The organism is Streptomyces sp. NPDC044719 (genome assembly GCF_056433405.1).
Genome location: NZ_JBWKHE010000001.1, coordinates 226,279 through 280,995, shown reverse-complemented (window position 1 = coordinate 280,995; position 54,717 = coordinate 226,279). Strand labels below are relative to the sequence as shown.

Annotated in this window: 54 protein-coding genes, 4 tRNA genes and 1 pseudogene (2 of these 59 cut by a window edge); 20 read left to right on the top strand and 39 right to left on the bottom strand. The window is 71.0% G+C overall.

Features of this window, described 5'->3' with window-relative positions; genetic code table 11:
• Positions 1-181: 181 nt before the first annotated feature.
• The 9 genes from rplL to AC07DF_RS01305 form a co-directional block, all read right to left on the bottom strand.
• Entirely contained in the window at positions 182-571 is a 390-nt protein-coding gene (rplL, locus tag AC07DF_RS01345; protein ID WP_391103515.1) for a 50S ribosomal protein L7/L12, read from the bottom strand.
• 114 nt (positions 572-685) lie between these two features.
• Positions 686-1,216 carry a 50S ribosomal protein L10 gene (rplJ, locus tag AC07DF_RS01340; protein WP_454358869.1) on the bottom strand — a complete coding sequence of 177 codons (531 nt, stop codon included), beginning with the start codon at positions 1,214-1,216 and terminating at the stop codon, positions 686-688.
• Between the two features lie 320 nt (positions 1,217-1,536).
• On the bottom strand, positions 1,537-2,367 hold the full coding sequence (locus AC07DF_RS01335) for an SCO4651 family lipoprotein (RefSeq protein WP_478965848.1): 831 nt from the start codon (positions 2,365-2,367) through the stop codon (positions 1,537-1,539).
• 93 nt (positions 2,368-2,460) lie between these two features.
• Complete coding sequence (locus AC07DF_RS01330) at positions 2,461-3,327, bottom strand: SCO4651 family lipoprotein (RefSeq protein ID WP_478965846.1); 867 nt, start codon at positions 3,325-3,327, stop codon at positions 2,461-2,463.
• 128 nt (positions 3,328-3,455) lie between these two features.
• Positions 3,456-4,181, bottom strand: a complete 726-nt coding sequence (gene rplA, locus AC07DF_RS01325) for a 50S ribosomal protein L1 (RefSeq protein WP_215119478.1) — start codon at positions 4,179-4,181, stop codon at positions 3,456-3,458.
• A 76-nt stretch (positions 4,182-4,257) separates the two neighbouring features.
• A complete protein-coding gene (rplK, locus tag AC07DF_RS01320) occupies positions 4,258-4,692 on the bottom strand; it encodes a 50S ribosomal protein L11 (protein WP_031141270.1) in 435 nt (144 codons plus the stop codon).
• Between the two features lie 161 nt (positions 4,693-4,853).
• Complete coding sequence (gene nusG / locus AC07DF_RS01315) at positions 4,854-5,678, bottom strand: transcription termination/antitermination protein NusG (RefSeq protein ID WP_478965843.1); 825 nt, start codon at positions 5,676-5,678, stop codon at positions 4,854-4,856.
• An 80-nt stretch (positions 5,679-5,758) separates the two neighbouring features.
• Positions 5,759-6,043, bottom strand: coding sequence for a preprotein translocase subunit SecE (gene secE, locus AC07DF_RS01310; RefSeq protein ID WP_104785540.1), 285 nt, complete (start codon positions 6,041-6,043; stop codon positions 5,759-5,761).
• Positions 6,044-6,151: 108 nt separating this feature from the next.
• A tRNA-Trp gene (locus tag AC07DF_RS01305) sits at positions 6,152-6,224 on the bottom strand.
• Between the two features lie 307 nt (positions 6,225-6,531).
• On the opposite strand from AC07DF_RS01305, the gene AC07DF_RS01300 reads away from it, so the two are divergent.
• The gene (locus AC07DF_RS01300) at positions 6,532-7,758 is read left to right on the top strand and encodes a pyridoxal phosphate-dependent aminotransferase (RefSeq protein ID WP_478965840.1); all 1,227 of its coding nucleotides are present in this window, start codon (positions 6,532-6,534) and stop codon (positions 7,756-7,758) included.
• 142 nt (positions 7,759-7,900) lie between these two features.
• Entirely contained in the window at positions 7,901-8,932 is a 1,032-nt protein-coding gene (locus AC07DF_RS01295) for an adenosine deaminase (protein ID WP_478965835.1), read from the top strand.
• A gap of 31 nt (positions 8,933-8,963) precedes the next feature.
• Here the strand turns inward: AC07DF_RS01295 and AC07DF_RS01290 are convergent, their stop codons facing one another.
• The 9 genes from AC07DF_RS01290 to AC07DF_RS01250 all read right to left on the bottom strand — a co-directional run bounded on the left by AC07DF_RS01290 (position 8,964) and on the right by AC07DF_RS01250 (position 14,181).
• Positions 8,964-10,022 (bottom strand): UDP-N-acetylmuramate dehydrogenase, encoded by a 1,059-nt coding sequence (locus AC07DF_RS01290; RefSeq protein WP_478965833.1) that lies wholly within the window; start codon positions 10,020-10,022, stop codon positions 8,964-8,966.
• 90 nt (positions 10,023-10,112) lie between these two features.
• Positions 10,113-10,493 carry a DUF3291 domain-containing protein gene (locus tag AC07DF_RS01285; protein WP_478965831.1) on the bottom strand — a complete coding sequence of 127 codons (381 nt, stop codon included), beginning with the start codon at positions 10,491-10,493 and terminating at the stop codon, positions 10,113-10,115.
• A 51-nt stretch (positions 10,494-10,544) separates the two neighbouring features.
• A complete protein-coding gene (locus AC07DF_RS01280) occupies positions 10,545-11,981 on the bottom strand; it encodes an MFS transporter (protein ID WP_478965829.1) in 1,437 nt (478 codons plus the stop codon).
• Between the two features lie 92 nt (positions 11,982-12,073).
• Positions 12,074-12,628: a TetR/AcrR family transcriptional regulator gene (locus AC07DF_RS01275; RefSeq protein ID WP_478965827.1), complete on the bottom strand. Its 555-nt coding sequence runs from the start codon at positions 12,626-12,628 to the stop codon at positions 12,074-12,076.
• Between the two features lie 117 nt (positions 12,629-12,745).
• Positions 12,746-13,174: a MaoC family dehydratase gene (locus AC07DF_RS01270; protein WP_478967541.1), complete on the bottom strand. Its 429-nt coding sequence runs from the start codon at positions 13,172-13,174 to the stop codon at positions 12,746-12,748.
• Between the two features lie 8 nt (positions 13,175-13,182).
• Complete coding sequence (locus AC07DF_RS01265) at positions 13,183-13,635, bottom strand: MaoC family dehydratase N-terminal domain-containing protein (RefSeq protein WP_215119497.1); 453 nt, start codon at positions 13,633-13,635, stop codon at positions 13,183-13,185.
• Positions 13,636-13,735: 100 nt separating this feature from the next.
• Positions 13,736-13,900 (bottom strand): 50S ribosomal protein L33, encoded by a 165-nt coding sequence (rpmG, locus tag AC07DF_RS01260; protein ID WP_003948671.1) that lies wholly within the window; start codon positions 13,898-13,900, stop codon positions 13,736-13,738.
• Positions 13,901-13,989: 89 nt separating this feature from the next.
• A tRNA-Met gene (locus AC07DF_RS01255) sits at positions 13,990-14,062 on the bottom strand.
• A gap of 46 nt (positions 14,063-14,108) precedes the next feature.
• Positions 14,109-14,181, bottom strand: a tRNA-Thr gene (locus AC07DF_RS01250).
• Positions 14,182-14,431: 250 nt separating this feature from the next.
• Between AC07DF_RS01250 and AC07DF_RS01245 the strand changes: the two genes are divergently transcribed.
• Both AC07DF_RS01245 and AC07DF_RS01240 read left to right on the top strand, forming a co-directional pair.
• On the top strand, positions 14,432-15,691 hold the full coding sequence (locus tag AC07DF_RS01245; RefSeq protein WP_478965825.1) for an amidohydrolase family protein: 1,260 nt from the start codon (positions 14,432-14,434) through the stop codon (positions 15,689-15,691).
• 216 nt (positions 15,692-15,907) lie between these two features.
• The gene (locus AC07DF_RS01240; protein WP_478965823.1) at positions 15,908-16,564 is read left to right on the top strand and encodes an NAD(P)H-binding protein; all 657 of its coding nucleotides are present in this window, start codon (positions 15,908-15,910) and stop codon (positions 16,562-16,564) included.
• A 21-nt stretch (positions 16,565-16,585) separates the two neighbouring features.
• Here AC07DF_RS01240 and AC07DF_RS01235 read toward each other — a convergent pair whose 3' ends face one another.
• Positions 16,586-16,798: a hypothetical protein gene (locus AC07DF_RS01235; protein WP_478965821.1), complete on the bottom strand. Its 213-nt coding sequence runs from the start codon at positions 16,796-16,798 to the stop codon at positions 16,586-16,588.
• Positions 16,799-17,019: 221 nt separating this feature from the next.
• Here AC07DF_RS01235 and AC07DF_RS01230 point away from each other — a divergent pair, with 221 nt between their 5' ends.
• Positions 17,020-19,401 carry an MFS transporter gene (locus tag AC07DF_RS01230; protein ID WP_478965819.1) on the top strand — a complete coding sequence of 794 codons (2,382 nt, stop codon included), beginning with the start codon at positions 17,020-17,022 and terminating at the stop codon, positions 19,399-19,401.
• Positions 19,402-19,612: 211 nt separating this feature from the next.
• On the opposite strand, the gene rox is transcribed toward AC07DF_RS01230, so the two are convergent.
• Together rox and AC07DF_RS01220 are read right to left on the bottom strand one after the other, a co-directional pair.
• Positions 19,613-21,040: a rifampin monooxygenase gene (rox, locus tag AC07DF_RS01225; protein WP_478965817.1), complete on the bottom strand. Its 1,428-nt coding sequence runs from the start codon at positions 21,038-21,040 to the stop codon at positions 19,613-19,615.
• A gap of 327 nt (positions 21,041-21,367) precedes the next feature.
• Positions 21,368-21,449, bottom strand: a tRNA-Tyr gene (locus AC07DF_RS01220).
• 222 nt (positions 21,450-21,671) lie between these two features.
• Between AC07DF_RS01220 and AC07DF_RS01215 the strand changes: the two genes are divergently transcribed.
• Positions 21,672-22,160 (top strand): YajQ family cyclic di-GMP-binding protein, encoded by a 489-nt coding sequence (locus tag AC07DF_RS01215; RefSeq protein WP_478965815.1) that lies wholly within the window; start codon positions 21,672-21,674, stop codon positions 22,158-22,160.
• 105 nt (positions 22,161-22,265) lie between these two features.
• Here the strand turns inward: AC07DF_RS01215 and AC07DF_RS01210 are convergent, their stop codons facing one another.
• Entirely contained in the window at positions 22,266-22,532 is a 267-nt protein-coding gene (locus tag AC07DF_RS01210; RefSeq protein ID WP_454358854.1) for a GlsB/YeaQ/YmgE family stress response membrane protein, read from the bottom strand.
• Between the two features lie 193 nt (positions 22,533-22,725).
• On the opposite strand from AC07DF_RS01210, the gene AC07DF_RS01205 reads away from it, so the two are divergent.
• Positions 22,726-24,003 (top strand): APC family permease, encoded by a 1,278-nt coding sequence (locus AC07DF_RS01205; RefSeq protein WP_478965813.1) that lies wholly within the window; start codon positions 22,726-22,728, stop codon positions 24,001-24,003.
• Positions 24,004-24,175: 172 nt separating this feature from the next.
• Here the strand turns inward: AC07DF_RS01205 and AC07DF_RS01200 are convergent, their stop codons facing one another.
• From AC07DF_RS01200 to AC07DF_RS01145, 12 genes are all read right to left on the bottom strand, one after another.
• Entirely contained in the window at positions 24,176-24,568 is a 393-nt protein-coding gene (locus tag AC07DF_RS01200; RefSeq protein WP_189728669.1) for a YccF domain-containing protein, read from the bottom strand.
• Positions 24,565-25,428 (bottom strand): zinc metalloprotease HtpX, encoded by an 864-nt coding sequence (gene htpX, locus AC07DF_RS01195; protein ID WP_382489286.1) that lies wholly within the window; start codon positions 25,426-25,428, stop codon positions 24,565-24,567. The genes AC07DF_RS01200 and htpX overlap by 4 nt, the downstream gene beginning before the upstream one ends.
• 239 nt (positions 25,429-25,667) lie before the next feature.
• Positions 25,668-27,191, bottom strand: a complete 1,524-nt coding sequence (locus AC07DF_RS01190) for an NADH-quinone oxidoreductase subunit N (protein WP_478965810.1) — start codon at positions 27,189-27,191, stop codon at positions 25,668-25,670.
• Positions 27,188-28,762, bottom strand: coding sequence for a complex I subunit 4 family protein (locus AC07DF_RS01185; protein ID WP_478965808.1), 1,575 nt, complete (start codon positions 28,760-28,762; stop codon positions 27,188-27,190). The genes AC07DF_RS01190 and AC07DF_RS01185 overlap by 4 nt, the downstream gene beginning before the upstream one ends.
• Positions 28,763-28,768: 6 nt before the next feature.
• On the bottom strand, positions 28,769-30,763 hold the full coding sequence (locus AC07DF_RS01180) for an NADH-quinone oxidoreductase subunit 5 family protein (protein ID WP_478965806.1): 1,995 nt from the start codon (positions 30,761-30,763) through the stop codon (positions 28,769-28,771).
• Positions 30,760-31,167 (bottom strand): NADH-quinone oxidoreductase subunit NuoK, encoded by a 408-nt coding sequence (nuoK, locus tag AC07DF_RS01175; RefSeq protein ID WP_478965804.1) that lies wholly within the window; start codon positions 31,165-31,167, stop codon positions 30,760-30,762. The genes AC07DF_RS01180 and nuoK overlap by 4 nt, the downstream gene beginning before the upstream one ends.
• Entirely contained in the window at positions 31,167-31,838 is a 672-nt protein-coding gene (locus tag AC07DF_RS01170; RefSeq protein ID WP_478965803.1) for an NADH-quinone oxidoreductase subunit J family protein, read from the bottom strand. The genes nuoK and AC07DF_RS01170 overlap by 1 nt, the downstream gene beginning before the upstream one ends.
• Entirely contained in the window at positions 31,835-32,497 is a 663-nt protein-coding gene (locus AC07DF_RS01165; protein ID WP_478965802.1) for a NuoI/complex I 23 kDa subunit family protein, read from the bottom strand. Before AC07DF_RS01165 ends, AC07DF_RS01170 begins: the two co-directional genes overlap by 4 nt.
• Before the next feature lie 2 nt (positions 32,498-32,499).
• Positions 32,500-33,468: a complex I subunit 1/NuoH family protein gene (locus AC07DF_RS01160; protein ID WP_478965801.1), complete on the bottom strand. Its 969-nt coding sequence runs from the start codon at positions 33,466-33,468 to the stop codon at positions 32,500-32,502.
• Positions 33,465-35,210, bottom strand: coding sequence for an NADH-quinone oxidoreductase subunit C (locus AC07DF_RS01155; RefSeq protein ID WP_478965800.1), 1,746 nt, complete (start codon positions 35,208-35,210; stop codon positions 33,465-33,467). Before AC07DF_RS01155 ends, AC07DF_RS01160 begins: the two co-directional genes overlap by 4 nt.
• Positions 35,207-35,830 carry an NADH-quinone oxidoreductase subunit B gene (locus AC07DF_RS01150; protein ID WP_478965798.1) on the bottom strand — a complete coding sequence of 208 codons (624 nt, stop codon included), beginning with the start codon at positions 35,828-35,830 and terminating at the stop codon, positions 35,207-35,209. Before AC07DF_RS01150 ends, AC07DF_RS01155 begins: the two co-directional genes overlap by 4 nt.
• Positions 35,821-36,228, bottom strand: coding sequence for an NADH-quinone oxidoreductase subunit A (locus tag AC07DF_RS01145; protein WP_382489269.1), 408 nt, complete (start codon positions 36,226-36,228; stop codon positions 35,821-35,823). The genes AC07DF_RS01150 and AC07DF_RS01145 overlap by 10 nt, the downstream gene beginning before the upstream one ends.
• Positions 36,229-36,451: 223 nt before the next feature.
• Between AC07DF_RS01145 and AC07DF_RS01140 the strand changes: the two genes are divergently transcribed.
• The 5 genes from AC07DF_RS01140 (at position 36,452) to AC07DF_RS01120 (ending at position 43,282) form a co-directional block, all read left to right on the top strand.
• Positions 36,452-37,678 (top strand): sensor histidine kinase, encoded by a 1,227-nt coding sequence (locus AC07DF_RS01140; protein WP_478965796.1) that lies wholly within the window; start codon positions 36,452-36,454, stop codon positions 37,676-37,678.
• Positions 37,679-37,821: 143 nt separating this feature from the next.
• Complete coding sequence (locus AC07DF_RS01135; protein WP_478965794.1) at positions 37,822-39,186, top strand: sensor histidine kinase; 1,365 nt, start codon at positions 37,822-37,824, stop codon at positions 39,184-39,186.
• A gap of 275 nt (positions 39,187-39,461) precedes the next feature.
• Positions 39,462-40,121 (top strand): LuxR C-terminal-related transcriptional regulator, encoded by a 660-nt coding sequence (locus AC07DF_RS01130; protein WP_382580102.1) that lies wholly within the window; start codon positions 39,462-39,464, stop codon positions 40,119-40,121.
• Positions 40,122-40,281: 160 nt separating this feature from the next.
• A complete protein-coding gene (locus tag AC07DF_RS01125) occupies positions 40,282-42,210 on the top strand; it encodes a 2-oxoacid:acceptor oxidoreductase subunit alpha (protein WP_478965793.1) in 1,929 nt (642 codons plus the stop codon).
• The gene (locus tag AC07DF_RS01120) at positions 42,203-43,282 is read left to right on the top strand and encodes a 2-oxoacid:ferredoxin oxidoreductase subunit beta (RefSeq protein WP_478965791.1); all 1,080 of its coding nucleotides are present in this window, start codon (positions 42,203-42,205) and stop codon (positions 43,280-43,282) included. Before AC07DF_RS01125 ends, AC07DF_RS01120 begins: the two co-directional genes overlap by 8 nt.
• A gap of 37 nt (positions 43,283-43,319) precedes the next feature.
• Here the strand turns inward: AC07DF_RS01120 and AC07DF_RS01115 are convergent, their stop codons facing one another.
• Positions 43,320-43,700 carry a winged helix-turn-helix transcriptional regulator gene (locus AC07DF_RS01115; protein ID WP_478965789.1) on the bottom strand — a complete coding sequence of 127 codons (381 nt, stop codon included), beginning with the start codon at positions 43,698-43,700 and terminating at the stop codon, positions 43,320-43,322.
• A gap of 91 nt (positions 43,701-43,791) precedes the next feature.
• Here AC07DF_RS01115 and AC07DF_RS01110 point away from each other — a divergent pair, with 91 nt between their 5' ends.
• Positions 43,792-44,646 (top strand): SDR family oxidoreductase, encoded by an 855-nt coding sequence (locus AC07DF_RS01110; protein ID WP_478965787.1) that lies wholly within the window; start codon positions 43,792-43,794, stop codon positions 44,644-44,646.
• Positions 44,647-44,841: 195 nt separating this feature from the next.
• Positions 44,842-45,504: pseudogene (gene rarD, locus AC07DF_RS01105) on the top strand (EamA family transporter RarD); the annotation flags it as partial.
• Between the two features lie 59 nt (positions 45,505-45,563).
• On the opposite strand, the gene AC07DF_RS01100 reads toward rarD, so the two are convergent.
• A complete protein-coding gene (locus AC07DF_RS01100; RefSeq protein WP_478965785.1) occupies positions 45,564-47,027 on the bottom strand; it encodes an MFS transporter in 1,464 nt (487 codons plus the stop codon).
• Positions 47,028-47,118: 91 nt separating this feature from the next.
• Here AC07DF_RS01100 and AC07DF_RS01095 point away from each other — a divergent pair, with 91 nt between their 5' ends.
• From AC07DF_RS01095 to AC07DF_RS01085, 3 genes are all read left to right on the top strand, one after another.
• Complete coding sequence (locus AC07DF_RS01095; RefSeq protein WP_193482398.1) at positions 47,119-47,544, top strand: winged helix-turn-helix transcriptional regulator; 426 nt, start codon at positions 47,119-47,121, stop codon at positions 47,542-47,544.
• 7 nt (positions 47,545-47,551) lie between these two features.
• Positions 47,552-48,025: a VOC family protein gene (locus AC07DF_RS01090; protein ID WP_478965783.1), complete on the top strand. Its 474-nt coding sequence runs from the start codon at positions 47,552-47,554 to the stop codon at positions 48,023-48,025.
• A 143-nt stretch (positions 48,026-48,168) separates the two neighbouring features.
• On the top strand, positions 48,169-49,116 hold the full coding sequence (locus AC07DF_RS01085; protein ID WP_478965781.1) for a M28 family metallopeptidase: 948 nt from the start codon (positions 48,169-48,171) through the stop codon (positions 49,114-49,116).
• Positions 49,117-49,142: 26 nt separating this feature from the next.
• On the opposite strand, the gene AC07DF_RS01080 is transcribed toward AC07DF_RS01085, so the two are convergent.
• Positions 49,143-50,981 carry a tetratricopeptide repeat protein gene (locus AC07DF_RS01080; protein WP_478965779.1) on the bottom strand — a complete coding sequence of 613 codons (1,839 nt, stop codon included), beginning with the start codon at positions 50,979-50,981 and terminating at the stop codon, positions 49,143-49,145.
• Positions 50,982-51,141: 160 nt separating this feature from the next.
• On the opposite strand from AC07DF_RS01080, the gene AC07DF_RS01075 reads away from it, so the two are divergent.
• The 3 genes from AC07DF_RS01075 (at position 51,142) to AC07DF_RS01065 (ending at position 53,826) form a co-directional block, all read left to right on the top strand.
• Entirely contained in the window at positions 51,142-51,645 is a 504-nt protein-coding gene (locus AC07DF_RS01075; protein ID WP_478965777.1) for a DUF6668 family protein, read from the top strand.
• A 305-nt stretch (positions 51,646-51,950) separates the two neighbouring features.
• Positions 51,951-53,129, top strand: a complete 1,179-nt coding sequence (locus tag AC07DF_RS01070) for an amidase family protein (protein ID WP_478967539.1) — start codon at positions 51,951-51,953, stop codon at positions 53,127-53,129.
• A gap of 115 nt (positions 53,130-53,244) precedes the next feature.
• Positions 53,245-53,826 (top strand): flavodoxin family protein, encoded by a 582-nt coding sequence (locus tag AC07DF_RS01065; protein WP_478965775.1) that lies wholly within the window; start codon positions 53,245-53,247, stop codon positions 53,824-53,826.
• Between the two features lie 20 nt (positions 53,827-53,846).
• Here the strand turns inward: AC07DF_RS01065 and AC07DF_RS01060 are convergent, their stop codons facing one another.
• A protein-coding gene (locus AC07DF_RS01060; RefSeq protein ID WP_478965773.1) for an ABC transporter permease crosses the window boundary here: on the bottom strand, positions 53,847-54,717 show its 3' portion. Its footprint extends 8 nt past the window's final position; 871 of the gene's 879 nt are visible here — the last part of the coding sequence; the start codon falls outside the window, past its right edge; it ends in the stop codon at positions 53,847-53,849.
• A protein-coding gene (locus AC07DF_RS01055) for an ABC transporter ATP-binding protein (protein ID WP_478965771.1) crosses the window boundary here: on the bottom strand, positions 54,712-54,717 show its end. The gene runs 993 nt beyond the window's last position; the window shows 6 of its 999 coding nt (coding positions 994-999); the start codon falls outside the window, past its right edge; it ends in the stop codon at positions 54,712-54,714. Before AC07DF_RS01055 ends, AC07DF_RS01060 begins: the two co-directional genes overlap by 14 nt.

Below are 54,717 nucleotides of genomic sequence, written 5' to 3'. Positions count from 1 at the left end.
CGGGGCTGCCCGGAGACACGACGAAGATCACCATACCCCCCGCCACTGAGGGTGCAAGGCAACCGTGGCCGGACCCCGGGAACGCCGAAGAGCGACCACCCGGATGGATGATCGCTCTTGAGCGCTTACGCGTTACACGCCCAGGGGGACGTGTCGTGGATCCTGGCGGATCCGAGAGGTCTTACTTGACCTCGACGGAGGCACCGGCGCCCTCGAGGGACTCCTTCGCCTTGTCGGCGGCCTCCTTGGCGACCTTCTCCAGAACCGGCTTCGGCGCACCGTCGACCAGGTCCTTGGCCTCCTTCAGGCCGAGGGAGGTCAGCTCGCGCACGACCTTGATGACCTGGATCTTCTTGTCGCCGGCGCCCGTGAGGATGACATCGAACTCGTCCTGCTCCTCGGCGGCCTCGGCGGCGGCGCCACCAGCGGCACCACCGGCGACGACGACCGGCGCGGCAGCGGCGGCGGTGACGTCGAACTTCTCCTCGAAGGCCTTCACGAACTCGGAGAGCTCGATGAGGGTCATCTCTTCGAACTGGGCGAGCAGGTCGTCCTGGCTGAGCTTCGCCATGATGGCGGTCCTTCCACTAAATCGGCTGGTGCCGGATGTACATGTGAGGCGGGCGTACGTCTGGCCCGCGACGGCCTCCGCGTTCAGGCAGCGGGGGCCGGGATGCGAGCCGAGTTACTCGGCACCGCCCTGCTCGCCCTGCTTGGCACGGAGCGCGTCCACGGTGCGGACGAGCTTCGACGGCAGCGCCTGGAAGACGGAGGCAGCCTGAGACTGCTTGCCCTTCATGGCACCGGCCAGCTTGGAGAGCAGAACCTCGCGGGACTCGAGGTCCGCAAGCTTCTTGATGTCGTCGGCGGACAGCGCCTTGCCATCAAGGACACCGCCCTTGATGACGAGGTTGGGGTTGTCCTTGGCGAAGTCACGGAGACCCTTCGCCGCCTCGACCGGGTCACCGGTCACGAAGGCGACGGCCGACGAACCCGTGAAGAGGTCGTCGATCGTGTTGATCCCGGCCTCATTGGCCGCAATCTTGGTCAGCGTGTTCTTCGCCACACGGTAGTTAGCGTTCTCACCGAGTGAACGACGCAGCTGCTGCAGCTGCGCCACGGTGAGACCGGTGTACGCGGTGACGACGGCACCGTTGGAGTTGCGGAACTTGTCCCGCATCTCCTCGACGGCATCGACCTTGTCAGGCCTCGCCATGAGCCTCGGCCTCCTTCCGGGTGATTCGGACCGCGCGGACCCGAAGGAGGACTGGGGAAAACGAAACGCCCCGGCGCAAGCGCACGGGGCGTAGCTCGACCGGTCGTCCGGCCGCACGGGGCGGCGGAATCCAGGAGCTCTTCCAGTGTCACCTGCGCGGGTCGTCCGCCGTTCAGCGGATCCTTCGGCCACCGCGCCCTCTTCCGAGCACGCGGTAACGACCAGCGGTCTTTGGCTTCTACAGGAGGGTACGGGAACGGATCGCCGTCAAGCAAATCCGCCCGTACGGCTCCGTCGTACGACCGGCTGTGCGGGCTGGATCAGCCCTGCTCCAGCTCCTTGAACATGCCGGCGAGGTCAGCGACCTCCTTGGCGGGCGGCGCCTTGACGTCCACCGGCTTGTTGTAGTCGAGGAAGGTGATGGTCATGTCGAGCGGGCCCTTGTCGGCGTCACCCTTCAGGCGGAACTGCTTGGTGTGGTCGTCGCCGTCGATCCACATGTCCATCGTGAGCTTGTCGACGCCGAGCTTCTCGTACTTCTTGACGCTCTTCTCGCGCTGCTCGCGGACGTCCGCCTTCGCGTCCTTGAAGGAGGCGCGCAGGTCGGCGAGGGTGACCGTGCCCGAGTAGTGGGTCGTCTCGACACCGTCGACCTTCTCGGAGCCCACCTTCTTCACGTCCTTGGCGCCCGTGAGGAAGGCGGACTCGGCCGCCGGGTTCTGCTCGGCCTGGCTCGTGCTGCTGCCCATCTGGTCCAGTTCCTTGCCGGCCTCGGACCCGGACAGGTCGAACTTCATCCAGCGCTTGCCGTCCATCTCCTTGGCCATCTCGGCTCCCCCACCGAGGTACATGGCCTTGTCGACGAGGCGGATCTCCATGGCCTCGCTGGTTCCCTTGTCGGGCGCCGTCATCTTCATGCTCAGGGCGATCGTGGGCTTCAGGCGCATCGACGCCTCGCCCTTGACCCGGCCCTCACCCGGCGTCGTGCCGCTCAGGCGGTACCGGAGGGACGTGATGTCCTCCGTGTTCTTCGCCGCCTTGGCGACGGCGGCCGTGGGCGTCATCTCCGGCGACTGCTCGGATCCGCAGCCGACCGCGCCGGCGGCGAGAAGCAGTGCGCCCAGCCCGGCGGCGGGTATGGATGTCCTCATTGATTCCCCCCAAGGAATACATGATTGCTTCACAGCAAGGCGGTGAGCTTATCCCAGAGGGGCACAAGTGACCTATCCGAATTCACTGCAGCCTCAGGGCGTACCGGGTGTACCGGCCTTCTTCCGCATCAGGTCCGTGAAGTCCCCGGTGTCGGAGAGCGGGGGCCGCTGGGCCGGGACCCGCACGCCGTAGTCGCGGTAGTGCGCGGTCTGGGTCATCCGGCCCGTGGTCATCCGCGCCTTCTCCGTCTTCTTGACCAGAAGATTCCGCTCGTCGATCCAGATGTCGACGGTCTCGGTGGTGACGCCGGCCTCGGTGAGCTGCTTCTTCAGGCCGTCGTCGGTGACGTCCGCCGTGGCCACGGTGCCGGAGTAGTGCGTGGCGGTCCGGCCGCGTACGGTCTCCTCGCCGACCTTCCGGACGTCCCCGGAGGCCAGCAGGAGTTTCACGGACTGGTTGGGCGTGGTGGTGCGCATCTGGTCGCCGAGAGGGGCCCCGGAGCCACCGGTGAGGGCTTCGAGATCGTCGTACGCGTACCGGATCCAGTGTCTGCCGCCGGCCTGCTCGGCGAACTTGTCGCCCATGCGCGCGTAGTACGCGTCGGGCAGGTAGCGGGCCTCCATCGAGGTGGTGCCGAGCCCGCGCATGGTGTCGGCGATCGTGCCGCCGGTGTAGGTGATGGTGAGGGTCCCGGTGATGCCGTCGCTCCAGCCGAGGGTGCCGTCGGCGGTCATGGACATCAGCGAGCCCATGGTCGTCGTCGACTCGACGCGGGCAGACTCGGCTCGCGCCGTGGCCCGTTCGGCGGAGCGCAGGGCTGCCAGGGAGGTGCCTCGGGCGGCACGGTCGTCCTCGCCCCGGCGGTCGGAGGCGTCCGAGAAGGTGCAGGCGGCCACCCCCGTCAGCGCGGTCGCCAGCGCGAGCACCTGGCCCACGCGGCGCACGGTCCTGCCCTGCATACGTCCCCCCGTTCGCATCCGGTTCCCGCACGTTAACCCAGGCCACCGGCGTACGTACCGGAAAAGGGAACGGGCCCCGCACCTGTAAGAGGTGCGGGGCCCGTGACCGGTTGGGCGAGCCGTCAGGCTCAGACCGCGGCCGGGTCCTCCTCGACGAGGAGGTTGCGGGTGCGGTTGGAGTCGACCGGAATGCCGGGGCCCATCGTGGTGCTGATGGCGGCCTTCTTGATGTAGCGACCCTTGGCGGCGGACGGCTTCAGACGGAGGATCTCCTCCAGCGCCGCGCCGTAGTTCTCCACCAGCTTGGTGTCGTCGAACGACGTCTTGCCGATGATGAAGTGCAGGTTCGAGTGCTTGTCGACGCGGAACTCGATCTTGCCGCCCTTGATGTCGTTGACAGCCTTGGTGACATCGGGGGTGACGGTGCCGGTCTTCGGGTTCGGCATCAGACCACGCGGACCGAGCACACGGCCGAGGCGGCCGACCTTGCCCATGAGGTCCGGGGTGGCGACGACGGCGTCGAAGTCCAGACGGCCCTTCGACACCTCGTCGATCAGCTCGTCGGCGCCGACGATGTCGGCGCCCGCGGCACGAGCGGCCTCGGCACGGTCACCGGTCGCGAAGACCAGGACCCGGGCGGTCTTACCGGTGCCGTGCGGGAGGTTCACGGTGCCACGGACCATCTGGTCGGCCTTGCGCGGGTCGACACCCAGGCGGAAGGCGACCTCGACGGTGCCGTCGAACTTGGTCGTGGAGGTCTCCTTGGCGAGACGGACGGCCTCGAGCGGGGCGTAGAGCTTCTCCCGGTCGATCTTGGCGTCCGCAGCGCGAAGGGACTTGCTGCGCTTGCTCACTACTGCTCCTGTGGATTCTTAGGAGTCGTGGTCCGGGCCGAGCCGGCCCTGCCACTTCTGCTGATGGAGTTGGGGCTCAGTCCTCGACCGTGACGCCCATGGAACGGGCGGTGCCGGCGATGATCTTCGCGGCGGCGTCCAGGTCGTTGGCGTTGAGGTCGGGCATCTTGGTCGTGGCGATCTCACGGACCTGGTCACGCGTGATCTTCGCGACCTTGGTCTTGTGCGGCTCGCCCGAGCCCTTCTCGATGCCCGCGGCCTTCAGGATCATCTTGGCGGCCGGCGGGGTCTTGGTGATGAAGGTGAAGGAACGGTCCTCGTAGACCGTGATCTCCACCGGGATGACCCAGCCACGCTGCGACTCGGTCGCGGCGTTGTACGCCTTGCAGAACTCCATGATGTTGACGCCGTGCTGGCCCAGCGCGGGGCCGACCGGCGGGGCCGGGTTGGCGGCACCGGCCTGGATCTGGAGCTTGATGAGCCCCGTGACCTTCTTCTTCTTGGGAGGCATTGCTCTCTCCGGGTCCTAGTGAGAGTTTTCCAGCCTCCGAACCGGATCATCCGGATGGAGGCATACCGCACAACGATAACGGGTATCCATGTGCGGCCAAAAACCGAGCAGGTCAGGCAGGCTCCAGGAGCCCGCCTGACCTGCTCGGAAGCTGGTGTCCGCTAGTTCTTCTGGATCTGGTCGAAGGAGAGCTCGACCGGCGTCTCGCGGCCGAAGATCTCCACGAGGCCCTTGACCTTCTTCGAGTCCGGGTTGATCTCGTTGATGGTCGCCTGCAGCGTGGCGAACGGGCCGTCGGTGACGGTGACCGAGTCGCCGACCTCGAAGTCCAGCACCTGGACCTCGACCTTGCGGGACGGAGCCGGCTTGCCCTCGGCCTCGGCGGCCTCGCGGGCGGCCTTCTCCTCGGCCTCCGGGGCGAGCATCTTGACGATCTCGTCCAGGGTCAGCGGGTACGGGTCGTAGGCGTTGCCCACGAAGCCGGTGACGCCGGGGGTGTTGCGGACGACGCCCCAGGACTCGTTCGTCAGGTCCATGCGGACGAGGACGTAGCCCGGGAGCTTGTTCTGCTTGATCGTCTTGCGCTCGCCGTTCTTGATCTGCGCGACCTCTTCCTGCGGCACCTCGGCCTGGAAGATGAAGTCCTCGACGTTCAGCGAGACGGCGCGCTGCTCGAGGTTGGTCTTCACGCGGTTCTCGTAGCCGGCGTAGGTGTGGATGACGTACCACTCGCCGGGCAGGACGCGCAGTTCCTCGCGGAGCTTCTCGATCGGGTCGCGGTCGTCCTCGGGCTCTTCCTCGGGCTCGTCCGCGGCCTCTTCGCCGGCCTCGGACTCCGCTTCGGCGTCGTCGTCCGCGACGGCGTCGGCAGCCTCGACCTCGGCAGAGGTCTCGGTGTCCTCGCTGTCCGCGCCCTCGACGGTGTCGAGCTCGTCCTCGACGGACTCGACAGGCTCGATGGCGTCGTTCACGTTCGGGTCAGACACGGTGGCTGCTTCTTCCTGGATACATAGGGGTGGAACATGCGAAAGGAGCGCCGGGTACCTCGGCGCTCTTCGCGGGCTGCTCAGCCGAACACGTACTTGGCGGCGTTGCTGAGTCCATAGTCAATCACGGTGACCAGGCCGATCATGATGACGACAAAGATGATCACCACGGTCGTGTACGTCGTCAGCTGGTTGCGCGTCGGCCAGACGACCTTGCGCAGCTCCGCGACGATCTGGCGGTAGAAGAGGGCCAGGCGCTTCAGCGGGCCCTTCTTGCCGCGCTTGCCGCCCTTGCGGGCCTTCTTGGACTCCGGCGCCTCATCCTGGGCATCAGGCATGTCGATGGAGCCCACGGCGTCCGTCACTCGTCCTCACCTGATTCCGGGTCGTGGCCGTGCCGCGCCCGGTCTGAGCCGCACGGCGGTGCATTGCTGTACGTACATGCGCACACATCCTGGCGAAGGTGTGTGTAGCAGGGCCGGAGGGACTTGAACCCCCAACCGCTGGTTTTGGAGACCAGTGCTCTACCAATTGAGCTACGACCCTTTGTGTGTCCCCCAACGTACCGCATCCATCCGGATGCGTGGTGTGCACCGAACGGGCGCGGCCTGCTGAAGGCCAACGAGGTGAGAGTGTACGTGGTCTGCGGCCGGTCGTCGAACAGAAAGGGCCCGCGGGAGCCCTCGTCGGCGCGAGATCGCCCCGGGAACAGGGGGCGGGCGGCGGGGCATCAGGCTGAAGATCGCCCAGGCCGGGCGGTCGATCCGTACTGTTGTCCAGGGGTTTGCCCGACGTTGTTCAGTCTGTGAAACCCCCGTGCCGCGAGCGTTTCCGGTCTGAAACGATGGGGCGCATGAGCCCTGCAACCCCTCCCACCGAGCGCCGGGTCTCCGCCCGAGTCGGCGCGATCTCCGAGTCCGCCACCCTCGCCGTGGACGCCAAGGCCAAGGCCCTCAAGGCAGCCGGGCGGCCGGTGATCGGCTTCGGCGCCGGTGAGCCCGACTTCCCGACTCCGGACTACATCGTCCAGGCGGCCATCGAGGCCTGCTCGAACCCGAAGTACCACCGCTACACGCCGGCCGGTGGCCTCCCCGAGCTGAAGGCCGCGATCGCCGCGAAGACGCTGCGCGACTCGGGCTACGAGGTCGACGCGTCGCAGATCCTCGTGACCAACGGCGGCAAGCAGGCCATCTACGAGGCCTTCGCCGCGATCCTGGACCCGGGTGACGAGGTCATCGTGCCCGCGCCGTACTGGACGACCTACCCGGAGTCGATCCGGCTGGCCGGGGGTGTCCCGGTGGAGGTCGTCGCCGACGAGACGACCGGCTACCGGGTGTCCGTGGAGCAGCTGGAGGCGGCCCGCACGGAGAAGACCAAGGTCGTCCTCTTCGTGTCGCCCTCCAACCCGACGGGCGCGGTGTACAGCGAGACCGAGACCGAGGCGATCGGCCGCTGGGCCGCCGAGCACGGCCTGTGGGTGCTGACCGACGAGATCTACGAGCACCTCGTCTACGGCGACGCCTCCGCCGTGTCGCTGCCGGCCGTGGTGCCCGAGCTGCGCGACAAGTGCGTCGTGGTCAACGGTGTCGCGAAGACGTACGCCATGACCGGCTGGCGGGTCGGGTGGATCATCGGCCCGAAGGACGTGGTCAAGGCCGCGACGAACCTGCAGTCCCACGCCACGTCGAACGTGTCCAACGTGGCGCAGGTGGCCGCGCTGGCCGCCGTCTCCGGTGACCTGGACGCCGTGGCGAAGATGCGCGAGGCGTTCGACCGGCGCCGCAAGACCATCGTGCGGATGCTGAACGAGATCGACGGCGTGGTGTGCCCGGAGCCTGAGGGCGCGTTCTACGCGTACCCGTCGGTGAAGGCCCTGGTCGGCAAGGAGATCCGGGGGCGCCGGCCCAAGGACACGGTCGAGCTGGCCGCGCTGATCCTGGAGGAGTCCGAGGTCGCGGTGGTGCCGGGCGAGGCGTTCGGCACGCCCGGGTATCTGCGGCTGTCGTACGCGCTGGGTGACGAGGATCTCGTCGAGGGCGTGAGCCGGATCCAGAAGCTGCTGGCGGAGGCCAGGGACTGATTCAGCCTGCTCACGTGAGTAGGTCGGAGGCGGGCCGTTCCCCTTGTGGGGAGCGGCCCGCTTCGTCGTGTGCGCGTGCGAGCAAGACCACGTTCGGGGAAAACGCTGTCGAGACGGCTTTGGCATACGGCAGGATCCTGGGATGGAGCGTGTACGTGATGTCTCTGAACTGCCGAAAGCCCACCTGCACCTGCACTTCACCGGGTCGATGCGGCCCTCGACCGTGCTGGAACTGGCCGACAAGTACGGGGTGCGCCTGCCCGACGCGCTGAGCGAGGCGCTGGTCAGCGGGGAGCCGCCGAGACTGCGGGCGACGGACGAGCGGGGCTGGTTCCGCTTTCAGCGGCTGTACGACGCGGCGCGCTCGTGCCTTCGGGAGCCGGAGGACATCCAGCGGCTGGTGCGGGAGGCCGCGGAGGAGGATCTGCGGGACGGCTCGGGGTGGCTGGAGATCCAGGTCGACCCGACGTCGTACGCACCGCGGCTGGGGGGTCTGATCCCGGCGCTGGAGGTCATCCTCGACGCGGTGGAGACGACCTCGCGTGAGACGGGCCTCGGTATGCGGGTCCTGGTCGCGGCGAACCGGATGAAGCACCCGCTGGACGCGCGCACGCTGGCCCGGCTGGCGGTGCGGTACGCGGAGCGGGGCGTGGTCGGCTTCGGGCTCTCCAACGACGAACGGCGGGGGATGGCGCGGGACTTCGACCGGGCGTTCGCCATCGCGCGGGAGGCCGGGCTGCTGTCGGCGCCGCACGGGGGCGAGCTGACGGGGCCGTCGTCGGTGCGGGACTGTCTGGACGACCTGGGTGCGAACCGGGTGGGGCACGGGGTCCGGGCGGCGGAGGATCCGCGGCTGCTGAAGCGTCTGGCCGACCGGGGTGTGACGTGTGAGGTGTGCCCGGCGTCGAACGTGGCGCTCGGTGTCTACGAGAAGCCGGAGGACGTGCCTCTGCGGACCCTGTTCGAGGCGGGAGTCCCGATGGCTCTGGGCGCGGACGATCCACTGCTGTTCGGGTCCCGGCTGGCGGCGCAGTACGAGATCGCCCGGCAGCATCACGGGTTCACGGACGCGGAGCTGGCGGAGGTGGCCCGGCAGTCGATCCGGGGGTCGGCGGCACCGGAGGATGTGAAGGAGAAGCTGCTGGCGGGCGTGGACGGCTGGCTGCTGTCCTAGCGCCCGGCCTCTCCTGCTCGAGGCCGGCCTCCTACAGGAGGCTGACCCCGACCGTCACCGGCTCGTTGACCAGTGTGATGCCGAAGGCCTCGTGGACCCCGGCCACGACCTCACGGGCCAGGGTGAGGAGGTCCTCCGTGGTCGCGCTCCCCCGGTTGGTGAGGGCCAGGGTGTGCTTAGTGGAGATGCGGGCGGGGCCGTCGCCGTAGCCCTTGGTGAAGCCCGCCTTGTCGATCAGCCAGGCGGCGGAGGTCTTGGTGTGGCCCTCTCCCGCCGGGTAGGCGGGGGGCTCGGCGTCGTCGCCCAGGCGCTGCTTCACGCGCGCGCGGAACGTCGCGAAGTCGCTGTTCGTGAGGATCGGGTTGGTGAAGAACGAGCCGGCCGACCAGGTGTCGTGGTCCTCGGCGTCCAGGACCATGCCCTTGCCGGCGCGCAGCTTGAGCACCGTCTCGCGAGCCGACGCGAGCGGGACCCGGTCGCCGGCATCGACTCCGAGGGCGCGGGCCGTCTCGGCGTACCTGAGGGGGGCGGAGAGGCCGCCCGCGTCCTCCAGGGAGAAGCGCACGCGCAGCACCACGTAGCGCTCCGGGTCGGACTTGAAGCGGCTGTGGCGGTAGGAGAAGGCGCAGTCCTCGTTGGCCAGGGTGACCGTCTCGCCGGTCCGGCGGTCGTACGCGACGACCTCGGTGATCGTCGAGGAGACCTCCTGGCCGTACGCCCCGACGTTCTGGATGGGGGTCGCGCCCGCCGAGCCGGGGATGCCGGCCAGGCACTCGATACCGGCGAGGCCCGCCTCGACCGTGCGGGCGACGGCGTCGGTCCACACCTCGCCGGCGGCCAGCTCCAGCCGCGTGCCGTCCAGGGAGAAGCCCTGGGTGGCGATGACGAGGGCGGTGCCCTCGAAGCCCTTGTCACCGATGACCAGGTTCGAACCGCCGCCGATGAGCAGCAGGGGGGTGCCCGCCTCGTCGGCCTCGCGGACGGCGGCGATCACCTCGTCGTCCGTCGTCGCGGTGATCAGCCGGGTCGCGGGACCGCCCAGCCGGAAGGTGGTCAGCGGGGCGAGGGGGGCGTCGTGGAGTTCCTGCACGGGCTCAAGAGTACGAGACGGCACTGACGGGCTCGGGCACGCGTACGTGCGGCCCTTCGACGGGACGTGGGCCGCACGCGCGCGTGGCTGTCAGGGCAGGCGCCGGAACGCCTCGGACCAGGAGAGCGGGAGGTCGTCGGTCCTCGCCTGCCAGGTGGTGAACGCCGCGTCCCTCATCTGCGGCGCGAGGCCCCGGGCAGCCGGCCGGTGGGCGCCCGAGCGGACGAAGTCGTCGAGCGCCGCCTTCGACTCCCAGGCGGACAGCGTCCAGAAGGTCCGCTTGAGGGGCTTCGCCATCAGGGTGGCCCCGTAGGCGCCCGGGCTGCTGCGCACCTGCCGCCAGACGGCGGGCGTTCCGGCGAAGAACTTGAGCGCTCCCCACAGGGTGCGGGTCTCGAACCGGGAGGCGAAGACGTGCACCTCTGTGTCGTGGGGCGGGGTGTTCGGGACGGTCCAGGGAAGGGTGGGCATGGCCGTTCCTCCTTCGGGTCGTCAGCTGTCGTGGGCTCAGTGGGAAACGGTTCAGCGGGACGCGGTTTCGAGTGCACGCGCCGGTTCGGCCGGGGCCGCCTGCCGCTCGGTGTGCCGCCGGGTCGGGATCAGCAGGGCCGCGATGCCCGCGAGGCCGACCACCGCCGAGCCCGTCACCAGGGCCGGCCGCATGCCGTCGACGAAGGTCTGGCCGGATTCGTAGCCGCCCTGGGCCGCGAAGATCGACGCCATGACGGCGATGCCGAGCGCTCCGCCCACCTCGCGCAGGGCGTTGTTCGCGCCGGAGGCGATGCCCTGCTCCTGGGGCCGGACGCTGGACATCACCAGGTGCGCGGCGGGGGCGAAGTACAGGGCCATGCCGATGCCGCTGACGATCAGGGCGGGCAGCTGCGCGGTGTAGGAGGCGTCCGCCGTGGCCACGACCGACATGTAGCCGAGGCCCAGGGCTTGCAGGAACAGGCCGGCGGCGACGACCGGGCGGCCTCCGATGCGGTCCGCGAGGATGCCGGCGATCGGGGCGACCAGCATCGGCATACCGGTCCAGGGCAGCATCCTGAGGCCCGCCTCGGTGGGCGAGTAGCCGAGGACGCCCTGCATGTACTGGCTGAGCAGGAAGATCGAGCCGAACATGCCGAGGAACATCAGCAGGCTCGCCGCGTTGATGCCGGCGAACGCCCGGGAGCGGAAGAGCCGCATCGGCAGCATGGGGTTCTTGGCGCGGGTGCTGTAGAGGACGAAGCCGACGAGCAGTGCGGTGCCCGCGAACAGGCCCGTCAGGACCAGCGAGCCGGTCCAGCCGTCGACGGGGCCGCGGACCAGGCCGTAGACGATCCCGAAGAGACCGCCGCTGGCGAGCAGGGTGCCGGGGACGTCGAGCGGGGAGCCGGTGCCGTGCGACTCGGCGAGGCGGAGGCGGGCGAGCGGCAGCAGGGCCAGGCCCAGTGGGACGTTCAGCCAGAAGATCCACTGCCAGGAGATGTGTTCGGTGAGGGTGCCGCCGACCAGCGGCCCGGAGGCGACGGCCAGTCCGTTGACGGCGCCCCAGATGCCGTACGCCATGCCCCGCTTGGCCTCGGGCACGGCGGCGGTCAGCAGGGTGAGCGTCAGCGGCATCATGACGGCCGCGCCGGCGCCCTGGACCGCCCGGGCGGCGATGAGGGAGTCGATGCCGGGTGCCATGGCCGCCGCGGCGGAGGCCCCGGTGAAGATGGCGAGTCCCACTATGAAGAGGCGGCGGCGGCCGAAGCGGTCGCCGAGGGCCGCGCCGAACATCAGCAGGACGGCGAAGGTGAGCGTGTAGGCGCTCACGGTCCATTCCAGATCGTGCAGGGCGCCACCGAGGTCCTCGCGGATGGAGGGCAGGGCGGTGGTGACGACGAGGTTGTCGAGAGCCGCCATGAATCCGGCGACGCTGGTGATGACGAGGGCCCAGGCGGCTCCCCCGCGACGTGCGGTCTGCTGTGACATCGCTCCCCCAGAGAGTGATTCGCTTGATCGATTAGTTATTGATTACTAACTTTCGAGGTCGCAAAAAGGCCGGGCATCCTCGCCCTTTCTTGTCAGCTGCCGGGCTCCGAGGGGCTGAATCCCGCCCAGACCCGGTGATCGGCCGGGAAGCCCATGGCCGTCAGGCAGTTGATGAGCATGCCCTGGGCCAGGAAGGTCGTCGTCTCGTGGGCGTCGGCACCCAGCGGCAGGTGGACGGTGTCCCACAGCCGCATCCAGCCCGCGCGCACGGCCTCGCCGAACTCGTGGTCTCCCTCTTCCTCGGCGGCCGCCACGGCGAGGTACATCTGCATCTGCATCATCAGCAACTCGGGCTGCTCGGAGATGGCCTCGACGTACGCGCCGCCCATGGCATGGCGGGCCTCTTCGCCCTCCAGCCCCTCGGCGGCCTCCGCGAACATCCGGATGGTGTCCTCGACGCACCGCCGGGCCGCCGCCAGGAAGATCGCCTTCTTGCCCGGGAAGAGCCGGAAGAGATACGGCTGCGAGACGCCGACCCGGCGGGCGATCGCCTCGGTCGACGTGCCGTGGTAGCCGCCGCGCGCGAACTCGGTCGTCGCCGCACGAATGACGCTCTCGCGCCTCTCCTCCGCACTCATCCTGGCCATGGAAATAAGTTAGTACTCAATCACTAACTACGTCAAGGGGAGCGCCCGGGCCTCCGTACGCGTAAGGGGCGCCCCGCAATGGAGAGCGCCCCTTACCCGTCACCGGTCTTCCCCGGCTCAGGCCAGCCGCACGACCGCCCGCGACATGCCCAGCACCTTCTGTCCCGCGCTGGTCGCCGTCAGGTCCACGCGGACGGTGTTGTCGTCGAGCTTGGCCGCGATCTTGCCCGCGACCTCGATCAGGGCGCCCTCTTCGTCGTTCGGGACGACGACCGGTTTGGTGAAGCGGACGCCGTACTCGACGACCGCGCCCGGGTCGCCGGCCCAGTCGGTGACCACGCGGATCGCCTCGGCCATGGTGAACATGCCGTGCGCGATGACGTCCGGCAGGCCGACCTCCTTGGCGAACTTCTCGTTCCAGTGGATCGGGTTGAAGTCGCCGGAGGCGCCCGCGTACTGGACGAGGTTCGCGCGGGTCACGGGGAAGGTCTGCGCGGGCAGTTCGGTGCCGACCTCGACGTCGGAGTAGGAGATCTTCGCCGTCATGGGATCGCTCACGCCTCCTCGGCCGCGCGGGCCACGAGCTTGGTCCAGGCGGTCACGACGTGCTCGCCGGCCTCGTCGTGGACCTCGCCGCGGATGTCCAGGATGTCGTTGCCCGCGAGGGACTTGACGGCCTCGATGGTCGAGGTGACCGTGAGCCGGTCACCGGCGCGGACCGGGCGGCGGTAGGCGAACTTCTGGTCGCCGTGCACCACCCGGCTGTAGTCCAGACCGAGCTGGGGGTCCTGGACGACCTGGCCTGCGGCCTTGAAAGTGATCGAGAAGACGAAGGTCGGCGGCGCGATCACGTCGGGGTGGCCGAGTTCCTTGGCCGCCTCCGCGTCCGTGTACGCCGGGTTGGCGTCCCCGACGGCCTCGGCGAACTCACGGATCTTCTCCCGGCCCACTTCGTAGGGCGCGGTGGGCGGGTACGTCCGCCCCACGAAGGACTGGTCGAGCGCCATGGCTCGGCACCTCCTGGTTGCTCTACTGACCGGTACGGGTCATTCAACGACGCGAGGCCGCCCCCGATCACTCGGGAGCGGCCTCGCGTACGAGCCTGATTTATCGCGTTTCGCGGTGCGCGGTGTGCGCGTTGCAACGCGGGCAGTGCTTCTTCATCTCAAGACGGTCCGGGTTGTTACGCCGGTTCTTCTTGGTGATGTAGTTCCGCTCCTTGCACTCCACGCAGGCCAGCGTGATCTTCGGGCGGACGTCGGTGGCAGCCACGTGAGTGCTCCTTGACGAACGGATGGGATGGTTTAACGCATAGAAGAGTAGCCGATCGAAGGACCGACCCCGCAATCGGCTACTGTCAGTAGCGGTGACCGGACTTGAACCGGTGACACAGCGATTATGAGCCGCTTGCTCTACCGACTGAGCTACACCGCTGTGATGCGATCGGGTCCCGCCTCGCGACGGGAACCTCACACACCAGAGCCCCAAAACGGAATCGAACCGTTGACCTTCTCCTTACCATGGAGACGCTCTGCCGACTGAGCTATTGGGGCGAGCGATGAAGACATTACACGGTCGGAAGCCGTTCACCCAAATCCGTTTCGGGGTACCCGCCGCGGGCGCTCGGACCGTCCTGCCGGCGGCCTCGCGAGCGCCTTCCCTTCCGCTTCCCTTCCGCACAGCGGGCCACACCGGTACGACTATTGCCCTCCTCCCCGACATGGAAGGGAGGCCGTCCTAGGCTCGACTCACTCTGCGTGATCATGCGTCCTCCCGTGCGCAAGCCCGAGCCCCTGGAGCGCGATGCCCGACAGCCGGCCGCAGCCGCCACCACCCCCGTCGTCCTCTCAAGGTCCGGCCGACCCGTCGTCGCTGCTGCTGTGCGGAGCGCGGCTCACCGACGGCCGGACCGTGGACGTACGGCTGGGCGGCGGGCACATCGAGGCGGTCGGGACGGCCGGCAGCCTGGCGGCGGGCGGCACGCGCGCGTGCGGGGCGCGGGTGGACCTCGGCGGCTATCTGCTCCTGCCGGCCCCGGCCGAACCGCACGCCCACGGCGACACCGCCCTGTCGGCCGACACCGAGGGACCGGTCCCGTACGAGTCGCAGGACGTGCAGCGCCGGGCGACCGAGGCCGCGCTGCTCCAGCTCGGGCACGGGGCGACCGCCCTGCGGGCCCACGTGCGCGTGGGGGACGTCCAGGGACTGGGGGCGCTGGAGGCCGTGTTGCAGGCGCGGCGCGCGCTGCGGGGGCTGGCCGAGCTGACGACGGTCGCGATGCCCCGGGTGCTGACCGGAGTGGCCGGGGCGGACGGGCTGGCGGTGCTGCGGGACGCGGTGAAGATGGGCGCCTCGGTGGTGGGCGGCCGGCCCGATCTCGATCCGGATCCGACGGGGTACGTGGAGGCGGTCCTGGAGGTGGCCTCCGAGCACGGCTGTCCGGTCGACCTGCACACGGACGCCGGGGATCCGGCGCGGCTGGCCCGGCTCGCCGCGATGGCTGGCGGGCTGCGTCCCGGCGTGACCCTGAGCCCGTGCGGCGACCTCGGGCGGTTGCCCACCGAGGTGGCCTCGCGGACCGCCGACCAGCTCGCGGCGGCGGGCGTGGCGGTGGTGTGCCTGCCGCAGGGCGGCTGCGGCGGCGTGGACCGGCGGGGAGCGGCTCCGGTACGGCTGCTGCGCGCGGCCGGGGTGCGGGTGGCCGCCGGGAGCGGGGCGCTGCGGGACGTGTCGAACCCCGTGGGGCGCGGCGACCCGCTGGAGGCGGCGTTTCTGCTGGCCTCGCGCTATGGGCTGGCGCCCGAGGAGGCGTACGAGGCGGTGAGCGGGTCGGCGCGGGCGGTGCTGGGGCTGCCCGAGGTGCGCGTGGAGGCGGGCTTCCCGGCCGAACTGCTCGCGGTGCGCGGGGACCGGCTGGCGGGGGCGCTCTCGCTGGCGTACAGCCGGGTGGTGGTGCACCGGGGGCGTGTGGTGGCGCGGACCAGCGCGGTCCGGGAGTACTGCGATTCGGCGGCTTCGGCGGAACTGGGGTTGCCGCGGCAGGGGCGGGGGGAGGTGTCGTAGGGGCGGGGGTCGGTCGTGGGGGCGGGGGTCGGTCGTGGGGGCGGGTCGTCGTAGGGGCGGGGGCCGGTCGTGGGAGGGGTCGGTCGTGGGGCGTGGGCCGGTCGTGGGGGCGTGGATCGGGGGGACGCGCGCCCGGTGGCCGGTGGGGGTGTAAGTCGGTGGGGCGTGGCTGAAGTCGTGCGGCGGATGGGGGCGTCCGGGCGTACGGTCGAAGGCATGCGCATTGTCATCGCTGGTGGTCATGGTCAGATCGCGTTGCGGCTGGAGCGGTTGCTCGCCGCGCGCGGGGACGAGGTAGCGGGGATCATCCGTAAGGCCGAACAGGCCGACGATCTGCGGGAGGCCGGTGCCGAACCGGTCGTGCTCGACCTGGAGTCGGCGTCCGTGGACGAGGTCGCCGAGCGGCTGCGGGGTGCCGACGCGGCGGTCTTCGCGGCGGGCGCGGGCCCGGGCAGCAGTGCGGCCCGCAAGGACACGGTGGACAAGGCCGCGGCCGTCCTCTTCGCGGACGCGGCGGTGAAGGCGGGCGTACGGCGCCTCGTGGTCGTGTCGTCCATGGGCGCCGACCCGCGGCACGAGGGTGACGAGATCTTCGACCTGTACCTGCGAGCCAAGGGCGAGGCGGACGCGTACGTGCGCGGCCTGAACGCCCTGGACTGGACGATCCTGCGGCCCGGTCAGCTCACCGACGACGCCGGCACCGGTCTCGTCCGCCTGGAGGCGCGCACGGGCCGCGGGCCGATTCCGCGGGACGACGTGGCCGCCGTACTGGCGGAGTTGGTGGACACCCCGGCGACGGCCGGGCTCACCCTGGAGCTGATCAGCGGACCGGCGCCGGTGTCCGTGGCGGTGAAGTCGGTGGCGGGGAACTGACTCTTCCGGGGCGGTGTCTCCCTAGAACAGGGGCAGTTGGCCGGGGAATTCGGGCACCGCGTAGCCGTCCAGGGACGGCTGCTCCGCGCCGAGCTGGGCCTGCCGACGGGAGCCCGGGCACGAGGTGAGTTCGCCGTGTTCCCGGGCGCCCGGCGGGTCGTGGCGCGCGTACCGCCCCGCGACGACGGCGATCTCGCGGCGGCACTCGGGGCAGATTCTGCGGCGGGAGGACATGGGGCCAGTGTGCCGCGCGGGCGGCCCGAGTATGCCTGTCCTCCTCTGCTCCGCGTCTCCCCCTGCGCTGCTCTGCGTCTCACCCTCCCCCTGCTCTGTTCGATCTGCCTTCGCTCACCGCACCCTCACCCGATTGCGGTTGCGGTTGCTTAAGTCAATCAATGGACTTAGGTTTGACGGGTCGCGCTGTCCCTGACTGACGCCCCTACGGAGGCCCGGCCATGTCCCACGCCCTTCCCCGGCCCACCGACGACGGGAAGCCGGCGGCGCCACGGGCCAACGCCGTCGTCGCGGTCCTGGCCTTCGGCGGGATCGTGGTCTCGCTGATGCAGACCCTGGTCATCCCGATCGTCCCGGAGCTCCCCCGGCTGCTGAACGCCCCGGCGTCGGACACCGCCTGGGCCGTCACGGCCACGCTGCTCGCCGCGGCCGTCGCCACCCCGGTGACGGGCCGGCTCGGCGACATGTACGGCAAGCGCCGGATGCTCCTGATCAGCCTCGTCATGCTGGTGGCCGGCTCGGTGACCGCCGCGCTCAGCGACACGCTCGCCCCGATGATCGTCGGACGGGCGCTGCAGGGCCTCGCGTCCGGTGTGATCCCCCTCGGCATCAGCATCATGCGGGACGAGCTGCCCGCCGAACGGCTCGGCTCCGCCACGGCGTTGATGAGCGCATCCCTCGGCGTCGGCGGCGCCCTCGGACTGCCCGCCGCCGCGCTGATCGCGGACAACTTCGACTGGCACACCCTGTTCTGGGCCTCGGCCGGGCTGGGCGCCGTCGCCCTCGTGCTGGTGCCGGCCATCGTGCCCGAGTCGCGGGTGCGCACCGGCGGGCGCTTCGACCTGGTCGGCGGCATCGGCATGGCCGCGGGGCTGGTGTCCCTGCTGCTGGCGATCTCCAAGGGTGCCGACTGGGGCTGGAGCAGCGGCACCACCCTCGGTCTGTTCGCGGCGGCCGTGGTCGTGCTGCTGGTGTGGGGCTGGTGGGAGCTGCGCGTCAGGGAACCGCTGGTCGACCTGCGCACCACCGCACGCCGTCAGGTGCTGGTCACCAACCTCGCCTCGATCGCCGTCGGGTTCGCGATGTTCGCGATGTCCCTCGTCATTCCGCAGCTCCTGCAGTTGCCTGAGGCGACCGGCTATGGCCTGGGCGAGTCCCTGCTCGTCGCCGGGCTGACGATGGCCCCGTCCGGCCTGGTCATGATGGCCACGGCCCCGGTCTCCGCCGCCCTGTCCAAGGCCAAGGGCCCGAAGATCACTCTGATGGTCGGCGCACTCATCGTGGCCGCCGGGTACGGGCTGAACATCGCGCTGATGTCCGAGCTCTGGCACTTCGTGGTCGTCACCTGCGTCATCGGGGCGGGTATCGGCTTCACCTACGGTTCGATGCCCGCGCTCATCATGAGCGCGGTACCGGCCTCCGAGACGGGCGCGGCGAACAGCCTCAACACGCTGATGCGCTCCATCGGTACGTCGACGGCCAGCGCGGTGGCCGGGGTGATCCTGGCCCAGATGACGACGCCCTTCGGGCCGACCGCCCTGCCGTCCCAGAACGGGTTCAAGGTCGTCCTGGCCATCGGGGCCGGGGCCGCGCTGCTCGCCTTCCTGGTCGCGTCGTTCATTCCGCGGCAGTGGGTGGGGGAGGCGGCGGGTGTGGAGTCGGCGGAGGGCGAGGAGCCGGGGGACGGTGAGGTGCGTGGGGCCGGTGAGGCGCTTGGGGCCGGCGGGTCAGCTCTGGTTGAGCCGGCTGTCGAGGGACCGGCCGTCGCGAGGCCTGCCGTCGAGAGGTCTGGTGTCGCGAGATCTGCTGTGGCGGAGGTTGAGACGGTGGGGTCCGCCGGTGCCGGGATCCCGGTGCGGGGGCGTGTCCTGGGTGCCGAGCGGGTGCCGGTCGGCGGGGCCGCGGTGACGTTGATCTCGCTCGGTGGCAAGCAGCTCGGGCGGTCGGTCTCGCGGGCCGACGGGTCGTACGGCATGGACGCTCCCGGCGCCGGTTCCTACGTCCTGATCGCCTCGTCGGAGGGCTACCAGCCGCAGGCCTCCATGATCGTCGTGGCCGGTGAGCCGGTGGCGTACGACGTGCTGCTGAGCGGCACCAGCGGGCTCGCCGGTGTGGTGCGGTCGGCCGACAGCGGGACGCCGGTCGCCGAGGCCGTGGTCATCGTGACGGACGTTCGCGGGGACGTACTGGCCACCGGACGGACGGATGTGCTGGGCGAGTTCACCGTCACCGACCTGGTGCCGGGCCCAGTGACCCTCGCGGTCAACTCTCCCAAGCACCGGCCGCTGGCCCAGATCGTCGAGATCGGCGGGGCCGGGACCACCCGGGTCGAGCTCGAGTTGCGGCCTGGCGCGCAGGTGCGGGGCACGGTGCGCGGAGGGGGCGCGCCGTTGAGCGACGCGCGGGTGTCGCTGGTGGACGCGGCGGGCAATGTGCTCGCCACGGCCCGGACCGGCCTCGACGGGGCGTACGCCTTCTCCGACCTGGACACCGGCGCGTACACGGTCATCGCGACCGGGTATCCGCCGAGGGCGGCTTCGGTGTCGGTCTCGGGCACCGGTGTGGACGACCATGACATCGAGCTGGCTCACGGGAGCGAGTAGGGGGCGCGGGAGGCGGGGCGCGCGGGGTGTGGTGCAGTGCGCGCTCGGCGGGTTGCTGTATTGCCTGCGGGCCGCCGCTCGATGTCAGGTCGCTCAGTCACGCCCCCCTCGCCCCGGCTGCCGCGCCGAAGCTGCGCCCGAAGCTGCGCGGCAGCCGGGCGGGCAGTTCGTGCGAGTGTGCCGCCGCCCCCGTCCTGGCTGCCGGACGCGCTCAGCCCGTCGCCGCGCCGAACCACCTCGGCAGTCTGGCGAGCAGCTCCTGCTGGTCCTCGCCGACCCAGGCCACATGGCCGTCCGGTCGCAGGAGTACCGCGGGTGCGTGCAGTTCCTCGCTGACGTCGACGACGTGGTCGACCCGATCCGCCCAGCCCGCCACTGACAGCCTGCCGGTCTGGTCGAGCAGCAGTCCGCGGCCGCCGCGCGTCAGCTCATAGAGACGCCCGCGCTTCAGCGTCACGTCCCGCAGTCGTCGGCCGAGGAGTTCATGGCCCTCGCCGAAGTCGTAGCGGACCGCGATCGCGGTGATCTTCTCGATCAGGTACCGGTTCACCTCCTCGAAGTCCATCAGTTCCTCGACCAGCCGGCGCACGGCCCGGGGCCCCGGCTCGGAGAGCAACAGCTCCACCTGCGCACGGGTGTTGTCCAGCACGTTCGCAGCCACCGGGCGCCGTTCGGTCTGGTAGCTGTCGAGCAGCCCCTTCGGTGCCCAGCCGCGCACCTCGGCGGCCAGTTTCCAGCCGAGGTTGAACGCGTCCTGGATCCCGAGGTTGAGCCCCTGCCCGCCGGTCGGCGGGTGGATGTGCGCCGCGTCGCCGGCCAGCAGCACCCGGCCGACGCGGTAGCGCTCGGCCAGCCGCGTGGCGTCGCCGAACCGGGACAGCCAACGCGGCGAGTGCACACCGAAGTCGCTACCGGCGAAGTGCCGCAGCCGCTCCTTGAACTCCTCCAGGGCCGGCGGAACCGTGCGGTCCTCGGTCACGCCCTCGGCCGGCACGATGACGCGGTATCCCCCGCCTTCGAGGGGCATGACGCCGAACCGCCACTCGGTCCTGCGGACTTCGGCCACTGCGGCCGCCAACTCCTCCGGCGGCACGGCCAACTCCATCTCGCCCAGCAGCGTCTCGTGCCGGGCGGGCTCTCCGGGGAAGCCCACGCCGAGCAGCCTGCGCACGGTGCTGCGGCCGCCGTCGCAGCCGACGAGGTAGCGCGAGCGCAGCAGTGTGCCGTCGGCCAGTTCGGCGGTCACACCGTCGTCGTCCTGGCTCAGCCCGACCAGCTCGCTGCCGCGCCGGAGTTCGGTGCCGATCTCGACGGCGTGCTCGGTCAGCAGGCGCTCGGTCACGCTCTGCGGGATGCCGAGCACGTACGCATGCGCGGTGTCCAGCCGGTCGGGCCACGACGTGCCGATGCCGGCGAAGAACCCGCCGGTCGCGTGCTTCCGGCCGAGCCGGAGGAAGCGCTCCAGCAGACCGCGCTGGTCCAGCAGCTCGATGCTGCGCACGTGCATCCCGAGCGCGCGTGACTGCCCGGTCGGCTCCGCCAGTCTCTCCAGCACGACCACGTGCACACCGTGCAGCCGCAGCTCGGCGGCCAGCGTCATGCCGGTCGGCCCAGCGCCGACAATGATCACATCAATCACGGCAAACCCCATTTTTCGCCTGTTTCCAGCTCCAGGCCAAAGATTCTGCGGCCCGACCGGGGGCTTGCCGCAAGGTCCCCCGCGCGCTATACGTTGAGAGTGGCAGGGAGTACGTGACTCCTTGCCTTTCGTTTTGCCTGAGGGCCACGCCGATCACCGCGGCGCCCGAACTCCCGTATCCGTCACTGGCGTTCACCGCCTCCGCGCCATGGCCGCCGAGTGAGAGACGCGTCACCCCTGCCCCGAGCAGCGCCGCCCCTGCGGCCACCGCACACGAAAAACCCCCTTCCGCTGCGTCTCCGCAGAGGAAGGGGGTTCTCCCCAGTGTGGCGGCGCCAGGATTCGAACCTGGGAAGGCTGAGCCGGCAGATTTACAGTCTGCTCCCTTTGGCCGCTCGGGCACACCGCCGGGGGTAGCTGCCCTTCGAACCGCTTTTCGGCGGCGCTCCGTGGCAACGACGTAAACAATACCTGATGTGGAGGGGTGCTTCGCCACCCGATTGATCGGCGCCCGAAGGGCGGGGGGTGGCTAGGCTTGTCCGGATGCGGCCCGGGACCTGAACGGGACCGGCGGCCGCCCCACGTACGCCGGTACGCACGATACGCACCCCGATACAAGGAGCCACAGGACATGGCCGACTCCAGTTTCGACATCGTCTCGAAGGTCGAGCGGCAGGAGGTCGACAACGCACTCAACCAGGCCGCCAAGGAGATCTCGCAGCGCTACGACTTCAAGGGCGTGGGCGCCTCGATCTCGTGGTCCGGTGAGCAGATCCTCATGGAGGCGAACTCCGAGGACCGGGTGAAGGCGATCCTCGACGTCTTCCAGTCCAAGCTGATCAAGCGCGGCATCTCGCTGAAGGCTCTGGACGCGGGCGAGCCCCAGCTCTCCGGCAAGGAGTACAAGATCTTCGCTTCGATCAAGGAGGGCATCTCCCAGGAGAACGCGAAGAAGGTGGCGAAGGCCATCCGCGACGAGGGCCCGAAGGGCGTGAAGGCCCAGGTCCAGGGCGAGGAGCTGCGGGTCAGCTCCAAGAGCCGTGACGATCTGCAGGCCGTCATCGCCCTGCTCAAGGACAAGGACTACGACTTCGCCCTGCAGTTCGTGAACTACCGGTAGGTCCGCTCGGGCCCTCGAGGCTCACGGTCTGCGCAGGTACGAGAAAGGGTGGGCACCGCTGGTGTCCACCCTTTCTCGTCTGCCGGCCGCGGTCGGTGGGCGCGTTCAGCTGCGCGAGTTGCCGAACAGGAGGCGGTAGGCGACCAGGAGGACGAGCGATCCGCCGATCGCCGCGGCCCAGGTCGTGCCGTCGTAGAAGTCCTTGGTGATCGGGTGGTCCATCCAGCGGGCGGATATCCAGCCGCCGATGAAGGCGCCCGCGATGCCGATCAGGGTCGTGCCGATGAGGCCGCCCGGGTCGCGCCCGGGCAACAGGAACTTCGCGATGGCTCCGGCCAACAGTCCCAGGATGATCCAGCTGATAATGGTCATGCCGTGAACCTGCCCTTTCACGCTGTGCCCGCACTGTCCCGGCCATGTGATCTTGCTCCCGGCAGGCCGTGCCCGTGCGTCGTACGTCGGGCGTACCGCGCGCGTCGTCCTTGCCGCGCGCTTTCACGCCGTCTTGGTCGGGAGGACGCCCTGACGGCACCCACCGGTTGCACTGATCAGTAGGGTGCGACGCATGACAGTCTCCGGTTCTGGACTGCGCCGTAGCCTCGGCGTGGGTGACGCCGTGGTAATCGGTCTCGGCTCGATGATCGGAGCAGGGATCTTCGCCGCCCTCGCGCCGGCCGCGCACGCTGCCGGGTCCGGGCTGCTCCTCGGGCTCGCCGTCGCCGCCGTGGTCGCCTACTGCAACGCCACGTCGTCGGCTCGCCTCGCCGCCCTGTATCCCGCCTCGGGCGGCACGTACGTCTACGGGCGTGAGCGGCTCGGGGAGTTCTGGGGGTATCTCGCGGGCTGGTCGTTCGTGGTCGGGAAGACGGCCTCCTGTGCGGCGATGGCGCTCACCGTGGGCATGTACGTCTGGCCGGGGCAGGCGCATGCGGTGGCGGTCGCGGCCGTGGTGGCGCTGACCGCGGTGAACTACGGCGGGATCCAGAAGTCCGCGTGGCTGACGCGGGTGATCGTGGCGGTGGTCCTGGCTGTCCTCGCTTCCGTCGTGGTCGGGTGTCTGGTGTCCGGTGCGGCCGACGCCGGGCGGCTGGACGTCGGGGCCTCGGGGGGTGCGGGCGGCGTGCTTCAGGCGGCCGGCCTGCTGTTCTTCGCGTTCGCCGGGTACGCCCGTATCGCGACCCTCGGTGAGGAGGTACGCGACCCGGCGCGCACCATTCCGCGCGCGATTCCGCTGGCCTTGGGCATCACGCTGGTGGTGTACGCGTGTGTGGCGGTGGCTGTCCTTTCGGTGCTCGGGTCGGACGGTCTCGTGGACGCGGCGGCACCTCTGGCCGACGCGGTGCGGGCGGCCGGGACGCCCTGGCTCGTGCCGGTGGCGCGGGTCGGTGCGGCCGTGGCCGCGCTGGGATCACTGCTGGCTTTGATCCTCGGGGTCTCGCGGACGACCCTGGCCATGGCCCGGGACCGGCATCTGCCGGGGGCGCTGGCGGCCGTGCATCCGCGGTTCCAGGTGCCGCACCGGGCGGAGCTGGCGGTGGGTGCGGTGGTCGCGGTCCTGGCCGCCACGGTGGACGTCCGGGGGGCGATCGGGTTCTCCTCCTTCGGTGTGCTGGCGTACTACGCCGTGGCCAACGCGTCGGCCTGGACACTGGGTTCGGCATCGACTTCGGCATCGGCGGCGCTCGCCGCTCGGGTGGTGGCGGGAGTCGGGCTGGCCGGGTGCGTGGTGCTGGCGTTCTCGCTGCCGGCGATATCGGTGGCCGTGGGAGCGGGGGTGCTGGTGGTGGGCGTGGTTGTGTATGGAGTGCGGCGGTGGGCGGGGGCCGGAGCAGGGAGGGCCTAGGGCTGCGGGGCGGTCGGGGCAGGCACTCCGCCGCTGGTGCTGGTCGGGCACTCGTGGCCCGTGGCAACTGCTCGATCGCGGTCATGGGTTCATCATGCGGGCCGCCGCTGACAGCCGGGCGGGCCTGTGGATAACCCCTGGCCTGTGGAAACCGGGCTGCGTCGCCCCGCCGTCAGCGTGCCGTGAACGGCTCGTCGGTCCGGACGATGTCGCGGCCGAGCGGGAGCAGCGAGACCGGGATGAGCTTGAAGTTGGCGATGCCGAGCGGGATGCCGATGATCGTGACGCACAGGGCGATGCCGGTGGCGATGTGGCCGAGGGTCAGCCACCAGCCCGCGAGCACCAGCCAGAGGACGTTGCCCACGCAGGACGGCGCGCCCGCGTCACGGCGCTCGACCGTCGTGTACCCGAAGGGCCACAGGGCGTAGACGCCGATGCGGAAGGCCGCTATGCCGAACGGGATCCCGATGATGGTGATACAGAGGAGCAGGCCCGCGAGCATGTAGGCGAGGAACAGCCAGAAGCCGCTCAGGACGAGCCATATGACATTGAGAATGGTCCTCATTGGTTCCCACCTGCCATCTTCTCTAGCCGGGCGATGCGTTCCGCCATCGGCGGATGCGTGGAGAACATCTTCGAGAGGCCCTGGCCGGGGCGAAACGGGTTCGCGATCATCATGTGACTGGCGGTCTCGATACGCGGCTCGGGGGGCAGCGGGAGTTGCTTCGTGCCGAGTTCGAGCTTGCGCAGGGCGCTGGCCAGGGCGAGTGGGTCGCCGGTGAGCTGGGAACCGGAGGCGTCCGCTTGATACTCCCGGGAGCGGCTGATGGCCAGTTGGATGAGCGAGGCGGCGAGCGGGCCCAGGATCATGATCAGCAGCATGCCGAGCAGGCCGGGGCCGTCATCGTCGTCCGAGCGCCCGATCGGGATCAGCCAGGCGAAGTTGACCAGGAACATGATCACGGAGGCGAGGGCGCCGGCGACCGACGAGATGAGGATGTCGCGGTTGTAGACGTGGCTGAGCTCGTGGCCGATGACGCCGCGCAGCTCGCGTTCGTCCAGGAGGCGCAGGATGCCTTCGGTGCAGCACACGGCGGCGTTGCGCGGGTTGCGGCCCGTGGCGAAGGCGTTGGGCGCCTCCGTCGGGGAGATGTACAGACGCGGCATGGGCTGGCGGGCCTGGGTGGAGAGCTCGCGGACCATGCGGTAGAGCCCCGGGGCCTCGAACTCGCTCACCGGGCGGGCCCGCATCGCGCGCAGTGCCAGCTTGTCGCTGTTCCAGTAGGCGTACGCGTTGGTGGCCAGTGCTACCAGGACGGCGATGACGAGCCCCATGCGGCCGAAAAAGCTGCCGATGACGATGATGAGGGCGGACAGTCCCCCGAGGAGGACTGCGGTCCTGAGCCCGTTGTGCCGGCGGTGCACGGTACGCCCTCCAAGTGGTGCGGCAGGGGGACCCTTGCTCGGTGATCTGCGGTGCCCACTGGTGCCGTGGTGTCACGTCCAGTGGACCCTCCCGTACTGGTCAACGCCAGGCGGGGGGCACTAGTTCCCTTGTGCGTGCGGCGCCGGGTATGGGCCGTCCGGGTGAACGGCGCCGGGAAGCGGCACGCGCGCGTGGGGAGGCGGGTGCCCCACGCGCGCGTGGCGAAAGCGGATGTCGTTCAGAAGAGGGCGGTGTCGGTGAAGCGCAGGACGAGCTGGGGTGCCCCGGACAGGGCGATGCCGAGGACGCCGGTCAGGGCGATCGCGGCGGTGAGAGGGGCGGGGACCCGGTGCTTCGCGGGCTCGCCCTCGGGGGCGCGGAAGAGCAGGGTCGTCCACTGGAGGTAGTAGAACAGCGCGATGACGACGTTGACGGCCATGATCACGGCCAGCCAGCCGAGGCCCGCGTCGACGGCCGCCGCGAAGACGGTGACCTTGGCGAAGAGGCCGATGATGCCCGGCGGCAGTCCGGCGAGGCAGAGCAGGAAGAACGCGAGGAGCACGGCGGACAGGGGGCTCGACGCGTACAGGCCGCGGTAGTCGGAGACGCGGTTGAGGGTCTTGGTGCGGCCGACCAGAACCGCCACGGCGAAGGCGCCGAGGTTCACGGCGCCGTACATCAGGGCGTAGGCGACGGTGGAGCCGACCGACTTCTCGGCGTCCCCGGAGTACGCGGCGGCGGCGATCGGTACGAGCAGGTAGCCCGCCTGTCCGACGGACGACCAGGCGAGCAGGCGGACCGCGCTGTACGCGCGCGTGGCCCGCTGGCGCAGGGCTCCGACGTTGCCCACGGTCATGGTGAGCGCGGCCAGGACCGCCAGGGCCGGGCCCCAGAGGTCGGCGTACGACGGGAGGGCCACGACGGTGACGAGGATCAGGCCGCTGAAGCCGACCGCCTTGCCGATGACCGACAGGTAGGCGGCGATGGGCAGGGGCGCGCCCACGTAGGTGTCGGGCACCCAGAAGTGGAAGGGCACGGCGGCCGTTTTGAAGGCGAAGCCGACGAGGGTGAGGACGACGCCGGTCTGGGCGAGCGTGTGGAGCTGTCCGTCGACGTTCTGAACGCGGTCGGCGACCTGGGTGAGGTAGAGGGTGCCCGTGGAGGCGTACACGAAGCTGATGCCCATGAGGCTGACCGCGGTCGCGGTGACCGAGGACAGGAAGAACTTCAGGGCCGCTTCGGAGGACTTCCGGTCGCCGTACTTCAGGCCGACCAGCGCGAAGGCGGGCAGGGAGGCGACCTCCAGGGCGACGATCAGGGTCGCCAGGTCGCGGGAGGCGGGCAGGAGGGCGGCGCCGGCGGCGGAGGACAGCAGCAGGAACCAGTACTCCCCTTCGGGGAGGTCCTTGCGGCCGTCCTTCAGGGCGGTGACCGACAGAAGGGCGGTGAGGAGGGCTCCGCCGAGGACCAGGAACTGGATGACCAGGGTGTAGCGGTCGGCGGTGTAGCTGCAGACGGTGGCGTCGCCGGTCAGGCAGAAGGTGCTGCGGTCGCCGTCCAGGATCGGCAGCAGCATCAGGGTGGCGGCGGCCAGGCCCGCCACCGACGTCCAGCCGAGCAGCGTCTTCCGGTGCTCGGCGACGAACAGGTCGGCGACCAGGACGACGAGTCCGACGACCGCCGCGATGGTGGGCGGCGCGATCGCGAGCCAGTCGACGGACTGGACCAGCGACGCGGCCAGGGGCTGGGCCGGGGAGCTCATCGGTTGCCTCCTGCGAGGAGCTGCTGGACGGCCGGGTCGCTCAGGCCGAGGAGGGCCTTGGGCCACAGGCCCGCGACGACGGTGAGGGCGACGAGCGGGGTCCAGGCCGCGAACTCGTACGAGCGGACGTCGGTGAGCTTCGGGTCGTCCTGGGGCAGGGCGCCCATGCAGACGCGGCGGACCACGATCAGCAGGTACGCGGCGGTCAGCAGGGTGCCGAACGCGCCGATCGCCATGAAGGTGAGGAAGGCGGGACGGCTGAGGCCCGCGGCGGGCTGGAACGCTCCGAACAGGGCCAGCATCTCTCCCCAGAAGCCGGCCAGGCCCGGCAGGCCGAGCGAGGCGACCGCGGCGAAGGCGAGCAGACCGCCGAGGCGTGGGGCCTTGCCGTAGAGGGCGGCTCCGGTCTCCTCGGCGAGGGTGTCGAGGTCGGTGGTGCCGGTGCGGTCCTTCAGCGCGCCGACCAGGAAGAAGAGGAGGCCGGTGATGAGGCCGTGGGCGATGTTGGCGAAGAGGGCGCCGTTCACACCGGTCGGGGTCATGGTGGCGATGCCGAGCAGGACGAAGCCCATGTGACCGACGGACGAGTAGGCGATGAGGCGCTTGAGATCGCCCTTCGCGCCCTGCTTGGCGAGGGCCAGGCAGGCCAGGGATCCGTAGATGATGCCGACGACGGCGAGCGCCGCGAGGTAGGGCGCGAAGGTGCGGAACCCGTCGGGCGTGATCGGGAGCAGGATCCGGACGAATCCGTACGTACCCATCTTCAGCAGGACACCGGCCAGCAGGACCGAGCCGACGGTCGGCGCGGCGGTGTGGGCGTCGGGCAGCCAGCTGTGCAGCGGCCACATCGGCGTCTTGACCGCGAGGCCGATCCCGATCGACAAAACGGCGATGACCTGCACGGATGTGCTCAGCGACCGGCCGTTGTCAGTGGCGAGTGCCATCATGTCGAACGTGCCCGCCTTGAGCCCGATCAGGAGCAGGCCGAGCAGCATGACGACGGAGCCGAGCAGCGTGTAGAGGATGAACCGCCAGGCGGCCTGGCTCCGGCCCTCACCGCCCCAGCGGGCGATGAGGAAGTACATCGGGATGAGGACCATCTCGAAGGCGAGGAAGAACAGCAGCAGGTCGAGGACGGCGAAGGTCGCCAGCGTGCCGGACTCGAGGACGAGCAGCAGGGCGACGAATGCCTTCAGGGTCGGCCCCGCGGGCATCTTGAAGTACGAGTAGAGCGCGCAGAGGAAGGTCAGCAGCGCGGTCAGCACCAGAAGGGGGAGGGAGATGCCGTCGATGCCGAGGTGGATGCGTACGTCGAGTGCGGGGATCCAGCTGATGTCCGTGCTGGCCTGCATCTTCGACGGCTGGTCGTGGTCGAAGCCGAGCGCGAGGACGATCGCCGCGATGAGGACCGCGCCGGTGACGGTGACGCCGTGCCGGAGCACTGCCTGCTCGGGTGACTTCCCCTTCAGCCCGGGCGGAGCCGGCAGGAGGGCCGCGGCGGCGCCGAGGAGCGGGCCGACGACGATGAACGCCAGAAGGACCTGCATCACGGACTCGTTGATATCGATCACGCCTGCTCACGCTCCCGTGGCGACGAGGACGGCGGCGACCGCGAGGACGACGGTGCCGGCGAGCAGCGCGCTCACATAGGTCTGGACGTTGCCGGTCTGGGCGCGTCGTACGGCGGCGCCGAGCCAGCGGGGCAGCGCACCAGCACCGCGTACGTAGGTCTCGACGACCTCGCGGTCGAGGAACCGGACGAGGCTCGCTCCGCCCTGGACCGGGCGGACGAAGAGGGCCGTGTACACGGCGTCCAGGTGGAAGCCGGCGGCAGCGTGCCGGTGCAGGGGGCCGAGCAGGAGCCGTCCCGGGTCGGCGGGGTCGGGCGCGTAGGCGATGTCGCCGTAGGCCGGCTCGTGGGTGGCGATGGCTTCCGCCTCGACCTGGGCGGCGTCGCCCTCGGGGTGGGCGGCGACCGCGCCGAGCGGGACACGGGCCGCGAGCGCGGTGGTGTGCCGCCAGGCGCCGTAGGTGACGATGCCGCCGACCAGGGCCACGCCGGTGCCGAGCACGGAGGTGGTGAGGGTCGGGCCGAGGTCACGGCCGTCGAACCAGTCGGGCAGCAGGCGGAAGGCGAATCCGCCGAAGGCCAGGGACGGGAGGGCCAGCACCCACAGCACCACGGTCATCGTCAGCGGCTCCTTGCCGTGGTCGGGGGCTTCGGTGCCCCGGCCCCGGAAGGCGAGCAGCCACAGGCGCATCGCGTAGGCGGCGGTGAGCAGGGCCGTGAGCAGGCCGGCGACGAGGACGATCCAGCCCGCGGCTGCTGGGGCGTGCTCGGTGTGTCCGGTGACGACGTGCTCGGCGACGCCGAGGACGGCCTCCTTGGAGAAGAAGCCGCTGAAGGGCGGGATCGCGGCGAGCGCGAGCAGCGCCACGGTCATCGTCCAGTAGGCGTCGGGGACGCGGTCGCGCAGGTTCCGCATGCGGGACATGGCGGCGAGCGAGTTGGTGCCGGCGGCGTGGATGATCACGCCGGCCGCGAGGAACAGCAGCGCCTTGAAGGCGCCGTGGGACAGGAGGTGGAAGACGGCGGCTCCGCGGTCGCCGACGGCGAGGGCGCCGGTCATGTAGCCGAGCTGGCCGATCGTCGAGTAGGCGAGGACGCGCTTGATGTCGTCCTGGGCGAGCGCGGCGAGCGCCGAGCCCGCCATCGTGACGGCGGCCATGACGGCGAGGACGACCATCGCGGCCTGGGAGGCCTCGAAGACCGGGAGGAGACGGGCGATGAAGTAGACACCGGCGGCGACCATCGTCGCGGCGTGGATCAGCGCGGAGACGGGGGTCGGGCCCGCCATCGCGTCGGGGAGCCAGGTGTGCAGCGGGAACTGCGCCGACTTGCCCGCCACGCCCGCCAGGAGCAGCAGGGCGATCAGCGTCGGGTGGTCGAGCGATCCGCTCGCGACGGCGCCGAGGACCTTCGTGATGCGGAAGGAGCCGGCGTCGGTGGCGAGGGCGAACAGGCCGATGAGGAAGGGGACGTCGCCGAGCTTGGTGACCAGGAAGGCCTTGAGGGAAGCGGCGCGGGCTTCCGGGGTCTCCCAGTAGTGGCCGACCAGGAAGTAGGAGCAGATGCCCATGACTTCCCAGCCGACCAGCAGCACGATCAGGTCGCCGGAGTAGACGACCAGGAACATCGCGGAGGTGAACAGGGAGACGAGAGCGGCGTACGAGGGGTAGCGCGGGTCGTCGCGCAGATAGCCCGTCGAGTAGATCTGCACGCAGGTGGCGACCAGACCGACCACGACGGCGACGAGGGCGGCGAAGCCGTCGATGTGCAGGGCGAGTTCGATCGGGACCGAGCCGGTCGGGGTGAGTTCCGTGGCCGCGTTGACGGCCGTGTCACCGCCCTGCCGTGCGGCGACCAGCGCTGCGAGCACCAGGGAGGCGAGGGTCGGCAGGACGGCCAGCGGGCGGACGAAGCCCGGTGCCGTGCGGCCCAGGAGCAGGCCGGCGGCGGCGCCGAGGAACGGAAGGAGGGGGACGAGGACGGCGAGGGTGGTCGTGGTCACGCGGTGGCCTCAGCCTTCTGGGCCTCGTCGGACGGCGCGACCGTGAGTGCGTCGTGGTCGGGGCCGTCGTCGCCGTCGGGGTCGTGCCGTTCGGCGGTGTCGCGGAGCTTGTCGATGTCTGAGGTGCCGCGGTTGCGGTGGACGGCGAGGACGATCGCCAGGCCGATGCCGATCTCGGCGGCGGCGATGGCGATGGTGAACAGGGTCAGGGCCTGGCCGGAGTGCAGGGTCTCCTCGGCGGTCTTGCTGAGCCAGACGTCAAAGGCGACCAGGTTGAGGTTGACGGCGTTGAGCATCAGCTCGACCGACATCAGGACCAGGATCGCGTTGCGTCGCGCGAGGACGCCGTACAGGCCCGTGCAGAAGAGGAGGGCGGAGAGGACGGCGGGATAGGCGAGGTGCATCAGCGGGTGCCTTCCTTCTCGCTCCGGCCGGCCGGGGTGCCCTCGGCTGGGGTGTTCCGGGACGCGGTCGCCGCGCCGGCCTTCGCCTTGCGGGACAGGACGATCGCGCCGACCAGGGCGGCGAGGAGGAGGACGGAGAGGGCCTCGAAGGGGAGGACCCAGTTCTGGAAGAGGCTGGCGCCGGTGGCCTCGGTGGAACCGGCGGCGGGGCCGTCCAGGTTGATCCAGGTCGTGCGGAAGGCGTCGACGACGACCCAGACCAGGGCGGCGGCCGCGGCGAGGGCCACGGTGAGGGCGGCCCATCGGTTGCCGGAGTCGGCGTCCGGGGAGCGGCCGATCGGGGCCCTGGTGAGCATCAGTCCGAACAGGAGGAGGACGACGACGGATCCGACGTAGATGAGGACCTGCACCCAGGCGATGAACTCGGCGGTGAGCAGGAGGTACTCGACGGCCAGGCCGCCGAGGGTCACCACCAGCCACAGGGCGGCGTGCACCAGCTGCCGGGTGGTGACGGTGACGATCGCGGCGCCGAAGGTCACCAGGCCGACGAGGAGGAAGGCGATCTCGACGCCGGTCGGGGAGAGAAAGCCGTGGCTCTCGGCGGCCGTGGTGGTGTGCGCCGCCGTGGTGGTGGCGTGTGCCGCTGTCGTGGCGGCTGCGGCCAGGGTCATTCCTGTCCTTCCTGCCGGTCCGCGGGCCGCTGCCTCGGCTGGTCGGTCTGCTGCCGGGAGTCGCCCGCCGGGCGGGTGGGGGCCTCCGCCGCGCGGGCCCGCTCGTCGGCGGCGGACTCGGTGGGCGCGGGCTGCTGCTGGGCCGCGAGCTTCTCGGCGGTCTTGCGGGCGGCGGCGACTTCCTTCGGCTCCTCCGCGGCGGGGTCGAGGGCCGGCGGGGCCGGGACGGTCCACATCCACTCGCGGAGCTTGTCGCGCTCGTGGGTGAGGTCGTGGATGTCGGTCTCGGCGTACTCGAACTCCGGTGACCAGAACAGGGCGTCGAAAGGACAGACCTCGATGCAGATACCGCAGTACATGCACAGGGAGAAGTCGATGGCGAAGCGGTCGAGAACGTTGCGGCTGCGCTCGCGGCCGCCGGGGGTCGCCGCCGGGACCGTCTCCTTGTGGGAGTCGATGTAGATGCACCAGTCCGGGCACTCGCGGGCGCAGAGCATGCAGACCGTGCAGTTCTCCTCGAACAGGCCGATCACACCGCGGGTGCGGGGCGGGAGGTCGGGCTGGGCGTCCGGGTACTGCGCGGTGACGGACTTCTTCGTCATCGTGCGGAGGGTGACGGCCAGGCCCTTGGCCAGGCCGCTGCCAGGAATGGGGGCCATGGTTACTGGATCACCACCTTGACGACGCCGGTGAGGGCGATCTGGGCGAGGGCGAGGGGGACGAGGAGGGTCCAGGCGAGCTTCTGGAGCTGGTCCTCGCGCAGGCGCGGGTAGGTGACGCGCAGCCAGATCACCAGGAACGCGAGGAGGGCGGTCTTCAGCAGGGTCCAGACCCAGCCGAGGCCATCGGCGCCCCAGGGGCCGTGCCAGCCGCCCAGGAAGAGGACGGTGGTGAGGCCGCACAGGACGACGATCCCGGCGTACTCGGCGAGGAGGAAGAGGGCGAAGCGGAGGCCGGTGTACTCGGTGTACGCGCCGAAGATGATCTCCGAGTCGGCCACGGGCATGTCGAAGGGAGGGCGCTGGAGTTCGGCGAGGCCGGCCACGAAGAAGACGATCGCGCCGACGATCTGCCAGGGCAGCCACCACCACTCGAAGGCGTCGAGGATGCCGGGGAGGGAGACGGTGCCGGCCGCCATCGCCACGGAGGCCGCGGTGAGCAGCATCGGCAGTTCGTAGGCGAGGAGTTGGGCGGCGGTGCGGAGGCCGCCGAGGAGGGAGAACTTGTTGGCGGACGCCCAGCCGGCCATGAGCGAGCCGAGGACGCCGACGCCCATGACGGCCAGGACGAAGAAGACGCCCGCGTCGATGACCTGGCCGACGGCTCCCTCGTCCGGGCCGATGGGGATGGCGAGCAGGACGAGGAGGTAGGGCAGCAGGGCGACGGCGGGGGCCAGTTGGAAGATACGGCGGTCCGCGCCCGCGGGGACGACGTCCTCCTTCTGCGCGAACTTCACGCCGTCGGCGATCAGCTGGGCCCAGCCGTGGAAACCGCCGGCGTACATGGGGCCGACGCGGCCCTGCATGTGGGCCATGACCTTGTGTTCGGTCTGGCCGATGATCAGGGGGAAGGTGAGGAAGACGACGAAGACGACCAGGAGTCGCAGGGTGACGTCTAGGGCGTCGTTCACCGCGTGCCTCCTGTGGGGTCGTCGGGGGTGTCCGTGGGCTCTGTGGCCTCTGAGGGCTTTGAGGGCTCGGAGGTCTCTGAGTCGTCCGAGGGCTCGGGGGCCGGCGGCTGCGCGGTCTCGGGCGACGACTCCGTCGTGGGTTCCGGTTCGTCGAAGGCCGGGCGGGCGTGGTGCCAGGGGGCGTCCGAGCTGCGGGGAGTGGGGGCAGACCTGCCCGGTCGGTTGTCGCCATGGTCGGTGGCGGCGCGTTGGCTCGCGCTGCCCTCCGACGCGCTGCGCGCGCGGCGCGGTCCCGCCGAGGGGGTCGGGGGTTGGGCCTCGGCGGCGGGAGGCTCCGGCTGCCCGGTGATCGGCGTATCGGTGCCGGGCACCGCTGCTTCGGAACCGGTCGCCGGGGATTCGGACCCGGGCGCCGGGGATTCGGACCCGGGCGTCGGCGAATCAGGTCCGGTCGCCGGGGATTTTGATCCGCTGGACGTCTGACTCGCCGAGCCGTCCGCGGCGGTACGCGTGCGACGCGGGGCGGCCGGGGACGAGGGTGCAGTGTCGCCGGGCGTGGTCTGGCGTACCGAGCCTTCCGCAGCCGAACGCGCACGACGCGGAGCACCCGCAGACGGAGCCGGGGGTTCCGGGGCGCCCGCAGCGGTCTGGCTCGCCGAACCCTCCGCCGCCGTGCGGTTACGCCGTGGCCCCGTCGGAGCCGAAGCAGCCGCCTCACCGGGCGGGGACTGACTGGCCGAGCCTTCCGCAGCCGAACGCGCACGACGCGGGGCACCCGCAGACGGAGCCGGGGGTTCCGGGGCGCCCGCAGCGGTCTGGCTCGCCGAACCCTCCGCCACCGTGCGGTTACGCCGTGGCCCCGCCGGAGCCGAAGCACTCGACTCCCCAGGCGGGGACTGACTGGCCGAGCCCTCCGCAGCCGAACGCGCACGACGCGGAGCACCCGCAGACGGAGCCGGGGCTTCCGAGGCACCCGCAGCAGCCTGACTCGCCGAGCCCTCCGCCACCGAACGCGCACGACGCGGAGCACCCGCAGACGGAGCCGGGGCTTCCGAGGCACCCGCAGCAGCCTGGCTCGCCGAGCCCTCCCCCGCCGAACGTGCCCGTCGTACGGGGCGTTCGCCTGTGGCGCGGGGCGTCGCGCCCCGGGCAGGGCGGGACGGGGCCGGGGGGAGTTGGCCCTTCAGGGGGCCCCATTCGTTGGGGTCGGGGACGCCGGGCGGGAGCATCTGGCGGCGTTTGGGACCGCCGTGTTCGGACTCGCCGGGTTCCTTCGCGCCCGGCCAGGCCTTGGCGACGCGGGCGGCCAGGACGAAGTCCTTGCGCAGGGGGTGGCCTTCGAAGCTGTCGGGCAGGAGCAGGTGGTCGAGTGCCGGGTGGCCTTCGAAGGCGATGCCGAACATCTCGTGCGTCTCGCGTTCGTGCCAGGCGGCGCCCGCGTAGACGGGGACCGCGGAGGGCAGGGCGGGGGCCTCGTGCGGGATCGTCGTACGCAGCAGGAGGCGGCGGAGGGGAGACAGGGCCGCGATGTGGGCCGTGACGCGGAAGCCCGTGCCCGGCTCGTCGACCGCGCTCAGCCAGTCGAAGTAGGTGCAGCCGAGCCGGTCGCGGGCGGTCTCCAGGGCGGAGATCCAGGTCGCCGGCGGGACGTCGACCGTCAGGACCTCGTACGACTCCTCGGCCGTGGCGTCCGGACCGAAGAGTTCCTCGGTGCCGGTGGGCAGCCAGCCGACCGCGGTCATCGTCCCTCCCCGGGCGCGGAGTCGGACGGGGACGGTGGCTTCACCAAGCCGCTCTGCAGCGCCGCCGCGGAGGGGCGCCCCGTGCCGTACCGCTCTCCGAGGGACTCGCGGGCGATCTTCTCCTGGAGCTTGAGGATGCCCTGGAGCAGCGCCTCGGGACGGGGCGGGCAGCCGGGGACGTAGACGTCGACGGGGATGATCTGGTCGACGCCCTTGGTGACGGAGTACGAGTCCCAGTACGGGCCTCCGCAGTTGCTGCACGCGCCGAAGGAGATGACGTACTTGGGTTCCGGCATCTGCTCGTAGAGGCGCTTCACGGCCGGGGCCATCTTGTCCGTGACCGTGCCGGAGACGACCATCAGGTCGGCCTGGCGCGGGCCCGGGGCGAACGGGATGACGCCGAGCCGGATGAAGTCGTGGCGGGCCATCGACGCGGCGATGAACTCGATCGCGCAGCAGGCGAGGCCGAAGTTGAAGACCCAGAGCGAGTAGCGGCGGCCCCAGTTGAGGATCACCTTCATCGGCTCGGGTGCGAGGCGCGCGAGGGCGCCGAGCCGCTTCGGTTCCGGAAGCAGTACGGGTTCGGGGCCGGCGGGGGTCACGTCGGGGGTCACGTCCATGCCAGGACGCCCTTCTTGTATGCGTAGAGCAGGCCCACGGCCAGGAAGCCGAGGAAGATGAACATCTCCACCAGGGTGGTCGCGCCGTAGCCGGGGGCGGCGAAGACGGTCGCCCAGGGGAACAGGAAGATCGAGTCGACGGCGAAGATCACGTAGAGGAAGGCGTAGACGTAGTAGCGGACCTGGGTGTGGGCCCAGCCCTCGCCGACGGGGTCGACTCCGCATTCGTACGTCAGGAGCTTCTCGGGCGTGGGGACCACGGGCCGCAGCAGGCGGCCGGCCCCGAAGGCGACGGCGACGAACAGCACGCCGACGGCGGCGAGCAGTCCGACGACCGAATAGGACTGGAAGTAGTCCGCCGCGACGACGGTCGTGGTGACGACGGTCGGTTCCGGCACGTCCGTCCCTCGCTCCCTAGAAACTCGGACCTGGTCCTGCGGCGATCCCCCGGTTCACCCGGACGCCGCTGTTCGACGATCTGTACGCACGGGAGTCTAGGCCCTGATAAAGGCAGGGTAAGCAGCCCGTCACGCCCCGGCATGCGGGGGTGGGGTTTTCCTCAGTCCAACCTGGCGGTCCACCTCATGGCGCGGCTGCCCTCAGCCGGGCACGCTAACGCGTATGACCGAACGCTTCCCGTCCACCGGCGCCGAGGCGGCCGCGACGACGGCCGGGCAGGACGACCGCCCGCCACCGCCCCGGTTCGCCTACGACCGGCACACCTGGAAGGAGATCGCGCACCTCCTGGCGAACCTTCCTCTCTCCCTTCTCGGATTCACCTACGTCATGACGGTGCTGTTCACCAGCTTCTGGCTGACCGTCACGGTGATCGGGTTCCCGCTGCTCGCCGCCGGACTCATGGGAGCGCGGCAGTTGGGCAAGCTGGAGCGGGCGCGGGCCAGGGCGCTGCTCGGGGTGCGGGTGGACGAGCCGAGCCGGCTGCCGCTGCGCGGCTCCGGCGGTTTCCTCGCCCAGGTGTGGATGTCGCTGAAGGACCCGGTGGGCTGGCGTGCGGTGCTGTACGAGTTCATCCGGCTGCCGTGGGGCGTCCTCACCTTCACCATCACGCTGACCTCGCTGTTCGTGCTGTGGCCGGTGCTGCCGTTCATCGCGCGGGGGCTGGCCAACGCCGATCGGGCCATGGTGCGCGGGCTGCTGTCGCCCTCGGACGAGCTGGAGCGGCGCATCGCCGAGCTGGAGTCGGACCGGGGGGTCGTGGTCGACACGGCCGCGGCCGACCTGCGGCGCATCGAGCGGGATCTGCACGACGGGGCGCAGGCCCGGCTGGTGGCACTGGCCATGGGTCTCGGCCTGGCCAAGGAGAAGGTGCTGGAGGACCCCGACGCGGCGGCGGCGATGGTCGAGGAGGCGCACGGCGAGGTGAAGCTGGCGCTCCAGGAGCTGCGGGATCTGGCCCGTGGGATCCATCCGGCGGTGCTGACCGACCGTGGCCTGGACGCGGCCCTGTCCTCGGTCGCCTCGCGCTGCACGGTCCCGGTGAAGGTGACGGTCGACCTGCCGGCGCGGCCGGCCGCGGCCATCGAGGGCATCGCCTATTTCACCGTCTCGGAGCTGCTGCAGAACGTCAGCAAGCACAGCCGGGCGAAATCGGCGTCGGTGGATGTCTGGCGGACGGCCGACCGGCTGCTCATACAGGTGTGGGACGACGGCCGTGGCGGCGCGAGTCTCGACGGCGGTACGGGGATGAAGGGCCTGGCCGACCGGCTGGGCGCCGTGGACGGACTGTTCGTCCTGGAGTCGCCCGAGGGCGGCCCGACGACGGTCACGGCGGAACTGCCGTGGCGCGACCGTACGGACGCCTCCGCCGCGGGCACCGGCAGCCCCTGAGCCACGCCGGTAAACCGCTGGGCCGGAGGTGGGGAAAACCCCCCGTCCAAGACGCCGACGGACTCCATGGTCCGCCGACCTGCGACGGAGCAGGGTGGAGGTATCGGGAGCACCACCGCGGGACGAGGAGAAGGACGACGCCGATGGCCACGGAGTACGGACAGGGATACGGACTCGACGGCGGGTCCGGGTACCCCGGGAGCACCGAACGACGGCGGCACCGGCTGCCCGTCGCGCTGCGGGCGCCGGTCGAGGGCCGCACCTGGCGCGAGCTCGGCTACGTGCTGCTCAGCCTGCCGATCAGCATCATGCTGTTCGTCTACGCGGTGACGATGGTGTCGCTGGGGGCGGGGTTGCTGGTGACGTTCCTCGGCGTACCGGTGCTGGCGGCGGCTCTCGCCGGGTGCCGCGGTCTGGGGGCGCTGGAGCGGGCGCGGGCACGGGCGCTGCTGGACCTGGAGGTGGCCGGGCCTGAGCCGCTGCGGATGAAGAAGCCGGGCGCGATGGCGTGGATGGGTGCCGTCCTCAAGAGCGGCGCCTCGTGGCGGGCCCTGCTGTACTCGGTGCTGCAGCTGCCCTGGGCGGTGTTCTCGTTCGCGGTCGCCGTGAACGTGTGGGTGCTGGGCTGGGGGCTGCTGACCTATCCGCTGTGGTTCTGGGTGTTCCCGATGTACGCCGGCCAGGACGGGGTCCAGCTGTACGGCGACGAGACGCACCGGGTCTACCTCGACAATCCCTTCGAGATCACGATGACCGCGCTGGTGGGCCTGCTGTTCACGATCGCCGTGCCGTGGATCCTGCGGGCGCTGACGATGGTGGACCGGCTGCTGGTGCACGGGCTGCTCGGGCCGTCGCGGCTGGCCTCGCGGGTGGTGGAGCTGGAGTCGGACCGGGGGGTCGTGGTCGACACGGCCGCGGCCGACCTGCGGCGCATCGAGCGGGATCTGCACGACGGGGCGCAGGCCCGGCTGGTGGCGCTGGCCATGGATCTGGGGCTGGCCAAGGAGAAGCTCCAGGAGGATCCGGAGGCGGCCGCGCGGATGGTGGACGAGGCGCACGGCGAGGTGAAGACGGCGCTGCAGGAGCTGCGGGACCTGGCCCGGGGGATCCACCCCGCGGTGCTGACGGACCGGGGTCTTGACGCGGCACTGTCGGCGGTGGCCTCGCGGTGCACGGTGCCGGTGCGGGTCGAGGTCGACCTGACGGAGCGGCCGGCGCCGGCGATCGAGGGAATCGCGTACTTCACGGTGTCGGAGCTGCTGCAGAACGTCAGCAAGCACGCGCGGGCGACCTGGGCGGGCGTGGAGGTCTGGCGGACCGAGAACCGGCTGATGCTGCAGGTCGTGGACAACGGTGCGGGCGGGGCCGACGTGTCCCGGGGCTCCGGCCTCGCGGGGCTGGCCGAGCGGCTCGACGCGGTGGACGGGATCCTGGTGGTGGACTCGCCGGCGGGCGGGCCGACCCGGGTCACGGCGGAGCTGCCGTGGCGGGGCGCGTACGTGCGGTGACCTCCGGTCGGGGCGGCGGGTGAGGGGACGTTCCGTCTCCGGCTCGCCAGGGGGCTCCACCCCCCGGACCCCGCCTATGCCACCCGCCACCCGAATCAGTCGGACAGGAAGTGAGCCCTCCTCCCCGAATCACTCGGACAAGAAGCCGGTCCTACCCCCCATCCACCGCCCGATCCTGAAATGCTGGACCCGTCGCACGGGTGGGCGCGGAGCCGTTGTGGGCCGCGGACGGGCGGCATGGGGCTGTGGGGGGCCAGAACATCGTGGAGGACAAGGTGCGGGTGGTCATCGCCGAGGATTCAGTGCTGCTCAGGGAGGGCCTGACCCGGCTGCTGACCGACCGCGGGCACGAGGTCGTCGCCGGGGTGGGTGACGGCGAGGCACTGATCAAGACCATCACCGAGCTGGACGCCCAGGGCGAGCTGCCGGATGTCGTGGTGGCCGATGTGCGGATGCCGCCGACGCACACCGACGAGGGCGTGCGGGCGGCGGTGCAGTTGCGCAAGGCGCACCCGGGGCTCGGTGTGCTGGTGCTGTCGCAGTACGTGGAGGAGCGCTACGCCACGGAGCTGCTCGCGGGCTCCAGCCGGGGTGTCGGCTATCTGCTGAAGGACCGGGTGGCCGAGGTCCGTGAGTTCGTGGACGCGGTGGTGCGCGTGGCCGACGGCGGTACGGCCCTCGACCCGGAGGTGGTCGCGCAGCTGCTGGGCCGCAGCCGTAAGCAGGACGTGCTCGCGGGGCTGACGCCGCGGGAACGGGAGGTGCTGGGGCTGATGGCCGAGGGGCGGACGAACTCGGCGATCGCCCGGCAGCTGGTGGTCAGCGACGGAGCGGTCGAGAAGCACGTCAGCAACATCTTCCTGAAGCTGGGGCTGTCGCCGAGCGACGGGGACCACCGCAGGGTGCTGGCCGTGCTGACGTACCTCAATTCCTGACATGCGCCGCAAGGGTGCGTGATCACCGCGTGATCACCCCAAAGGCGCGTCCAAGATGCGAATGACACAAAGAAGGCGACCCTTACGGACGTAGGGTTGATCCTGGGAGGCCTGCGGGAAGGCCTGTCCCGGACAGCCGCCTCGAGGGAGGTCCAGTTCAGTGACCAGCCAGGTCAGTAGCCCAGCGGAGCAGGCCGACGGACCAGTCGTAGGAGAGCAGCGCAAAGCGGCGGGCGCCAAGGGCGTCCGCCGTCTCGACCGGGTGATCATCAGGTTCGCGGGGGACTCGGGTGACGGTATGCAGCTCACCGGTGACCGCTTCACCTCGGAGACCGCGTCGTTCGGCAACGACCTGTCGACACTGCCGAACTTCCCGGCCGAGATCCGGGCGCCCGCCGGGACCCTGCCGGGTGTGTCGTCCTTCCAGCTGCACTTCGCCGATCACGACATCCTCACGCCCGGTGACGCGCCGAACGTGCTGGTGGCGATGAACCCGGCCGCGCTGAAGGCGAACATCGGCGACCTGCCGCGCGGTGCCGAGGTGATCGTCAACACGGACGAGTTCACCAAACGGGCGATGCAGAAGGTCGGCTACGAGACCAGTCCGCTGGAGGACGGGTCGCTGGACGGCTACCACCTGCATCCGGTGCCGCTGACCACGCTCACCGTGGAGGCGCTGAAGGAGTTCGACCTCAGCCGCAAGGAGGCCGAGCGCAGCAAGAACATGTTCGCGCTGGGCCTGCTGAGCTGGATGTACCACCGTCCCACCGAGGGCACGGAGAAGTTCCTCAAGTCCAAGTTCGCCAAGAAGCCCGATATCGCGGCGGCCAACATCGCCGCGTTCCGGGCGGGCTGGAACTTCGGCGAGACCACCGAGGACTTCGCCGTCTCCTACGAGGTGGCCCCGGCGGCCACGGCGTTCCCGCCGGGTGTCTACCGCAACATCTCCGGCAACCTCGCCCTGGCGTACGGCCTGGTCGCGGCGGGCCGGCAGGCGGATCTGCCGCTGTATCTGGGGTCGTACCCGATCACTCCGGCGTCGGACATCCTGCACGAGCTGTCCAAACACAAGAACTTCGGCGTGCGGACCTTCCAGGCCGAGGACGAGATCGCCGGAATCGGGGCCGCGCTGGGCGCGGCCTTCGGCGGTTCGCTCGCCGTGACCACGACGAGCGGTCCCGGTGTGGCGCTGAAGTCGGAGACCATCGGCCTCGCGGTCTCGCTGGAGCTGCCGCTGCTGGTCGTGGACATCCAGCGCGGCGGGCCCTCGACCGGCCTGCCCACCAAGACCGAGCAGGCGGACCTGCTCCAGGCGATGTACGGGCGCAACGGCGAGGCCCCGGTCCCGGTGGTCGCGCCCCGGACGCCGGCGGACTGCTTCGACGCCGCGCTGGAGGCGGCGCGGATCGCGCTGACGTACCGCACGCCGGTCTTCCTCCTCTCCGACGGTTATCTGGCCAACGGCTCCGAGCCCTGGCGGATCCCGGACCTGGACGAGCTGCCCGACCTGCGGGTGCAGTTCGCGCAGGGCCCGAACCACACCCTGGAGGACGGCTCCGAGGTGTTCTGGCCCTACAAGCGCGACCCGCAGACGCTGGCCCGACCGTGGGCGATCCCGGGCACGCCGGGTCTCGAACACCGGATCGGCGGCATCGAGAAGGAGGACGGCACGGGCAACATCTCCTACTCGCCGGCCAACCACGACTTCATGGTCCGCACCCGCCAGGCCAAGATCGACGGCATCGACGTCCCGGACCTCGAGGTGGACGACCCGCACGAGGCGCGGACGCTGGTGCTGGGCTGGGGTTCGACGTACGGGCCGATCACGGCGGCGGTGCGGCGGCTGCGCAGAGCCGGGGAGTCCGTCGCGCAGGCGCATCTGCGCCATCTCAACCCCTTCCCGCGGAATCTGGGCGTGGTGCTGGAGCGTTACGACAAGGTGGTGATCCCCGAGATGAACCTCGGGCAGCTCGCCACGCTCATCCGGGCGAAGTACCTGGTCGACGCCCAGTCGTACAACCAGGTCAACGGCATGCCGTTCAAGGCGGAGCAGCTCGCCGCGGCTCTGAAGGAGGCCATCGATGGCTGAGACGTCCACGCACGGCACGGGCACCGTCGAAGCGCTCTCCCTCGTCCCCAAGGCCGAGGGCAGGCAGTCGATGAAGGACTTCAAGTCCGACCAGGAAGTGCGCTGGTGCCCCGGCTGCGGCGACTACGCCATCCTCGCGGCGGTGCAGGGCTTCATGCCCGAGCTGGGCCTGGCGAAGGAGAACATCGTCTTCGTCTCGGGCATCGGCTGCTCCTCCCGGTTCCCGTACTACATGAACACGTACGGGATGCACTCCATCCACGGCCGCGCCCCCGCCATCGCCACCGGTCTGGCGAGTTCGCGCCGCGATCTGTCGGTGTGGGTCGTCACCGGTGACGGCGACGCGCTGTCCATCGGCGGCAACCACCTGATCCACGCGCTGCGCCGCAACGTGAACCTCAAGATCCTGCTGTTCAACAACCGGATCTACGGTCTGACCAAGGGCCAGTACTCGCCGACCTCCGAGGTCGGGAAGATCACCAAGTCGACGCCGATGGGGTCGCTGGACGCGCCGTTCAACCCGGTGTCGCTGGCGATCGGCGCGGAGGCGTCGTTCGTGGCGCGGACGGTCGACTCCGACCGCAAGCACCTGACGGAGGTGCTGCGCCAGGCCGCCGCCCACCAGGGCACGGCCCTGATCGAGATCTACCAGAACTGCAACATCTTCAACGACAACGCCTTCGAGGCCCTGAAGGACAAGCAGCAGGCCGAGGAGGCCGTGATCCGGCTGGAGCACGGCGAGCCGATCCGGTTCGGCAGCGATCTGTCCAAGGGGGTCGTACGCGACCCGCTGACCGGGGATCTGAAGGTGGTGGCGGTGACGCCGGACAACGAGGACCAGGTGCTCGTCCACGACGCGCACTCCCCGTCCCCGACCACGGCGTTCGCGCTGTCCCGCCTGGCCGACCCGGACACCCTGCACCACACCCCGATCGGCGTCTTCCGCGCCGTGGACCGGCCGGTCTACGACACGCAGATGTCCGACCAGCTCGATCAGGCGATCGAGCAGCACGGCAAGGGCGACCTGGGCGCGCTGCTGGCGGGCGGGGACACCTGGACGGTCGTCGGCTGAGCACGACCACGCCGTACGGCGATCAGGCCCGGGGCCGCTACGACGCGGCCCGGGTCTCGTCGTAGGTCAGGCGGGCCTTCTCCACCTCGTCCATGCGCTGGTGGGTCCACTGTGCGAGGGCCCGCACCTGCTCGGCGGCCTCGCGGCCCAGGTCGGTCAGGGAGTAGTCGACGCGGGGTGGGATCACCGGCTTGGCGTCGCGGTGGACCAGGCCGTCGCGCTCCAGGGTCTGGAGGGTCTGGGTGAGCATCTTCTCGCTGACGCCCCGGCCGTTGTACTGACTGATCGCCCGGCGCAGCTCGCTGAACCGGTACGGGCGGTCCAGCAGCTCGATCAGGACGAGCACGCCCCAGCGGCTGGTGACGTGTTCCAGGACGAGCCGGTACGGGCACAGGGCCTCGCCATCACTTACTGCCATGCCAGTACCTTACTTCAAAGTGGGTACTTTCGAAGAGTTAGCGCTTCTCCTAGGGTTAGTGCCACCGCACCCCACAAGGAGAGTCATCACCATGAGCATCGTTGTCACCGGAGCCACCGGACAGCTCGGCCGTCACGTCGTGGAGCAGCTGCTGGAGAAGGTCCCCGCCGAGCAGATCACCGCTGTCGTCCGCAACGCCGAGAAGGCCGCCGACTTCGCGGACCGCGGGGTGAGGATCGCGCTGGCCGACTACAACACCCCCGCGTCCTTCGACGGCCTCTTCTCCGCCGGCGACAAGGTCCTGCTGGTCTCGGGCAACGAGTTCGACAAGGGCCGTGTGCAGCAGCACAAGGTCGTCATCGACGCCGCCAAGGCGGCCGGGGTCGCCCTGCTCGCCTACACCAGTGCCCCGGGCAGCCTGACCGCCGCGCTCGCCGACGACCACCGCGGCACCGAGGAGGCCCTGCTGGACTCGGGCGTGCCCTACGCGCTGCTGCGCAACGGCTGGTACCACGAGAACTACACCGAGAACCTCGCCCCCGTGCTGGAGCACCACGCGGTCGTCGCCGCCGCCGGCGAGGGCAAGGTCTCCTCCGCCTCGCGCGCCGACTACGCCGCCGCCGCCGTCGCCGTGCTGACCGGCGAGGGGCACGAGAACAAGACGTACGAGCTGGGCGGCGACTCCGCGTGGAGCTTCGCCGAGTACGCGGCCGAGCTGAGCCGGCAGACCGGCAAGGAGATCACCTACAACGCGGTCACGCCCGAGGTGCTCACCGGAATCCTGGCCGGCGCCGGCCTGCCCGAGCCGTTCGCCCAGATCCTGGCCGGGGTCGACGCCTCCATCGAGAAGGGTGAGCTGGTCGTCTCCACCGGCGACCTGTCCCGCCTGGCCGGCCGCCCGACCACGCCGTTCTCCGAGGCCATCGCCGCCGCGCTCAAGGGCTGAAGTCCCCCGGCGGACCCCTGAGCCGACTCCCACCCCCGGATGTCATGACCGTATGCCGATACGGCCATGACAGCCGGGGGTGCCCGGCGTTACCTTCGTGGTCGCGGAACATGACGTGCGAAGGAGGGGGCCGTGACCGGCAAGCCGAGGGGCGAGGGGCGAATAGGACTGCTGAACGGCTTCGCGGCCTACGGGATGTGGGGGCTCGTCCCCCTGTTCTGGCCCCTGCTGAAGCCGGCGGGGGCGGTGGAGATCCTGGCCCACCGGATGGTGTGGTCGCTGGTCTTCGTGGGCGCCGCCCTGCTCGTGCTGCGCCGCTGGGCCTGGGCCGGAGAGCTGCTGCGGCAGCCGCGCAAGCTGGCGCTGGTCACGGCCGCCGCGACGGTCATCACCGTCAACTGGGGCCTGTACATCTGGTCCGTGAACTCCGGGCACGTCGTCGAGGCCTCGCTCGGGTACTTCATCAACCCGCTGGTCACCATCGCGATCGGTGTGCTGCTGCTGAAGGAGCGGCTGCGGCCGGTGCAGTGGGCGGCGGTCGGGACCGGCTGCGTGGCGGTCGTCGTGCTGACCATCGGCTACGGCCGGCCCCCGTGGATCTCGCTCTCCCTCGCCTTCTCCTTCGCCGCCTACGGGCTGGTGAAGAAGAAGGTGGGCCTCGGCGGCATCGAGTCACTGGCTGCCGAGACCGCGATCCAGTTCCTGCCCGCGCTCGGCTTCCTGGTCTGGCTGACCGCGCGGGGCGATTCCACCTTCGCCGCCGAGGGCGCGGGGCACGCGGCCCTGCTCGCCTCCGCCGGCATCGTCACCGCGCTGCCCCTGGTCTGCTTCGGCGCGGCCGCCATCCGCGTGCCCCTGTCCACCATCGGCCTGCTGCAGTACTCGACGCCGGTCCTCCAGTTCCTGCTCGGCATCCTCTACTTCCACGAGGAGATGCCGCCGGAGCGCTGGGCCGGGTTCGCGCTGGTGTGGCTGGCGCTGACGCTGCTCACCTGGGACGCGCTGCGCACCGCCCGCCGCGCAGCCCGCGCGCTCACCGAGGAGATCAGCGTGCCCAGCACCACCAGGACCACGGGCACGACCAGCGCCGCCCGGAAGGCCGAGAGCGTGGCCTCGGGGCCGGACCCGGTGGACGCCAGGCCGTAGACCGCGGTCACCGCCGAGATGCCGATCGCCGAGCCGAACTGCGTGGCGGTGGTCAGCAGCCCGCCGGCCAGGCCCTGCTCGGACTCGGCCACGCCGTCCGTGGCCGCGATCGTCAGCGGCCCGTAGGCCAGGGCGAAAGCGAGTCCCGCCAGGAACAGCGTCGGGAACATCGCGGCGTAGGACCAGTCCATCCCGACCGGCAGGAACAGCGCGTAGGCGGCCACGGCCAGCACGAAACCGCCGACGATCACGCGGGCGTTGCCCCAGCGGGCGACCAGTCTCGGCGTGAGCGTCGGGGCGAGCACGGCGTCGATGCCCATGACGACCAGGGCCAGCGCCGTCTGGAGGGACGACCAGCCGCGCAGTTCCTGCAGGTAGAGCGTGACGATGAACTGGAAGCCGAAGAAGGCGCCGAGGAAGAGCAGCGCCCCCAGGTCGGCGCGCACGACCGGACCCTGACGCAGGATGCCGAGACGGACGAGCGGATCCGGGCAGCGGCGCTCGGCCGCTGTGAACGCACCGGCCAGGAGCAGCGCCGCGAGCCCCGAGGCCGCGGTGAGCGGCCAGTCGCGCAGGCCGTGTTCCAGGCGGACGACGGTGTAGGCGGCCAGCAGCATCGCGCCGGCGGCGGTGATCGCGCCGGGCAGGTCGAAGGTGCCCCGGCGGGCCGGTGGGGTGCCGTGCCCGGGGATCAGCCGTACGGCCGCGGCGAGCAGGGCCCCGGCCAGCAGCACGGGTGCGAAGAACACCCAGCGCCAGCCGAGCTCGGTGAGCAGACCGCCGATCACCAAGCCGAGGGAGAAGCCTGCCGCCCCGGTCCCGGCGAAGATCAGCAGGGCCCTGTTGCGCTGCGGGCCCTCCTCGTACGACGTGGTGATCAGGGAGAGCGCGGCCGGGGTCATGAAGGCGGCGGCGACGCCGGTGACGAAGCGGGCGACGACCAGCATCCAGCCCTCGGTCGCGAAGCCGCCGAGTCCCGAGAAGGCGAGGAAGACGGTCAGCCAGAGCAGGAACATCCGGCGTCTGCCGAGCAGGTCGGCGGCGCGGCCGCCCAGGAGGGTGAAGCCGGCGTAGCCGAGCACGTAGGCGCTCATCACCCACGCCGCGGTGTCGGTGCCCAGCCCCAGGTCGGAGCGGATGGCCGGGATCGCCACCGCCATCATCGCGACGTCGATGCCTTCGAGAAAGATCGTTCCGCACAGAACGAGCAGCAGCGCCCAGGCACGGGTGCCCATCAGTCCACACTCCTCCGCCGTCAGTCGGTTACGCAACTGAGGGTCGGTTCCCTCTTGTAACCGGGACCAGCCTGCGGCAGCATCGACAGACATGGAAGAAGGCACTTCGAAGTCACCGAGTCACTGCGAGAGCACCGTGGACTACGGCGACGCCGATCCCTTCCAGTGGGACACCCGGGAGGACTGCCAGGTCCGGCAGATCCTCGACCGGATCGCCGACAAGTGGTCGCTGCTGGTCATCGCGCTGCTGGAGAACCGGCGGCTGCGCTTCACCGAGCTGCGCCGGGAGATCGACGGGGTCAGCCAGCGGATGCTGACGGTGACCCTGCGCTCGCTGGAGCGGGACGGGCTGGTGAAGCGGACGGTGCACCCGGTGGTGCCGCCGCGGGTCGAGTACGAACTGACCTCCCTCGGCAGGACGCTGCACACCACGATCCAGTCCCTGGTGACCTGGACGGAGGAACACCAGGACGAGATCGCCGCGGCCCGGACCGCGTACGACACCCGCGCCGTATAACTGGTACATGACACAGACACCGGCAGGTCCCGCCCCCGTGCACTGGAAGGTCGTCATCGACGCGAACGACCCCCACGCGCAGGCCGACTTCTGGGCCGCCGCGCTCCACTACGAGGTCGAGGACAACAGCGTCCTCATCGGGAAGCTGCTCGGTGCCGGGGTCGTGCCGGAGGAACTCGTCGTCGAGTCGCACGGCCGTCACGCCTTCCGCGACCTGATCGCCGTACGGCACCCCGAGGACCCGTACGAGGAGGAGAGCGGGACCGGGCTGGGGCGGCGGCTGCTGTTCCAGCGGGTGCCGGAGACCAAGACGGTCAAGAACCGGCTCCATCTCGATCTGCACCCGGGCGAGGGGCGGCGCGAGGAGGAGGTCGCGCGGCTGGAGGGCCTCGGGGCGAGGGTGCTGCGGCGCGTGGCGGAGCAGGGCGGCGAGTGGGCGCTGATGGCGGACCCGGAGGGGAACGAGTTCTGCATCCAGTAGCACGGACGCCACCCCCTCAACCCCCTGACCGGATAAGGGGCTTGACGGAGAGTCAGTAACAGCTTCACCATCCAGGCACCCCATTCAGCGTGGGCGGCCTGCGGACACCCCACGGGCTGCCCGTAGGAACTCGGAGTCCCCACATGAAGCTCCCCGTTTCCGCGCGTGCCGTGGCAGCAGGCGGCATAGCGACTGTCATGCTCCTGACCGGCGGTGCCGTGGCCGATGCCGCGTCCGCTCCCCCGAGACCGGCGGCGGCGCCCGACCTGCCCCTGGCGGGCGTCAAGGCCCATCTGACCCAGCTGCAGTCCATAGCCACCGCCAACGGCGGCAACCGCGCGCACGGCCGGACCGGCTACAAGGCCTCGATCGACTACGTGAAGGCCAAGCTGGACGCCGCCGGATTCACCACCACGCTCCAGCAGTTCACCGCCTCCGGCCGCACCGGTTACAACCTGATCGCCGACTGGCCCGGCGGTGACACGAGCCAGGTCGTGATGGCCGGCGCGCACCTCGACAGCGTCTCCTCCGGGCCCGGCATCAACGACAACGGTTCCGGCTCGGCCGCCGTCCTGGAAACCGCCCTCGCCGTGTCACGGGCGCAGTACAAGCCCACCAAGCATCTGCGCTTCGCCTGGTGGGGCGCGGAGGAACTCGGCCTGGTCGGCTCCCGCTACTACGTCAACCGGCTGGCGACCGGGGACCGTTCGAGGATCAGCGCCTACCTCAACTTCGACATGATCGGCTCCTCGAACCCGGGCTACTTCGTCTACGACGACGACCCGGCGATCGAGAAGACCTTCAAGGAGTACTTCAGCGGCCTCGGCGTCCCGACCGAGATCGAGACCGAGGGCGACGGCCGCTCCGACCACGCGCCGTTCAAGAGCGCGGGCGTACCGGTGGGAGGCCTGTTCACCGGGGCCAGCCGGACGATGACGGCGGCGCAGGCGGCCAAGTGGGGCGGTACGGCCGGGCGGGCCTTCGACCGCTGCTACCACTCCTCCTGCGACACCACCGCCAACATCAACGACACGGCCCTCGACCGCAACAGCGACGCGGTCGCGTACGCGGTGTGGGAGCTGTCGGAGTAGGGCCTGCCGTTCTCATCAGGTCGCCCCTACTGGTTGCGGGCGCGTTCCGTGAGACGGCCCATGCGGGCCCGGGCCGACTCCAGTTGCTCGATCTCCTCGGCGGCCGGGCCGTCCTCGGCGGCGAGCTCGGTCCACAGGCCGATCAGGTCGCGCCCCAGCTCCAGCCCCACCGCCGGGTCGCGCACGGCCCGCCAGGCGGTGGCCGCGCTCTGCACATTGCCGTAGGCGGCCTCCCCGTCGCCCGTACGGCGTCGGGCACCGGCCAGGTCGAGCGAGAGCCGGAAGGCGCGGAGCGGGTCGCCCGCCAAGTAGGCGATGTAAGCGCTGAGTTCACCCAGCCGGAGCACCTCGGGGTGCTCCGGCCCCAACGTTGCCGACGCCTGGGCGACGGTCTGGTCCGCCAGCTCGGCCGCCGCGTCGATCCTGCCCTCCTTCACGGCCTCGTTGATCCGCGTGATCGGCTCGGCGACGAGGTGGCCGGGGGCTCCGGAGTCGCCCGGTGCGCCGGAAGGCTCGTCACCGAACATGGCCTCCGCGACGGCGTCGAAGCCTCGGGCGGGGGTGGGCTTGGCGTCGAGGTCGGCGAGCAGCTCCGCTTCGAGCACCGGGTCGGGCTTCCCGCCGCGCCGGGGCCCGGCGGCGGGACCGGCTTCCGGGATGGGGAGCGGCCTCGCGTCCATGGGCGGAGGCGGCCCGAACTCACCGGTCGGGGGCGCGACGGTGCCGGGCGGTGTGGCCGGGCCCAAAGGCGCGTCTTCCGGTGCGGGCTGCGGCGGCTCCTGTACGGCGCGCAGCCGGAACGTGGGGGCCGCGCCGAGCTCACCCGACTCCGGTACGGGGCGCAGGATGTGCGTGGCGCTGTCGCTCCGCGAGGGCTTGCGCGGCTGCTCCTGATCCGCCGCGGCGGGTGGCATCGGCCCGGGGGTGCCCGGTGCGGGCGTGCCCGGCGCGGGCGTGCCCGGCGCGGGCGTGCCCGGCGCGGGCGTGCCCGGCGCGGGCGTGCCCGGTGCGGGCGGTTCCGCGGGCGTGCCGACAGCGGGCGGTTCGGCAGCAGCACCGGCCGGGGGCCACTCCGTCGCCGGTCCGGCCGTGGGAGGTTCCGTGGCTGCGCCGGCCGTCGGCGGTTCCGAAGCCGCTCCCGCCGGAGGCCACTCCGTCGCCGCGCCGGACATGGGAGATTCCGTGGTTGCGCCGGCCGGGGGCCGTCCGGAAGCCGCTTCTGCCGGGGGCCACTCCGTAGCGGCGCCGGACATGGGAGGTTCCGTGGCTGCCCCGCCCGTCGGCGGTTCCGAAGCCGCTCCCGCCGGAGGCCACTTCGTCGCCGCGCCGGACATGGGAGAGGCCGTGGCTGCGCCGGCCGTCGGCGGTTCTGCGGCCGCACCCGCCGGAGGCCACTCCGTGGCCGGTCCGGACCTGGGCGGAGCCGTCGCCGCGCCCGGCATGGGCGGGGCCGTCGCCGCGCCGGCCGTGGGCGGTTCCGGCGGGCGTCCGGCGACCGCTTCCTCCGGCGGTGCCGTACGGACCGGCTCGGCCGTGAAGTGACTGGAGCCGTCCGGGTCGACGCGGAGCGGGACGACGTAGCCGATGCGCTCGTCGTGGATCGTGGCGAGGACGGCGTGGCCGGTGGCGAGGGCGATGTGGTGGAGGCGGTTCAGGACGGCCTTGTGGATCTCCTCGCCGGGGGCCGCGAAGACCGGGACGCCGCCGACGGACGCGCCGTCGGACACGCCCGGTGCTCCGGCCCCGGCACTCGGTCCGGCACCGTGCCCTGCCCTGGGGACATGGACGTCGATCGGCGCCGCCGGGGTCGCCGCGTGTGCGGCCTGCTTCTGTTCCCGCTTCTTCTCGCGGCTGAGTCGCGACATCGTCCCCTCACTCGGCGTCGTACACCTACTGTCGAGTGTGTCCGCTCGCTCCCGTTTCTCACGTCACCGCGGTGTCACAGGCTCGTCCCAAGGACTGTAGGCCCCGGCGCGCGTTGTTCCGGTTGGCATGAAGATCGGGAGTACGAGGGAGGAGAGGTGCATGCAGACAGGCGTGCGACAAGGCCCGGAGATCTGGATCCGCGGCCCGGTGACCACCCCGGAGCCGGGGCCGCCGGAGCCGGCCCACGCCCATGCCGCGGCGCGGCGCTTCTCCTGGGTCGGCACGCACGGCGGCGCGGGCGTCTCCACGCTCGCCGCGGTCTACGGCGGTCATGACAGCGGCCGCGCGTGGCCCGGGCCGGGCGACCCGGCCTCGGTGCTGCTGGTCGCCCGGACGCACGCGGCCGGGCTGGACACGGTCGCCGGTGCGGTGGAGATCTTCCGGCGCGGTCAGGCTCCGCAAGGGCTCGACCTCGACGGCGTCGTCCTCGTGGCGGACGCCCCGGGCCGGCTGCCGCGCCCGCTCGCCCAGCGGGTCAAGTCCCTCGAGGCGGTCATCGACGTGTACCGCGTGCCGTGGGTGCCGTCCTGGCGGCTCGGCGAACTGGGCCACCCGCCGCGCGAGACGGCACCCCTGGCGAGGCTGACGGGAGCGGCACGCTGACGGCCCTCCCCCGGTCGGCCGGGGAGATCGCGGCGGGCGTACGGGCCCGGGAGCTGCGCGCGGTCGACGTGGTCGCGGCGGCGCTGGAACGGATCGACCGGGCCGATCCGCAGCTGTGCGCGTTCGTCGAGGTGTGGCACGAGGAGGCGCTGCGACGGGCGGGCGAGGTGGACGCGCTGCTCGAACGGAGGGCCGGGTGTGCACCCGGCTCGAGCGGAGCTGCCAACTCCGGCGGGGCGGTGGATGTCCCTCGCACGAGCGCAGCGGCGGGATCCGGGGGCGTCCCTCGCACGAGTGATGCAGGCATCTCCGGAGACACCCCTCGCACGAGTGGTGCCGACAGGTCAGGGGGTGTCCCTCGCGCGAGCGCGGCCGACCCCCAAGGGGCTGCTGCTCACGCGAGCGCGGCGGACAGGCCCGGGGATGCCCCTCGCGCGAGCGCGGCCGACAGCGCCGGGCACGCCCTTCGTACGAGTAATGCCGACAGACCCGGTGGCGTCCCCCATACGAGTGAGGCCAACGGCTTCGCGGCGGCGGGCGGGGCGCTGCCGCTCGCCGGTGTGCCCATCGCCGTGAAGGGGCGGCACGGGCTGCGGGCGGCTGGGCCCCTGCTCGCGGCCGGGGGTGTGGTCGTAGGGGCCACCTCCGTGCCCGGGCCGGGGACGCCGTGGCAGACCTGGGGGCTGGGTGCGCGCGGCCGGACGGTCAACCCGTGGCGGGCCGACCGTACGCCGGGCGGTTCCTCGGCCGGGTCGGCGGTGGCGGTGGCGGCCGGGCTGGTGCCGCTGGCGACGGGCAGCGACGGCGCCGGGTCGGTGCGGATCCCGGCCGCGTGGTGCGGGGTCGTCGGCCTGAAGGCCACGGCCGGGCGGCTGCCCTCCGCCGACCGCACGGGACTTGCCGTCCCCGGCGTGCTCGCCCGCTCGGCGTCGGACGCGGCCTGCTGGTGGCAGGTCGTGACGGGCGAGCCGGAGTCCGTCCGCCCGCCCCTGCCCGTCACCGCCGTCTGGTCCCCCGATCTCGGTTTCGCCGGGCCCGATCCGGAGCCCGTCGCACTCGCCCGGGCAGCGGTGGAACGGCTCGTGGCGGCGGGTGTCGTACGGCTCGTACGACCCCGGGTGCCGCTGCGGCTCAGGGACCCCGGGCCCGCGTGGCTCGCGCTGCGCGCACCCGGCGCCGACCTGGCCGGGGCCCACCGCGTCCGGGCGGAGAACGACCAGCGGCTGGCCGGGCTGTTCGGGGATGCCGAGCTGCTGCTGACGCCCACGGCACCCACCGCGCCGCACGGCCACGAAGGGCCGGGCGACCGCTACTCCACCTCGCTCACCTGGGCGTTCAACCTCAGCGGACATCCGGCGCTGAGCCTCCCGGCGGGCTTCGGCGAGGACGGCTGCCCGGCCGGACTGCAACTGGTGGCGCCGCACCGGCGGGAGGCGCTGCTGCTGGCCGTGGCGCGGGAGGCGGAGGCGCGTATCGGGAGCTGACGGCACTCCCGTCTGACACATGTCCCTGCCTGGCGGGCACCCCTGGCGTATTTGAATGCGCACGCATATGATGCATGCGCGTGTAATCGCCGTACGCCTTCTTCTGGGGGACACCATGACCCGCCGTTTCCTTTTCGTCCTGGGCAGCGCCCGCGCCGAGGGCAACACCGAGCTGCTGGCCCGCCGGGCCGCCGAACAACTGCCCCCGGACGTCGAACAGCAGTGGATCGACCTCACCGAGCACCCGATACCCGACTTCGAGGACCTGCGGCACGACAGCGACCATGTCCGCCCGACCGAGGGCAACCTCGCCCTGCTGCTCGACGCCACGCTCGCGGCGACGGACATCGTGATCGTCTCGCCCCTGTACTGGTACTCGGTCTCCGCGCAGACCAAGCGCTACCTGGACTACTGGTCGGGCTGGCTGCGCACGCCCGGCCTCGACTTCAAGGCGACCCTGGCCGGACGCACCCTGTGGGGCGTCACCGCCCTCGCGCACCGGGAGGAGGTCGTCGCCGACCCGCTCGTCGGGACGCTCCACAACTCGGCCGCGTACATGGGGATGCGCTTCGGAGGGGTGCTGCTCGGCAACGGCAGCAAGCCCGGTGACGTGCTGAACGACACCGCGGCGCTGACCCGGGCGAAGACGTTCTTCACCCAGGAGGCCCCGCCCGCCCGGTTCCTCTACGAGAAGTGAACCCGGACGGCGAGTGAGCCCTAGGCCGTGATGTCCTTCGTCGTGAAGCGGGCCCAGGCGGCCGAACCGAACACCGCCGCGTACAGGGCCTGGAGGCCGAGGTTCTTCGCCAGGTCGTCCCAGTAGACCGGCTCGCGCATGAGGTCGGCGAAGGACAGCCAGTAGTGCGAGAAGAAGTACGGCTGGAGGGCGTGCAGTTGCGGGATCTGGTCGAGGATCTGGACCGTGATCAGCAGGCCGACGGTGGTCGCCATCGCCGCGATGCCGCTGCCCGTGAGCGTCGAGACGAACAGGCCGAGCGCCGCGACGCCGATCAGTGAAGCGGCGACGGCGAGGGCGATCAGCAGGGCTCTGCCCAGGCCCTCGGCGAAGCTGATCTGCGTGCCCGAGATGGTCGTCAGGTCACCCAGCGGGAACAGCAGCGCGCCGACCGTCAGCGCCGAGACGGCGACCACCAGGGTGGCCGCCAGGCAGAAGATGACGACGGTCGCGTACTTGGTGAGCAGCAGCCGGCTGCGGCCCGCCGGGGCGACCAGCAGATAGCGGAGGGTGCCCGCGTTCGACTCGCCGGCGATCGCGTCGCCCGCGACGACCCCGATCGCCATCGGCAGGAAGAACGGGAGGGTGGCGGCCAGGGCGGTGAAGACGAGGAACAGGCCGTTGTTGGTGATCTGCGAGATGAAGGCCGGCCCTCCGCCCCCTCCGCCGCCGGGCGACGACCCGTCACCCGTCTCTATCTTGACGGCGATGCCGACCAGGACGGGTACGCCCGCCAGGACGGCCAGCAGCGCGAGGGTGCGCCAGCGCCGGAAGGTCGTGGTCAGCTCGCTGCGCAGCAGTCCGAAGGTCCACAGCGGGCTCACCGGGCGTACGGCCTTCGCGGTGTCAGCC

Excerpts from the sequence above, each read along its gene's own strand:
- rplL (WP_391103515.1), bottom strand. The coding sequence starts at position 571 with ATGGCGAAGCTCAGCCAGGACGACCTGCTCGCCCAGTTCGAAGAGATG.
- rplJ (WP_454358869.1), bottom strand. The coding sequence starts at position 1,216 with ATGGCGAGGCCTGACAAGGTCGATGCCGTCGAGGAGATGCGGGACAAG.
- AC07DF_RS01335 (WP_478965848.1), bottom strand. The coding sequence starts at position 2,367 with ATGAGGACATCCATACCCGCCGCCGGGCTGGGCGCACTGCTTCTCGCC.
- AC07DF_RS01330 (WP_478965846.1), bottom strand. The coding sequence starts at position 3,327 with ATGCAGGGCAGGACCGTGCGCCGCGTGGGCCAGGTGCTCGCGCTGGCG.
- rplK (WP_031141270.1), bottom strand. The coding sequence starts at position 4,692 with ATGCCTCCCAAGAAGAAGAAGGTCACGGGGCTCATCAAGCTCCAGATC.
- AC07DF_RS01300 (WP_478965840.1), top strand. The coding sequence starts at position 6,532 with ATGAGCCCTGCAACCCCTCCCACCGAGCGCCGGGTCTCCGCCCGAGTC.
- AC07DF_RS01295 (WP_478965835.1), top strand. The coding sequence starts at position 7,901 with ATGGAGCGTGTACGTGATGTCTCTGAACTGCCGAAAGCCCACCTGCAC.
- AC07DF_RS01285 (WP_478965831.1), bottom strand. The coding sequence starts at position 10,493 with ATGCCCACCCTTCCCTGGACCGTCCCGAACACCCCGCCCCACGACACA.
- AC07DF_RS01280 (WP_478965829.1), bottom strand. The coding sequence starts at position 11,981 with ATGTCACAGCAGACCGCACGTCGCGGGGGAGCCGCCTGGGCCCTCGTC.
- AC07DF_RS01275 (WP_478965827.1), bottom strand. The coding sequence starts at position 12,628 with ATGGCCAGGATGAGTGCGGAGGAGAGGCGCGAGAGCGTCATTCGTGCG.
- AC07DF_RS01270 (WP_478967541.1), bottom strand. The coding sequence starts at position 13,174 with ATGACGGCGAAGATCTCCTACTCCGACGTCGAGGTCGGCACCGAACTG.
- AC07DF_RS01265 (WP_215119497.1), bottom strand. The coding sequence starts at position 13,635 with ATGGCGCTCGACCAGTCCTTCGTGGGGCGGACGTACCCGCCCACCGCG.
- AC07DF_RS01245 (WP_478965825.1), top strand. The coding sequence starts at position 14,432 with ATGCCCGACAGCCGGCCGCAGCCGCCACCACCCCCGTCGTCCTCTCAA.
- AC07DF_RS01240 (WP_478965823.1), top strand. The coding sequence starts at position 15,908 with ATGCGCATTGTCATCGCTGGTGGTCATGGTCAGATCGCGTTGCGGCTG.
- AC07DF_RS01235 (WP_478965821.1), bottom strand. The coding sequence starts at position 16,798 with ATGTCCTCCCGCCGCAGAATCTGCCCCGAGTGCCGCCGCGAGATCGCC.
- AC07DF_RS01230 (WP_478965819.1), top strand. The coding sequence starts at position 17,020 with ATGTCCCACGCCCTTCCCCGGCCCACCGACGACGGGAAGCCGGCGGCG.
- AC07DF_RS01215 (WP_478965815.1), top strand. The coding sequence starts at position 21,672 with ATGGCCGACTCCAGTTTCGACATCGTCTCGAAGGTCGAGCGGCAGGAG.
- AC07DF_RS01210 (WP_454358854.1), bottom strand. The coding sequence starts at position 22,532 with ATGACCATTATCAGCTGGATCATCCTGGGACTGTTGGCCGGAGCCATC.
- AC07DF_RS01205 (WP_478965813.1), top strand. The coding sequence starts at position 22,726 with ATGACAGTCTCCGGTTCTGGACTGCGCCGTAGCCTCGGCGTGGGTGAC.
- AC07DF_RS01200 (WP_189728669.1), bottom strand. The coding sequence starts at position 24,568 with ATGAGGACCATTCTCAATGTCATATGGCTCGTCCTGAGCGGCTTCTGG.
- AC07DF_RS01190 (WP_478965810.1), bottom strand. The coding sequence starts at position 27,191 with ATGAGCTCCCCGGCCCAGCCCCTGGCCGCGTCGCTGGTCCAGTCCGTC.
- nuoK (WP_478965804.1), bottom strand. The coding sequence starts at position 31,167 with ATGCACCTCGCCTATCCCGCCGTCCTCTCCGCCCTCCTCTTCTGCACG.
- AC07DF_RS01170 (WP_478965803.1), bottom strand. The coding sequence starts at position 31,838 with ATGACCCTGGCCGCAGCCGCCACGACAGCGGCACACGCCACCACCACG.
- AC07DF_RS01165 (WP_478965802.1), bottom strand. The coding sequence starts at position 32,497 with ATGGCCCCCATTCCTGGCAGCGGCCTGGCCAAGGGCCTGGCCGTCACC.
- AC07DF_RS01155 (WP_478965800.1), bottom strand. The coding sequence starts at position 35,210 with ATGACCGCGGTCGGCTGGCTGCCCACCGGCACCGAGGAACTCTTCGGT.
- AC07DF_RS01150 (WP_478965798.1), bottom strand. The coding sequence starts at position 35,830 with ATGGACGTGACCCCCGACGTGACCCCCGCCGGCCCCGAACCCGTACTG.
- AC07DF_RS01140 (WP_478965796.1), top strand. The coding sequence starts at position 36,452 with ATGACCGAACGCTTCCCGTCCACCGGCGCCGAGGCGGCCGCGACGACG.
- AC07DF_RS01135 (WP_478965794.1), top strand. The coding sequence starts at position 37,822 with ATGGCCACGGAGTACGGACAGGGATACGGACTCGACGGCGGGTCCGGG.
- AC07DF_RS01120 (WP_478965791.1), top strand. The coding sequence starts at position 42,203 with ATGGCTGAGACGTCCACGCACGGCACGGGCACCGTCGAAGCGCTCTCC.
- AC07DF_RS01115 (WP_478965789.1), bottom strand. The coding sequence starts at position 43,700 with ATGGCAGTAAGTGATGGCGAGGCCCTGTGCCCGTACCGGCTCGTCCTG.
- AC07DF_RS01110 (WP_478965787.1), top strand. The coding sequence starts at position 43,792 with ATGAGCATCGTTGTCACCGGAGCCACCGGACAGCTCGGCCGTCACGTC.
- AC07DF_RS01100 (WP_478965785.1), bottom strand. The coding sequence starts at position 47,027 with ATGGGCACCCGTGCCTGGGCGCTGCTGCTCGTTCTGTGCGGAACGATC.
- AC07DF_RS01095 (WP_193482398.1), top strand. The coding sequence starts at position 47,119 with ATGGAAGAAGGCACTTCGAAGTCACCGAGTCACTGCGAGAGCACCGTG.
- AC07DF_RS01090 (WP_478965783.1), top strand. The coding sequence starts at position 47,552 with ATGACACAGACACCGGCAGGTCCCGCCCCCGTGCACTGGAAGGTCGTC.
- AC07DF_RS01085 (WP_478965781.1), top strand. The coding sequence starts at position 48,169 with ATGAAGCTCCCCGTTTCCGCGCGTGCCGTGGCAGCAGGCGGCATAGCG.
- AC07DF_RS01080 (WP_478965779.1), bottom strand. The coding sequence starts at position 50,981 with ATGTCGCGACTCAGCCGCGAGAAGAAGCGGGAACAGAAGCAGGCCGCA.
- AC07DF_RS01075 (WP_478965777.1), top strand. The coding sequence starts at position 51,142 with ATGCAGACAGGCGTGCGACAAGGCCCGGAGATCTGGATCCGCGGCCCG.
- AC07DF_RS01065 (WP_478965775.1), top strand. The coding sequence starts at position 53,245 with ATGACCCGCCGTTTCCTTTTCGTCCTGGGCAGCGCCCGCGCCGAGGGC.